This is a genomic window from Kribbella sp., assembly GCF_035655035.1.
Taxonomy (GTDB): Bacteria; Actinomycetota; Actinomycetes; order Propionibacteriales; family Kribbellaceae; genus Kribbella.
The window spans coordinates 1-42,073 of sequence record NZ_DASRVN010000027.1 but is presented as its reverse complement, the minus strand read 5'-3'; the positions used below and the strand labels follow the sequence as shown (position 1 = coordinate 42,073).

The window sequence follows — 42,073 nt, the reverse complement described above, 5'->3', positions numbered from 1 at the left end:
GGGCGCCTCGGGGGGCGTACTGGGGTGTGGCGGGGCGGGACTGGTTGCTGCCGGCCCAGAACGGGGACTCCGTACCGCCCTTGGGGGCGTTTGCCCAGAAGGGGGACTCGTCGCTGGAGCGCGGTGCGTACCGCGGTGGTTCCGGTGGCGTGGGCGGTGTGGATTCCGCGGGCGGAGTAGGACGGTTGCCGGAACGCGACGAGCGGGCCGCTCGGGTCGCCTTCCGTCGTGGCTTGTACCGGCCGTTGCCGGACTCGGACATTATTTCGTTGTTCCCTTCGAAGTCGCGCACCCAAGACGTGCCTCATCAACAAGGCGAGCCTCACCAGCCGCCTCGCCGGAGCCCCCCAGGAACGTCCGGCACCATGACAAGGACGGATCTACCCGCCGCGACCGGCCGTCAAGCGGCCGGACATTGTGGCTTTGGGACAACGTTTCAGCCACATTCGGTGTGCTCGGGACAATGACAGTCATCAGCTTCGGCCGAAGTCCTGGACCCAGCTGCCCGGTCCGTAGTCGGATCGCACCTGGCCCGGGTCGTAGCCGACGCCGATCGAGGTGTACCGGCAGTTCAGGATGTTCTTGCGGTGCCCGTCGCTCTGCATCCAGGCGGCGACCACCTTCTGCGCGCTGTCGTACCCGGCGGCGATGTTCTCGCCCCAGGTGGACCCGCGGTACCCGGCGGCCTTCATCCGGTCACCCGGGTCCTGGCCGTCGGGGTTGGTGTGGTCCATGTAGTGCCGGCGGACCATGTCGGACGCGTGCTTCCCGGCGGCCTCGACGAGTGCGCTGTCCAGCTTCAGCGGGCCGCAGCCCTGCTGCTGGCGGATCTGGTTCGTGTAGTCGAGGACCTGTCGTTCCTGGGCGTTCGTCCCGCCGCCGCTGACCGGCGGCTGCGGGGTGTCGCTCGGGGTCGGGTCGGTCGTACGCGTCTTGGTCGGCGTACTCGACGGCCTGCCGGTCGGCGTCGTACGGACGCTCGGCTTCGGCCGTCCGGTCGCGCCGCTGGTACTGCGTGGCGCGGTCGGTGACACGGTCACGGTCGTGACCCCGACCGTAGGGGTGGCCGGCGTCGTCAAAGAAGTCAAAGAAGGAGAAGCAGACACACCGGACGAAGGCGTCCCGGACGAAGACGTACCGATCGAAGGCGAAGCGCTCGTAGGCGCCGAGCCGACGGCCGCCGGACCCACCACGGCGGTCGTCGTCGCGCCGTTCGGCAAGGTCTTGGTGATCGTGACCATCGGTTCGGTGCTCGTACCGTCGTCGGCGCGGCTGTTCTCGACGACGTTGACGACCCGCGCGGCGCCGTCGGTACGGGAGCTGCCGTGCGACATCAGCCAGACCACCGGCCCGATCGCGACCAGCACCGAGAGCGCGCTGACAGCAGGGCCGACCAGGCCGCGGCTCCGCCGGGGAGCTCTTCTACTGCCGCGGTGCCGCCGGGGGGTAGGCGAATCCGTCATGGGGTGGGCGAATCCTCTTCGTTTCTTCGTGATACCGAAACAGCGCGTCGTTCCCCGTGGTTTACAGCCAGGTCCCCCCTGGTCACCGAACAGCGACCTTAACCGACGCGCGAGGTCACCGTTACGTAGGTGTGAACCCTCTTAACGAATCCTGAAGAAAACGATTGACCGAAGCCGCCGTCGGCCTAGCGGGAACGGGCGATCACGATGTCCGCGATCACCTTCCAGCCGAGGCTCCGGTACAGCCGGAGGCCGTCGATGGAGGCGATCAGGATGCCGCGTTTGGCACCCTTCGCCGCGGCCGCCTCGACCAGTGACGCCATCACCGCGCTGCCGAGCCCGCGCCGCCGGTGGGCCGGGTCGGTCTCGATCCGGTCCGCGACCGCGTCCTCGCCGACCACGGCCATCCGGCCGCTGGACACCACGCCGCCGTGCAACGTGGCGCGGGTGATGATCAGGTCGTCCTCGAGCTCGGCGTGCAACGCGTACCGTTCGTGCAGTTTCAGCGCCGGCTGCTCGGAGAGCTGGATCGTCATCAGCCAGTCCTGGTCCTGCTGGACCTCGAGGCCGAGGTCCTCCAGCTGTTCGATCCGGGCCTCCTTGTCGTCGGTGGCCAGCGTGATCCACCCCGAGCCGCGCCCACCACCGTCGGCCAGCGCCAGCTGGGCGGCGCGTTCCACCCGTTCCGGTTTACCGTCGGCATCCAGTACGACGTACTCCGTCGGCCGGCTCTCCTCACCTGCCCGGACGATCAGAATGCCGTTGTTGTCGTCCTCAACCGTGGTCCAACCCCTCGAGACGGACCACCCGGCCTGCCAACGGCGGACGAGTTCCTCACGATCTATCACCCGTCGATTCAAGCAGCCCGGCCGGGCAACGGCGAGGGGAACCGGTGTCGGATGACACCAACCGGCCGTAAATCCCTGCCTGCGCTCGGTGACCAATACTCCTGCGGCCGAACCGGGTCAACCCCTCAACGGGTGTCCGGCGGCGAGGAACTCGTCGGAGAGCAGGTCGTAGGTGAGCATGTTGTCGTAGCTGCCGTCCCGGCGCGGGTCGGCGCGGCGCTCGTCGCCGACCTTGGTGAACCCGTTGGTCTCGGCAACGTGCGCGGACGCGGTGTTCACGTCGGCACACCTCACAATCAACCGGCGGCGGCCCAGCCCGCCGTCCTCGATCGGCCGGAACGCGTGTGCCATCACCAGTTGCACGGCGGTCGTCATCACCTTCCGGCCGCGCGCGTCCGGGTGCATCCAGTACCCGATCTCGCCGCGCGTCCTGTCCATCCGGCTGTTCAGCCCGAAAACGCTGACGTTCCCGAGCAGTACGTCGGTCTCGGCGTCCGCGATCGCCCACGCGACGGCCTCCCCGCTCGCCGCCGCGTCCGCACGGCTGGTGATGAACCCCTTGGCGTCGTCGAGCCCGTACGGCGAAGGCATGCCCGACAACCAGTGCTGTGTCCGCTCGTCGCCGCACGCCTCCATGACGCGTTGCGCATCCGTTTCCCGCAGTTCCCGCAAACGGATTCCGTCGCCTTCCAGAACGGGCACCGTCCACCAGTTGCCCTGCGGTTCGAGGTCGTCGTCGCGGCCGACGGTGGCCACCCATTCGTCCTTGCGGACCCCGCGCGAGCGCCCGCCGCCCGGGATCGTCACCAGTCCGCGAAACCCGACTTTCCAGGCAACCCGGCGGCTGGCGAAGTTCCCGACGTACGCGCGCCAGATCACTCGTTTCCAGTCCAGTAAGTCGAACGCGTACCGCACCACGAGGCGCAGCGCCCGCGTCATCACCCCGTTGCCGCGGGCCTCCGGCGACACCGCGAACCCGACCTCGCCGACCCCGCCCTCACCGTCACGCAGGTCGATCGTCCCGGCGTACTTCCCGTCGTACGAGATCGCCCACGCCCACGAGGTGTTCGCCCGCCAGCCGGCCGGGATCACCTCGGTGAGGTACGCGACGGCGTGCTCGTGCAGGTACGGGACCGGGATCGTGGTCCACTCCTGCATCACCGGGTCCTGGCACATCCGGTACGCCGGCTCCACGTCGGCGGCGAGGTGGGCACGCAGCGTCACCACGTCGTCGGTCAGTACCGGCACGTCTTCGGGAAATCGCATGCTTCAGCGTGACGCGCTGCCACCGGGCCGGGCAACAGATTTCCCTGACAGCGGGGCATTCCGCGATTAGGCTGTGCTCCGTGAACGCAGCCGGAGCAGAACCGCGCGGCCGCGGCGGCCAGCTGGCCGCCCAGCGGCAGGCCACGATCGTTGCCGAGGTCAACAGCCGGGGCGCGATCACGGTCGCCGAACTGGTCGACCGGTTCGGTGTCTCGGACATGACGATCCGCCGCGACCTGGACGCGCTGGACTCCAGCGGTCTGCTGCACAAGGTGCACGGCGGCGCCACGTCGGTCGGCCTGCGCAGCGCGCACGAGCCGGGCTTCGACGCCAAGCTGACCCAGGAGTCCGCGGCCAAGCAGGCGATCGCGGCCGAGGCCGCCACCCGGGTGCAGCCGGACAGCGCGATCGGCATCGGCGCCGGTACGACGACGTACGCGCTGGCCCGGCAGCTGCTGCGGGTGGAGAACCTGACGGTCGTCACGAACTCGGCGCGGATCGCGGACGTGTTCCACGGCAACGGCCGCTCGGACCGTACCGTCGTGCTGATCGGCGGGATCCGGACGCCGTCCGACGCCCTGGTCGGCCCGATCGCCACCGCGGCGCTGGCGTCGCTGCACCTGGACCTGCTGTTCCTCGGCGCGCACGGCGTGGACGCCGAGCACGGCCTCAGTACGCCGAACCTGATGGAGGCCGAGACCAATCGGTCGTTCATCGCCGCGAGCCGTGAGGTGGTCGTGGTCGCGGACCACACCAAGTGGGGGACCGTCGGCCTGAGCACGTTCGCGAACTGGTCCGACCTGGACGTGATCGTCACCGACGACGGCCTGTCGGCCGCAGCCCGTAAAGCGATGCGCGACACCGGATGTGATCTCGTCATCGCTTCATGAAGGCCGACCCACTCGGCAGGCCTTACTGGATCATCTTCGCCGCGGGCGCCGTCTCCTTCACCGGTGATGGCATCATGCTCGGTGCGCTCCCGCTGCTGGCGGCATCGATCACCCGCGACCCCCGGATCGTCTCGCTGAGCGAAGCGGTGACGGGGGTGGGCTGGCTGCTGCTCGGTCTGCTGTCCGGCGTGCTGATCGACCGTTGGCGCCGTACGACGACCATGTGGATCGTCGACGCCGTCCGGGCCGTCGCCGCCGGCGTCTTCGCCGCTGCCGTCCTCACCGGGCACGCGAGTATTCCGCTGCTCCTGGTCGTCGGCTTCTTCCTCGGTCTGCTCGCGCCCTTCTACGACAACGCCTCGTCGGTGATCGTTCCGGAGATCGTCCCGGCGGCGGGTCTCGAACGTGCCAACGCCTACCACCAGGCGTCGCTCGTGCTGCTCGCCAACTTTCTCGGCCCACCGGCCGGCGCTGCGCTCTTCGTCCTGCACCACGGCGTACCGATCCTGGTCGACGCGCTCTCGTTCGCCGTCGCCGCGCTCCTCGTCTTTCTGGTACGGCGATCCGCGCCGCCCCGGGCGCCCGCACCGGACCGCCACCTCGGCCGCGAGCTGAAAGCGGGACTGGGCTACCTCTACCGGCACAAGCTGTTGCGAGCGCTGTGCCTGATGCTGGTGGTGACGAACGCGATCGGCTCCGGCATCCTGGCGATCCTGGTCCTCTACGTTCTCGAGGTACTGCACCTGCCGCAGGCCGGTTTCGGCTGGCTGGTGGCGATCTATGCCGTCGGCGGCGTGGCCGGTGCCTTGCTCGCACCGCGGTTCTCGCAGCGGTTGCCGACCGCTGCGAGCCTGATCGTCGCGATGCTGCTGATGGGCGTCGCGACCGTGGGCTTCGGCCTGGCCACGAACCTCGCGGTGGTGATCCCCGGCGCGGTGCTGCTGGGTCTGGGCGGTACCTGGTGGAACGTCGTCACGATCACCCTGCGGCAGCGCATCGTCCCGCCGGAGCTGCTCGGCCGGGTGACGGCCGTCTACCGGATGGTGGCGATCTGCGCCGCCCCGCTCGGTGCCGTCGGCGCCGGGTTCCTTGCCCACCACACCGGCCTGCGCACGCCGTACCTCGTGATGGGCCTGCTCCAACTGGCCGCGACCGTCGCCTTCGCCCCGCTGCTGCGACGCCGCCTCAGCTCACCCGGGACGCGCCCGCCGACGGCGTCGCCGCCAGTGAGCTCGGGGCCGTGAAACCGTGTTCCGCAAAGGCTTTCTCGATCGCGGACAGTACGGCGTCCGCCGCGGACGCCTCGACCAGCGCGATGATGCAGCCGCCGAATCCGCCACCGGTCATCCGGGCGCCGAGCGCGCCGGCCGCCAGCGCGGTGTCGACCGCGACGTCCAGCTCCGGAACCGTGATCTCGAAGTCGTCCCGCAGCGACGCGTGCGACGCGGTGAACAGCGGCCCGACCTCGCGCAGCTTCCCGGCGTGCATCAGCGCGACCGCGTCCTCGACCCGCCGGATCTCCGTCACCACGTGCCGCACCCGGCGCCGTACGACGTCGTCCGACAACCGTGCCAGTGCAGCGTCCAGGTCCTCGAACGCGATCGACCGCAGCGCCGGTACGCCGAGCTCGGCGGCGGCCTGCTCGCAGCTCTTCCGGCGCGCGGCGTACTCGCCGTCGACGTGCCGGTGCGGCGCCTTCACGTCGACGACCAGCAACGCCAGGTCGTCGGCCGGCGGGTCGAACGGGATCTGCGAGGTGGACATCGCGCGGATGTCGAAGTACAGCGCGTGCCCCGCGGTGCAGCACATCGACGCCATCTGGTCCATCAGTCCGACCGGCGCGCCGACGTACGAGTTCTCGGCCTTCTGGGCGAGCCGCGCGACCTCCGCGGGGTCGACCTCCAGGTCGTGCAGGCCGAGCAGCGCGGCCAGCGTCGCGCAGAGCAGGGCCGCCGACGAGGACAGGCCGGCGCCGGACGGCAGGTCGGACTCGAACCGCAGGTTCGCGCCGCCGATCGGGTAGCCGGACTCGCGCAGGATCCAGGCCGCGCCGGCCGGGTACGCCGCCCAGTCGCCGACCGATCCGGGCGCCAGCTCGCCGATCGCGAACTCGGTGACGCCCCGGTGCCCGGCCGAGGCGACCGCGATCCGGCCGTCGGTCCGCTTCGACGCGGTCACCACGATCTGGTTCGGCAGCGCGATCGGGAGGACGAGCCCGTCGTTGTAGTCGGTGTGCTCGCCGATCAGGTTGACCCGTCCGGGCGCCCGCCAGCTGCCGTCCGGCGCCGTACCGAAAACATCCGTGAAGCTCACGAGCCAACCTTCCGCAGGGTCTCGGCCACGTCTTCCGGCCGGGTGTCGCTGATGAACGCGCCCATGCCGGACTCGGAGCCGGCCAGGTACTTGATCTTGTCCTTGGCACGCCGGATCGACAACACCTCCAGGTGCAGGTAGCCGAGCTCGCGGTCGACCCGGACCGGGGCCTGGTGCCAGGCGGCGATGTACGGCAGCGGCTCGCCGTACAGGCCGTCGAGACGCTGCAGGACGTCCAGGTACAGCTCGGCGAAGTCGTCGCGCTCGCCGACGGACAGCTCGTCGATGCCGCCGACCTGGCGATGCGGGTACAGGTGCACCTCGACCGGCCAGCGGGCGGCCTCGGGGACGAATGCGGTCCAGTTGCCGTTCTCCCCGATCACGCGGGTGCCTTCCTTGCGCTCCGCGGCCAGTACGTCGGCGAACAGGTTGCTGCCGGCAACCTCCTGGTGCTTGCGGGCCTGCCGCAGGAGGGTCTGCATCCGCGGCGGCACGAACGGGTACGCGTACAGCTGGCCGTGCGGGTGGCTCAGCGTGACACCGATTTCGCGGCCGCGGTTCTCGAACGGGAACACCAGTTCGACGTCGTCGCGGGCGCTCAGCTCGGCGGTCCTGTCGGCCCAGGTGTCGACGACCAGCCGCGCCTGGCCCTGCGACAGGCCGGTGAACGAGCCGTTGTGGTCGCTGGTGAAGCACACGACCTCGGTCCGCCCGGGGCCGGCGAAGGACGGGAACCGGTTCTCGAACACGGCGACGTTGTAGTCGTGGTCCGGGATCTCGGTCGGGTTGCCGGGTTTGCTCGGGCACAGCGGGCACTGGTCGGCCGGCGGCAGGTAGGTCCGGGTGTTCCGGTGCGTGGCGTAGGTGATCACGTCCCCGGTCAGCGGGTCCGTCCGCAGCTCCACCTGTGGCTGCGGGGCGGGCAGGCCGCGGGTGTCCGCGAGCGGAACCCGGGCCGGCGCGTCGGCCGGGTCGTAGTAGATCAGCTCACGGCCGTCCGACAGAGTGGTGTCGGTACGGCGGACACCGCGCGGTGTGTTCATCGTGTGACCTTCCCGGCCGTACGACGCGTCCGGCCAGGAATCATCGTAAACCAACAAACTCGAACATGCATCGTGATACCCGCCGCCGGTAGAGTAGATAAATGGACGACTACGCCCAACGCCCGCCCTCTCGTGGTCTGACGAGAGGGCGCTAGGACACCCGACCCATGAACGACTCCCTGCTGCTGAACATCGTTCTGATCCTGGTCTTCGTGCTGATCGGTGGCGTCTTCGCCGCCGCCGAGATGGCCCTCGTGTCACTGCGGGAGAGCCAGCTGAAGGCCCTGTCCCATCGCGGCAAGCGCGGCGAGACCGTCGCCCGGGTGGCCGCCAACCCGAACCGGTTCCTGTCCGCCGTGCAGATCGGCGTGACCCTGATGGGGTTCCTGTCCGCCGCCTTCGGTGGCGCGACCCTGGCCGACAGCCTGGCCCCGCACCTGCGCAACCTCGGCCTCCCGCAGTCGCTGGCGAACACCCTCGCGCTGATATTGATCACGATCTGCATCTCCTACGTCTCGATCGTGATCGGCGAGCTGGCCGCGAAACGCCTGGCGCTGCAGCGTGCGGAGGGCTTCGCGCTCGCCCTCGGCCCGATGGTGGACCGGATCGCCTCCGGCGCCCGGCCGGTGATCTGGCTGCTCTCGAGGTCCACCGACCTGGTGGTCCGCGCGCTCGGCGGCGACCCGAACGCGAACCGCGAGGTGATGAGCGAGGAGGAGCTCCGCGACCTGGTCACCGCGAGCGAGTCGCTCGGCGAGGAGGAGCGGAAGATCGTCGACGACGTCTTCGAGGCCGGCAGCCGGCAGCTCCGCGAGCTGATGCTGCCGCGGACCGAGGTGGACTTCCTGGACGCCGAGATGCCGGCGTACAAGGCGGTCAAGTTCGCCGCCGAGCGGCCGCACTCGCGGTATCCGGTGATGAACGGCTCGGCCGACGACATCGTCGGCTTCGTGCACGTCCGGGACCTGTTCGACCCGGCCGTCGCGACCCGCTCGGTGCGGGTCGGCGACCTGGCCCGGGACGTGCTGATGCTGCCGGACACCGCCAAGTTGCTGCCTACGCTGACCGAGATGCGCCGCCGCAGTACGCACCTGGCGATCGTGCTCGACGAGTACGGCGGTACCGCGGGCATCGTGACGCTCGAGGACCTGGTCGAGGAACTCATCGGCGACATCAAGGACGAGTACGACGAGGAGCCCGCCGAGACCACCCGGCTGGGGAGTGGCGACCTGGAGATGGACGGCCTGCTGAATCTGGACGACTTCGCCGACGCGACCACGATCGAGCTGCCCGACGGCCCGTACGAGACCGTCGGCGGGTTCCTCGCCGCCCGCCTCGGGAAGGTCCCGTCGACCGGCGACGAGGTTCGCCTGGACGCCTACACGCTGACCGTCACCGAGATGGACGGCCGTCGCGTCGCCCGGGTCCGCCTGCACCTGGTCACACCGGCTGAGGAACAACCCGGAGCTCCAGCGCCCGCCGCCGACTGAGCACGACCGCGCCGCCCACGACGTACCCGAGGCCCTGGAAGACCAGCACCGGGATGATGCCGACGGTGTCGCCGAGGAAGCCGGCGCCGGCGATACCGATCAGCACCGCGACGCTCTCGGCGGCGCCGACCGCGCCGTAGATCCGGCCGCGGGTGCCGTCCACGGTCAGGTTCTGGAACACGGTCATCATCCCGGCCAGCGTGAGCGCGCCGGGCAGGCCGACGACGATCATGCAGACGAACGCCGGGATCACGCTGGCCGACACCAGCGGGGACAGGAACATCGCGGTGTCGATCAGTCCGAACGCGAGTGCACCGATTCCCCAGAGCGTCGCGGCCGGCCGCCGGGAACCGATCGCGGCCGCGACCAGTCCGCCGACGATTCCGCCGATCGCCTGGGAGGACACGATCAGCCCGTACACCTTCCCGTCGCCGCCGAGCTCGGCGCTCACGAACGGCGCGAACAGCGTGCTCATCACCCCTTCGCCGACCCCGGTGACCAGGCAGAACACGAAGAACAACCGCATCGCCGACCCCGCGACGCACAGCCGCAACCCCTCAGTCCACTCCTCCTTCAACCGCCGGATCGCGCCGCCCGCCGACTCCTCGTCCTTGGCCGGCCGATCCCGCCGGTGCCGTATCCCGGCGACCAGGACCACCGCGATCAGGAACGTGGCGGCGTCCCCGAGCGCGAGCAGGGTGAGGCCGCCGGCGGCCGCGAGTACGCCGCCGAGCGCCGCGCCGATCAGCCGCGCGAGGTCGCGGATCTGGCTGTTCAGCGCGTTCGCGGTGACCAGTTGGTCGGGGTTCACCAGCAGCGGTACGAGTGACTGCTCCGCGGGTGTGAAGAACTGTTGCAGGCAGCTCTGCGCGAGCACCACGGCGTACACGATCCAGATCAGGTTCGCGCTGTGTACGGCGATCAGCGGGAGCAGGACGACGGCGTTCAGCACGTTCGTCACGATCATCGTCGTCCGCTGGCTCCACCGGTCGACGAAGACGCCGGCCAACGAGCCGAGCAGTACGGCGGGCAGGAACGATGCCAGCAGCAGCCCACCGGAGGCGAGCGTCGACCCGGTCAGCACGTACACCTGGAACGCGAGACCGGTCCGCAGCAACCAGTCACCGACCAGCGAGATCAGCCCGGCACTGAGCAGCAGGCGGTAGTCACGCTGCCGGGCAAGGACGCCCCACAAGTCCTTCATGTCCTACTCCTCCGGGGTGATCGTGACGATCTGGGTGAACGAGACGTACCGGCTGCCCGGTGGACGGGTGGACTTGTCGTCGATCGGCCGTTCGTCGACCCAGCGCTGCAGCAGATCGTTGATCTGGCCAACGACCTCGGCGAGCTCCGCGCCGGTCAGGTAGATCCCGGTCTGGCTGATGCCGGAGTTGTCCCGCCAGACCGGGTCGGCGACCGGGCGGTGCTGCTGCCACTTCGCCAGCGCGTCCAGCGCGCGCTCGGCCATCAACTGCTCGAGTACTTCGGCGGCCGCGGCGCCGTCCGGCGTCTTCATCGCGTCCCCCCAGGTCTGCGACGTCGACACCTGCCGCCACGGCCGCTCCCGGTTGTCCTTGCCCGGCGCCGGCTCCACGAAGTCGTACTTCGCGAGCTGCCGCAGGTGGTGCGACGCCAGCGCCTGACTGATCCCCAACTGCCGCGCCGCGTCCGCCGCGGTCATCGGCCCCTCCCGCCCGAGCAGCGACAACAGATCCAGCCGCACCGGATGCGCCATCGCCCGGATCGCCAACGGATCGTCCAGCAACCGGGCCCTGCGCGGATCCTTCTCCAAAGACATGCTTGGAATATGCGCCGCCCTGAATCCAATGTCAAGCCATTGCTTGGAATGTCCGGCTCGTACGATGCCTCATGACCGTCGAGAAGTCGTCCGCGTGGGCGCCGCTCCGCCGGGGCGTCTTCCGGGCGCTGTGGCTGGCGCAGCTCGGGTCGAACGTCGGCAGCTGGATGCAGTCCGTCGGCGCCCAGTGGACCGTCGTCCACCAGCCGAACGCCGCCGCACTGGCGTCGATCGTCCAGGCCGCGAGCCTGCTCCCGGTGCTGTTCGTCTCTCTGCCCGCGGGCGTACTCGCCGATGTCCTCGACCGGCGGCGGTTGATCGCCCTGGCGACGCTGGCGATGGCGATCGTCGCGGGCGGCCTCGCGGCGCTGAGCGCCGGCGGTCTGCTGACACCGACCGCGCTGATCGCGATCACGTTCGTGCTCGGCGCCTGCCAGGCGCTGACCAGCCCCGCCTGGCAGGCGATCCAGCCGGAACTCGTCCCGCGCTCGGAGCTCCCCGAGGCAGCGGCGCTGAACAGCCTGAACGTGAACCTCGCACGGGCGATCGGACCGGCTCTGGCGGGCTTCCTGCTCGGTCTCAGCAGCCCGGCGGTGGTGTTCGCGGTGAACGCCGTCTCGTACCTGGCGATCCTGGTCGCGCTGCTGCGCTGGCGCCGTCCGGCCGCCGTCGCAGCTGCCGGCGAACCGATGCTGCCCGCCCTCCGCGCGGGTCTGCGGTACGTCGCGTACGCGCCCGGCGTACGGCGGATCCTGCTGCGCGCGATGGTGTTCGTACTCCCGGCCTCCGCGCTGTGGGGCCTGCTCCCGGTGGCGGCCGTGAACCGGCTCGGCCTCGGTTCGACCGGGTACGGCGTACTCCTCGCGGCGCTAGGGCTGGGTGCGGTCGGGGGAGCCGTACTGCTCAAGCCGATCCGTGCGCGGCTCGGGCGGAACACGCTGCTGGGCTGCGCGACCGTCGCCTACGCGATCGGCGTCCTGGCCGTCGCATTGTTGCACAATGCAACGATCGTGGCGGTGCTGCTGGTGGTCGCGGGCGCCGGGTGGCTCGGCGGGCTGTCGACGTTGAACACGACGCTGCAATTGGCGTTGCCGGCCTGGGTCCGGGCGCGGGCGCTCGCCGTCTACCTGATGGTCTTCCTCGGCGGCCAGGGCGTCGGCGCGTTGATCTGGGGTCTGCTCGCGGCGGCACTCGGCGCATCGGCGACGCTGCTGATGTCAGGGATCGTGCTGCTGATCGGCGCCGCCTCGCTGGCGGTGCTGCCGCTGCACCCGCGGACCGGCGAGCTGGACCGGGCCGTCGCGCAGCCGTGGCCGGAGCCGGAGATCGGCATCCTGGCCGACGGCGAGGAGGACCTCGACCCGCGGGCCGGGCCGGTGCTGGTCGAGGTCTCGTACCACGTCCCGCCGGAGAACGCCGAGCAGTTCCGGGCGGCCCTCGCGAAGGTCGGCGTCTCGCGGCAGCGCACCGGCGCCCGCCGCTGGTCGACGTACCGGGATGTGAGCACTCCGGACCTGTACGTCGAGCTGTTCGAGGTCGCCAGCTGGTCGGAGCATCTGCGCCAGCACAACGAGCGCATCACCGGAGCGGACGCCGAGCTGTACCAGGCTGCCGCCGACCTCGCCCTCGAGCCACCCCGGGCTCGGCACCTGCTGGCCAACTGATCAGTGGTCGTGCAGCCAGGTGAGGGCTTGTTCGGACTGGTTGAGGATGGTGATGTGGCTGAGGTCCTCGTGGAGGTCGAGGGTGGCGGACGGGATGTGGGCCGCCAGCCATTCGGCGTGGGAGCTGGGGATGATGCGGTCGGCCGTGCCGTGGACGAGGCGGGTGGGGGCGGTGATGGCGGCCGGGTCGGCGCCCCACGGGAGGACGTAGGCGCAGTCGTCGTCGACGGCGCCGTCCGGGCCGTTCGGCATCGCCTTGTCGCCGACGATCGAGCCGAGCCAGCCCCACGGGCCGCCGAACATCGCGAGGTCGGTCTCGGTGAACTCCGGGTCGTACTCGACCTCCTCGTTCCGCAGCCGCGCGTCCCGGCCGGCCGCCGCGGACCGGAGTGACGCGACACCCGACGGGATCATCCCGTCGTACCAGTCGAGGCCGGAAACGTCGTACGGCGCGATCGCGGCGAGGGTGGCGACCGCGGTGACCCGGTCGCCGAGCAGGGCGGTGGCGCCGAGCGCGTACGTGCCGCCGCCGGAATACCCGAGCTGGGCGACCGATCCGAGGCCGAGCGTGTCCAGGACCGTGGTCAGGTCGGCCGCGACGTCGGCGACCGTCCGGCCCGGCGCGGCCGTGGATCCGCCGTACCCGGGCCGGTCGAACGAGATCCACCGGATCCCGAGCCGCTCGCTCGCCGCGGCCAGCGGTGCGGGCGGCGTACCGAGGTTCGGCGTCCCGTGGTGCCAGACCACGGCGAGCCGGTCGGCGGCGCCCGGCGCGCTGTCGTACCCGTGCAGAACCCGGCCGTCCGCGAGCCGGAAGTCGATCTCGTCCATGGGGGTCAGCCTAAGTTGCCGAAATGTCGAGAACCGGCGGGCGCTTCCGACCTCTGCTGCGAAGATCCAGTCACCTGTTCCGAAAGGACATCCGGACATGAAGTACCTGCTGATGATCCACAGCAACCCGATCACCTGGGGCCACCCGTCGTTCCTGCACACCGAGGAGGGCAGGGCGCTTCCGAAGAAGGCCCGGGAGGCGTTGACGGCGCAGCTCGACAAGCTGCTCGACGAGTTGGAGGCGAGCGGCGAGCTGATCACCGCCGTACCGCTCGATCCGCCGGCGAAGACCCGGGTGGTCCGGGTCCGCGAAGGCGTCCGCGCCACCACCGACGGCCCGTACTCCGAGGCGAAGGAGCAACTCGCCGGCGTCTTCCTGATCGACGTCGCCGGCCAGGACCGCGCCGAGGAGGTAGCCGCCACCATCCCCGAGGCCGAGTTCTACGCCGTCGAGGTCCGCCCGGTCTCGGCCTGACCGCCGAGTCGTGGCGTAAGGCGGCGGAGGGGTCAGACGAGGCGGGCGTGGGTTTGGGGGGTGGCCAGGGCGGGGTTCAGGGCGGCAAGTGCCAGCCAGGTGGCGCCGCCTACGCCGTCCTGGGCGGTGCGGACGTCGCCGGCGAAGTGTTCGCGGATGAGCTGGCCGACCGGTGAGGACTCGCCCGCGACGCTGCCGGCCAGCACCATCGGGCCGATGTCCGACGTGGTCTTGAGGCGCGCGGCCGTCTCCGTGAGCAGTTCGGCTGCGCGTTTCACCAGCATCTGCGCAGTCTCGTCGTGCTGGGCGTACGCCGAGATGACCGTCGGCGCCAACTCCGCGAGCATGACCGGTGGCCGGCTGTTCACGGTCATCACCAGGAGGTCACGCAGCGCGTCGTATCCTTCACGTGGTGCAGCAGCATTCTCGTCCCGACCGGGCAGGATCGCCTGTACGACGGCCTGTCCGAGCAGCCCCAGCGGCTCCCGGAGATCCAGCAGCTCCAGCACACTGCGGACCGCCTCCCGGCCGAGCCAGAAGCCGGACCCGTCGTCGCCGAGCAGCCACCCGTGCCCGCCGGCGGTCCGTTGCAGCTGGTGGTTGCGGACCAGCCCGACGTTGCTCCCGGTCCCCGCGATGAGCACGGTCCCGTCCGGTTCCGGCGTACCGGAGGCGAAGGCGACCTCGAGATCCCCGATGTACTGCGGCGCCGACCTCAGCCCGGCGCCGGTCCACGCGGCCTCGAACTGGGCGGCGACTTCCGGCCGCTGCAGGGCAACCCCGCCGGCCATCCCGACGACCGCCGACCTGACCGCGCCGGCGTCCAGTCCGGCGAGCGCGCTGTGAAGCGCCTGGCCGAAGTTGGCCGCCGCGCTTGCCGGATGGCTGGTCGGGTTTCCGCCCGCGGCGGCGCCGCGGCCGACTACGTTGCCTTCGGAGTCCGCGATCACGATCCGGGTGGAGGTGCCGCCGAGGTCCCCGCCCAGGACCAGTTCGTCCGACATACGCCATGCTCCAAACTGCTTACGCAACGGTCCCGATTGGGGAGATCACACGGATGAGCCTTGACTTTAGCTGCGAGTTGAGAAAAGTTCTGTCCAGCAAACCGCAAACTTGCGCATTTGTCGGCACCAGGAGTGTCGGGTGCGAGCAGATCACTCGAGGGGTGGGCCGCTGATGGCCAGCAGTAACACGGGGGACACGGCCGGCGTGAGCGCGCAGGCGTATGTGCAGACCCTGACGCCGATCCTGGCCGCGGTGACCGAGCAGATCGACGGCCCGATCCAGGCCGGTGCCGACCTGATGACCGCGTCGCTGCGCGCGAACGGGGTGATCCAGGCGTTCGGCTCCGGGCACTCCGAGGCGCTCGCGATGGAGATCGCCGGCCGCGCTGGTGGCCTGATCGCCACCAACCGGATCGCGCTGCGCGACCTGGTGCTGCTGGGTGGCGAGCCGCCGGAGCTGCTGCGCAGCGCCGAGCTCGAGCGGGACCCGCAGTACTCCCGGAAGCTGTACGAGCTGTCCGCGGCCCGCGAGGGCGACATGTTCATCATCGCGTCGAACTCGGGCGTCAACGGCTCGATCGTCGAGCTGGCCAGCGTGGCCAAGGAGCACGGGCACCCGCTGATCGCGATCACCTCGCTGCAGCACACCGGCGGGATGGAGTCCCGGCACCCGTCCGGCAAGAAGCTGATCGACTTCGCGGACGTGGTGCTCGACAACCACGCGCCGTACGGCGACTCCGTCCTGGACCTGCCCGGTGGTGCCGGCAAGGTCTGCGCGGTGTCGTCGATCACCGCCGCGCTGATCGCCCAGCTGCTGGTCGCCGAGGTACTGCGCCGGATGACCGACGCCGGTGAGACGCCTCCGGTGTACCTGTCCGCGAACATCCCGGGCGGTGACGAGCACAACCACGCACTGGAGGCGCGGTACGCCGGCCGGATCCGGCGTACCGCCTGACGCCACCTCGACGTACTAGCCTGCCTGCGTGCTTAGACGCAGGACCTTACTGCAGGGGGCGCTGGCCGGTGCGCTGCTGAGCGGGTGCTCCAAGGCCCCGGTCGCACCGGCCGTGTCGCCGGAGAATCCGTTCACCGTGAACGGGAGCGCTCCGGTCGACGTGGTCGTCACCGAGGAGTACGGCGGGTTCGCCGCGGCGGCGTACCGGAAGAAGTACGCGGCCGCGACGATCACGCCGAAGCTGACGACGCAGCTGGCGGACGAGCTGATGCCGCGGTTCGCGACCGGGACGCCGCCGGACGTCGTCCTGTCCACCGGCGACCAGAAGCTGGAGCTCGGCCGGCTGATCAAGGACGGCCAGCTCGCCGACCTCGCGCAGTTGCTGGACGCGCCGTCGTGGGACAACCAGTCGGCGAAGGTGAAGGACCAGTTGCTGCCCGACATGCTGGACGCGGGCAGCTTCGACGGGACGCAGCGCACGATCAACTACATCTCGACCGTGTACGGGATCTGGTACTCGGCCGGCCTGTTCCAGCGCAACGGCTGGCAGGTACCGCAGACCTGGCCGGACCTGCTGGCGCTGGGCGCCGACATGAAGGCGGCCGGGCTCGGGCCGTTCATCTACGCGGGCACGCACCCGTACTACCTGCTCGAGCTGGTACTGACGCTGGCCGCCAAGACCGGTGGACCGGACGTGACCAAGCGGATCGACAACCTCGAGGACGGCGCCTGGAAGGACGAGAACGTGACCCGGGCGATCGCCGCGGTCGGTGAACTCGCCAAGCGCGGCCTGCTCGCGACGGGCACCGCGCAGTACGACCACATCGGGTCGCAGAAGCGCTTCCTCGCCGCCAAGGCCGGGATGCTGCCGTGCGGGAACTGGCTCGAGAGCGAGATGAAGGGCCTGATCCCGGACGGCTTCGCGCTGACCGTGTTCGCCGTACCGCCGCTGGACTCGTCGCCCGCGCTCGCGAGCGGGCTGCACGTCGCGGCGACCGCGCCGTTCCTGGTGCCGGACAAGGCGAAGAACAAGGCCGGCGGGCTCGAGTACCTGCGGGCACTGCTGTCCGCGGACGTCGCGGCCCAGGTCAGCTCGGAGTCCAAGCAGCTCACGATCGTCCGCGGCTCGGCCGACGGTCTGGAGCTGACCACCGCGCTCAGCTCGGCCCGGGACCTGCTCACCGCGGCCGGCGACCAGGTGATCAGGTGGTACTTCGACACCTGGTACCCGGCGTTCGCGACCGCCGCGGCCGAGGCCACCGGGCAGTTCATGGCCGGCGGGCTGCAGCAGTCCGAGTGGACCGCCCGCATCCAGGCGGCCGCGGACAAGGTCAAGCAGGACGGCGGCATCACGAAGTACCGCCGCGACTAGTTCTCGCCGTACGCTCTCTAGTGGGGAGTGAGGGCGATGGCGTGGCTCGTGTCGTTGGTTGTCTTCTTGGTGCTCTGTGCCCTGCTCGGGGTGTTGCTGCCGGACCCGGCGCCGGCGCGTTGGCGGCGTAGCGTGCAGCGCGCGGCCACCCGGTTGAAGGCGCGGTTGCGGCCGGACGCGCCGCCGGAGCCGGACCCGTTCGACACGCTCCGGTTGCAGACCCGGCTCGGGACGGTCTCCACGAAGATCCGCAGCATCGAGTCGACGCCGCACGTGTACGCCCGCGCCCACCGGCTGATGGCGCTCGAGGCGGCGTACGACGACCTGCTCGACGAGGCCTGCCGATTGGCCGGCTGCCCGGGTCATCCGGACATGAAGCGCTGCGAGGCGAAACGCTGGGAAGAGGAGCAGGCCCTCGCCGCCCGCGGCTGGACCTGGTGACTCATAGTCCTTGGGATATGACCGATACACCTCCCGGGTGTAAGGCGGGCTGGCGTCGCTGGCAGAATCACCCCTATGTCCCATGCTGCGTCTGACCCCTCCGCAGCCGGTTCCCAGCGGCGCCCCCGCGTGCTCTCCGGGATCCAGCCGACGGCGGACTCCTTCCACTTCGGCAACTACCTCGGCGCGTTGCGGCAATGGGTGGCCCTGCAGGACGACCACGAGGCGTTCTACTGCGTGGTCGACCTGCACGCGATCACCGTCGAGTACGACCCGAAGGCCCTCCGTGAACGCACCCGCCGGTCCGCGGCGCAGCTGCTCGCGGCCGGGATCGACCCGGAGCGGTCGACGCTGTTCGTCCAGTCGCAGGTGCCCGAGCACGCGCAGCTCGCCTGGGTGATGTCCTGCATCACCGGGATGGGCGAGGCCAGCCGGATGACGCAGTTCAAGGACAAGACCGCGAAGGGCGGCGCCGACCGGGCCACGGTCGGCCTGTTCACGTACCCGATCCTGCAGGCCGCCGACATCCTCGTGTACCAGGCCGACCGGGTCCCGGTCGGCGAGGACCAGCGCCAGCACGTGGAGCTGACCCGGGACCTGGCGCAGCGCTTCAACCACCGGTTCGGCAAGACCTTCCGGGTGCCCGAGGCGTACATCGTCAAGGAGACCGCGAAGATCTTCGACCTGCAGGACCCGTCGTCGAAGATGAGCAAGTCCGGCTCGTCGCCGGCCGGCATCATCGACCTGCTCGACGACCCGAAGGCGAGCGCGAAGAAGATCCGCTCGGCGGTCACCGACTCCGGCCGGGACGTGGTCTTCGACGAGGAGAACAAGCCCGGCGTCGCGAACCTGCTGACCATCTACTCGGCGCTCACCGGCAAGAAGATCAGCGAGCTCGAGGACGAGTACGCCGGCCGTGGGTACGGCGACTTCAAGAAGGACCTGGCCGACGTGGTGGTCGAGTTCGTCACCCCGTTCCGGGAGAAGACGCTGACCTACCTGGACGACAAGGCGCAACTGGACGCGATCCTGTCGGCCGGCGCCGAGCGCGCCCGGGCGGTCACCGAGCCGACGCTGGCCAAGGTGTACGACCGGCTTGGTTTCGTGCGCGCATGACGACGATCGGTGTCGCGATCCCGATCGCGGAGCCGTACGGCACGGAGCTGCAGAAGTACCGGGCCGACTTCGGCGACCCGATGGCCGGGTCGATCCCGACCCACGTGACGCTGCTGCCGCCGACCGACATCGCGGCCGGGGACCTGGAGGCGATCGACGAGCACCTGCTCGCGGTCGCCGCCCGGTTCCCGCGGTTCCGGATCCGGCTGCGCGGTACGGCGACCTTCCGGCCGATCTCGCCGGTGGTATTCGTGCCGCTCGCGGAGGGCATCTCGTCCTGCGAGGTGCTGCAGTCGCAGGTCCGGTCCGGACCGCTGCGGGTCGACCTGAAGTTCCCGTACCACCCGCACGTCACGGTGGCGCACGACCTGGACAAGGACGCCCTCGACCGCGCGTACGACGCGTTGTCGGAGTACGACTGCGACTTCGACGTCGAGTACTTCAGCCGTTACGAACACGGCGCCGACGGCGTGTGGCGTCCGCAGCGGTCGTTCCCGCTGGCAGGCTGAGCCTCCTGACCTCGGGGTACAGGAGACGCATGAAGAAGCTCAAGGCGGTCTGGCGGTGGTTCAGCCGGACGCAGCTCTGGCGCGCCTGGCAGCGGTACGGCGACCGGCGCGGGAACCGGCTGGCCGGCGCCACCAGTTTCTTCGGGTTCCTGTCGCTGTTCCCGCTGATCGTGCTGGCCGCGGCGATCACCGGGCCGCTGCTCGGCGACACGGCGATCAAGGCGCTGAAGGACGCGCTCCAGCAGAACCTGCCCGGCATCGGGAACCGGATCGACATCGACGGCCTGGTCGCGCACGCGGGCACCATCGGGTTGATCTCGGGCGTGTCGCTGCTGCTCACCGGGCTCGGCTGGATCGACTCGCTGCGCGCCTCGATCCGATCGATGCACGAGCTGGACGATGAACCGGGCAACGCGATCAAGCTGAAGGCCGTCGACCTCGGCGCGCTGATCGGCCTGGGACTGATCGGCATGATCGCGACCGGTGCCTCCTCGATCCTGACCGGCCTGTCCCGGCGCATCGTCAACGCCACCCACCTGGACGGGACCTGGCTGGCGAACTGGGGGATCGACCTGATCAGCCTCGTCGTCGGCGTCGCGGCCGGTGCGGTCCTGTTCCTGTACATGCAGACCGCGCTGCCGAGGATCATCCTGCCGCGCAAGGTCGCGCTGATCGCGGCGCTGGCCGGCGGCATCGTGTTCTACCTCGCGCAGAAGCTCGGCAACGTCTACGTGAGCCACGTGATCGGTGCGAACGCGGCGTACGGCGCTCTGGCCCTGCCGCTCGCCCTCCTGGTGTGGATCTACCTGATGACCCGGGTGATCATGCTGATCGCGGCGTGGACCAAGGAAGCGACGCTCGACCGCCAGGCCCGGACCGAGCCGGAGGAGCCCGCCGCCGAACCGGACCCGCCCGCGACGCGGTACAAGGTGGTGCCGATCCCGGAGCGGAAGGCCGACACGGTCGCAGTCGCCGCGGGCGCCGTACTCGGAGTCACGCTGACCACGCTCGCCGTACAGGCCGTTCGTGCGGTTCGCGCCGTACGACGTCAGTGACGACGGCGGCGTAGCGCCCGCGGGCGGCGGAGGAACAGGCCGAGCAGGAGCACGGGCGGGGCGGCGTACGCCAGGGCGGGGATGCGGAACGCGAGGGACGTGACGGCCTGGCCGGGGGCGAGGGCCGCGCGGGCGGGTGGTTCGCCGGGCTTGCGGGCGGTCGGCTTGTCCTGGCCCTTACCCTCGGCCTGCGTCTTCGGCGGCGGTGCGGCAGCCGGCTTCACCAGCGTGCCGACCGGCTTCAGCTTGCCGTAGTTCGTGAACGTCCAGGTCAGCAGGTTGCTCGCGTCCTGGGTGATGCCGTGCGGCGCGTTCATCATCGTCACGACCAGCGTGTGCCCGTTGCGGCGGGCGGCGCCGACGAAGGTGTTGTGGGCGAGCGTCGTGTACCCGGTCTTCACGCCCAGCGCGCCGTCGTACCCGAACAGCAGTTTGTTCTGGTTCGCGACCTGGTAGGTGCCCTTGTTCCCGGCGTTCGGGAAGTTCGTGTACTTCGTGGACGCGTACGTCGCGAAGTCCGGCCGGGCCAGCCCCGCCTGCGCGAACAGCGCCAGGTCGTACGCGCTGGAGTACTGCCCGTCGGCGTCCAGCCCGGTCGGGTCCGTGACGGTCGTGTCGAGCGCGCCGAGCTCCTTGGCCTTCTGGTTCATCCGCTGGACCGTGGCCGGGATCCCGCCCTGGTCGTGCGAGCAGAGTGCGTGCACGGCGTCGTTGCCGGAGGCCAGGAACATGCCCTGGAACAGCAGGTCGACGGTGTAGTGCAGGCCGGGGTACACCCCGACCTTGCTGCCGATGATGCCGGCGTCGGCGGTGGTGCCGATGACCGGATCGGTCTTCTTCAGCCGCGGCAGCAGGACCAGCGCGGTCAGCGTCTTGAGCGTGCTCGCCGGGCGCAACCGCGCGTGCGGGGCCTTGGCCGCCAGCACCTGACCGGTGTCCAGATCGGCCACCACGTACGCCGACGCGTGCACGGCCGGCGGCGCCGCCCCGTCGGCGACGACCGTCGGCTTCGCGGTCAGCAGCTCACCGCCGACCGGCCCTTGCGGGCCCTGGCCGGCGGCAGTCGCTGTCACAGGTCCGGCAACCACCAAGGCGGTGGTAGCGCAGGCCGTCAGAAGCAAACGCATCGGCCGCACTCTAGTTGCCAACCGGTCCAGATGTCACAGTCGGGTCTCATGCACGGTAAGCAGTCCACATGTTGCTCATCCGGGTTGACTGGCCCGGGGTGAACTGGTTATAGCAGGAGTCGTACGAGTAATCCATGTAGTTGTGGATCGGGTCCAGTCCCGGCAGCGAGCACGAGTCCCGCCCGGTCGGGCACCCGCTGGACGCGCTGCTCTGCGCGGGCGTGTCGGCCACCGAGTCGTTCGTACTCGTGCAACCGCCCTGGAACGTGTGATACAGCCCGAACCAGTGCCCGGCCTCGTGGGACGCGGTCTTGCCTTCGTTGTAGTTCGTCGCCGAACCACCCGGCAATGAGCTGTACTGCACCCGGATGCCGTCGATCGACGGGTTCTTCGCGTAGTCCCACGGGAAGGTCGCGATCCCGAGGTACGAGAAGTCGACGAGCCAGATGTTCAGGGCGTTCTTCCCGCCCTTGCGCGTCTGCGACCGGTACTGCGTGGACTGCTTGTCGTTGTGCCACTGGTCGTTCTTGATCCGGTCGGTCCCCGCCAGGTAGAAGCTGAACCCGGTGTTCGCGGCCTGCGACGACTCCTGCCCGGCGTAGTCCTGGTTCAACTCGGCGATCTGCTGCGAGATCTGGTTGTCGGTGACATCACCGGCACCCGACGTACTCAGCATCACGTGCACATACACCGGCACACTCGCGGCCGCGAGCCGCTTCGCGTCGTGCGCCTTGCTCTTCAGGATCTGCGCCGTACGGGCGTCGATCGCCTGCTGCTCCTTGACCGACAACTCCCGGGTGTCGGCACCGAAGCCACCACGAGCGGCGGCCCCTTCCTCGGGCGTGAAACACGCCGGATTCCCGGTCCGCGCAGCAGGCAACTGAGCCGTCGCCTGCCCTCCGACCGGACTGAACGCCAGCGCCGTACCGGCCAGCAGAACAGCCAGGGCGCGGGGACGGGTGATGAAAGATCGCATAGCGGTCCTCCAGGATTCGGGCCGCGTGGGCGGTGCGGCCGAGTCCGCAGATTTTCCCCGGACCCCCCACATCAGCCAACCCCTCCCTTGTCCCCCCAGTGCCACGGCACCACCACGCCGGGTGGGACCGCCGGTGCCCCCCACCGACGGCCCCACCCTGTATTGGTGCTACTTCGGCGCCCTCGGCAGTTTGTGAACCGCGAACACCGGATCAGCTACCTTCGCGACCTTCATGCCCTTCGCCGCCTTGGCCGCGGGCGCAGCACTCGCCGTGACAACCCGAACCTGGAAGTCCTGGGTATGCGTGACGAACGCCCAGTTGGCGACACCGTTCGCGGTGTAGACGAACGGCGACGGATCCGGGGTGTACTGCTCACTCACCGACGGCATCGTGTCCTTGAACGCACCCCACGTGCCGGACCCCTGGGCGATCTCCTGGGCGAAGTAGTTCTTGCCGTCCGCTCCGCGAATGAGAACCTCGATCAGACCGGTTGCCGGCGACATGATCGCGGCCGGTGAACCGGGCCAGGTCTGGTCCGCAGCGATCGTCTCCCAGGTGCCCGGGAAGGCCGTACCGGCCGCGGTCTGCTTCTGGGTCACCAGGTGACCGTTCGCGTCCTTGGCGAACACCCGGAGCAGATCGCCCGGGTACCGGACGATCGACACCTTGCCGACGAACCCAGTGCCTCCGAGGCTGCTGAACGCCGAGAGCTCCGTACCGTTCCAGTTCGCCGCCCAGTACGTGCCGGCAGTGTCGCGCGCGATGACCGTGGTGGTGTTGTTGGGTCCTGGCCCGACGGCAGGCACCCCGGACAAGACCGGGCTTGCGAACTTCTGCCACGCGAGGAGTCCCCCGGCGCCCTCCGCCTTCCCCCACAGCGCGCCGGCTCCGTCGACAGCGAACATCACGATCTTGCTGGTTGACGCGTTCATCACCGAGACAGCACTGGACGCCATGAAACCGCCTCGGTCGATCGCCGCCCCGACTTGAGTGGACGCCGGGGCAGTCTGCACCCGGCCGGCGAACTTGCTGTTGATGTTGTGCAAGGTGATGTCGACCTTGTTGTCAGCGCCTGCCACCAGACCGGGTGTGCCGGTGAACGCATCCGAACCGTTGATCGGCGTCCAGGCGGTACCGCCGAAGTCCGCGGGGTCAGGCTGATGGCCCCACTGGGCCTGGCCGATGTTGTCGCTGTAGCTGTACTCGATCTGCCCACCGGTGGTCTGCAGTACGGCGATCGCCGAGTTCTGCTCGGTCGGCACCTGCGGCGCAGCGGGAACGAACGACGCCGTCAGCGTGCAGGCGTTCGAACTTCCGACGACCGCGACGAAGTTCCATCCGCCGCCGATCGTGTTGTTCATCAGCACCCAGGTCCCGTCCGGAACCGGGCGATAGCGGTACTGCGCGAGCCGGCCGGTCCCGTCGATCGCCAGCACGATGTCACCGCCGACGGAGAACACCTTGCCGAAGTTGTTCCAGCCGCCGCCGAACTCCGAACGTTGGACCAGGCGGTCGCTGGTCTTCTCGAACTGGTAGCGATGCAGGTATCCCGTCGTCGTCCGGGCGTAGATGACGCCGTCACCGGCGGCGGTGATCAGGTTGTAGCCTCCCCAGCCGCTCGCGATCGGCCGGCTGCTCAAAGTGTTCGTGGTCGCGTCGTACTCGTAGCGGCGCAGTGTGCCGTCGTCGAGAATCGCCCAGAAGTCGCCCCGTGAGTCGATGGTGAGCTTGTTCTGCCGGGACGGGTCCGCGTAGGACCGGAAGCCGGTACCGAGAGACTTCGCCGACACATCCCACTTCGTGCCGTCCCAGTGGTAGGCCCAAGTGCCCGCCGTGCTGGTCGCATACAGCCAGCCGTCCGGTCCGGCCAGAACCTTCTGGAAGTTGGTCCACCCACCGCCGATGGTGGCTGGAGCTGCGGCCTGGACCGGCGACGCGACCGTGCTCAGATCGTTGAACTGATAGCGGATCAGACTGCCGTCGTCAGCGACCGCGAACACGTCTTGGGCCGGCTTACAGGTGATGTTTGCGTCCTCGGCATTCGCCGGCGCGGCCGCACCGCTGACCAGAACGCTGCCGGCCAGGCCCGCAGACAACGCGGCGATGGTGAGCTTGCGGCGCAAACCGGAAACGGTTGCGCCGCTGGGAACTGTGCTGAACATGGAACCCCCAGGTCGAGGCTGTGCATGCGCGATACCCCGCCCCGAGCCGCATGCCCGACAGATCAGGTGAGTCCGCCCGTCCTGAGCGGATCCGAATCGGCACGGAGACTACCTCGAAGAACGCCTCCCGACACAGGAAAATGCAACAACCTGCAATTGCCGGCTGACGGGCTGCGATCAAGGTCGCAGAGTGTTAGGTTCCGTGTCGTTGTCGTGACTCGGGGGACGAGTAGCGCAACTTTCACCTGGGGGTACTCCGCATGGCCGGATCGCTGTCGCGCGCCCGAAAGCAGACGATCTTTCCGAGGTGGTTGATCAAGGGGACGGCCCTGGCCGCGGTCGCCGCGATGCCGCTGAGCGCAGTGAACTTCGGTGCCGCCGCGCCGGCCGTCGCGCAAGGAAGCGCGCGGACCGGTCACCGGCCGGGGCCGGCACCGCAACAGCGTGAAGGAACGGCTGCGAATCAGCCCCATGTCGTCGGTGACGAGGTCAACAAGACCGTACCGGCGAGTCTCAAGTCCCGTTATCCGGCACGGCAGCTGGCTCCTAAGATCCCGAAAGGCTCCAATGCCGTTCAGGTCGTCTCGGGGCAGGCGAGGACGGTCACGGGTTTCGACAGCCGGACCAGCCGAGAGATCCCGGGCAAGCGGTCGCGCTACGAGAACACCTACGCGAACGCGGACGGCACGGAAACCACCGTGGTGTCCACGACGCCCGCGAACTACCTGAAGCCCGACGGTACCTGGTCACCGGCGAAGGTCGTCCTCGGGCGCCGGCAGGCGATCGAGGGCGACGGATGGAGTACCACCGGGGACACCGTCCAATCGCGGATGGCGGCAGCGGTCGCTCCGGGCCAGGCCGTTGCCGAGGTGGCGCTGGCCGGTGGGGAGAGGATCGGCTGGGGCGTCCAGGAGGGCACGCGGGCTCTCGGTGTCGCCACCGGAACGGACACAGTTCGGTACGCCGCCTTCGGGCCGGGCGCCGACCTCGAGCTGACCGCGCAGCCGGGCGGGATCAAAGAGACCGTAGTCCTGCGATCGAAGTCATCGGCTCGCTCGTACGTCTTCCCGTTGTTCCTCCAGGGTGTCACCGCCCGGCAGGACGACCGCGGCATTGCCCTTGTTGATGCCAAGGGCAACCAAAAGGCGACGATCCCGGCCGGGTTCATGGTGGACGGGGCCTCGGCGACCTCGAGTGGAGTGAGCTACCGGTTGGTGGACGTTGCCGGCCGCCAGGCACTCGAGATGAAGCTGGACGAACAGTGGCTCGACGATCCTGCGCGGGTCTATCCGGTGCGGGTTGACCCGACGGTGACCGAAGCGCGATCGAGTCAGGGTGTCACCGTCCGGGATTCCGGAAGCTATCTGAGCGACAGCGACTTCATGATCGGCCGACGGGCGGGTAACCGATCGGCCGCGTATCTCAAGTTCGATCTCCCGGACGAGTTGCGCTACCACACGATCTACGGTGCACAACTCCAGGTGAGCAGCTTCAACGCGCCGTCGTGCGCGTCGCGACCGGTCACGGTGTATGCGGTGACCGGGGCGTGGACACCGAGTACAAGCCTGACGTATCCAGGTCCGGCGGTGGGCGCAGCGTTGGCAACACGGTCGTTCGCCCAGGGATACATCCCGAACGGATCGACGACCACGGCCTGTAAGCCTGTCCCGATCACCTTCAACCTCGGGGCATCCGGCGCCGCGCTGGTACAGCGCTGGGTGGACGACGCGAGCACCAACCAAGGCCTGTCCCTCCGTGCGCCCGTGGACGACGACACTTCGTGGAAGGAGTTCGCGGGAACCGGCATCGGCATCGCGAACCCGCCGAAGCTCTTCATCACCCACACTGCCTACAACGCCAAGTACACGATCAACAGCTCGCCGAACCCGCCGGTACTGCAGAACCAGGACGGCAAGATCAAGATCACCGTCAAGAACCTGGGCGCCGAGGACTGGGCTCCGTCGAAGTACTACCTGAAGACGGTCGTCCTCGATGCCAACGACAAGCAGCTGTACCAGTACCGCGGCGCGGACCTCCCGACCACCTTGTCCCGCGGCGCGAGTGTCACCCTCGACGCCACGATCAAGGCGATGAGTGCCGGCACGGGTGCCCGGCAGTATCAGGTCTACTTCACCATGGTTCACGTCGGCGGTCCGGATTTCAGCCTGGAGAACGTCTCGCCGGCGAAGATCAGGATCGAGGTCCGCAACCTTCCGCCGGTCGTGGACCAGCTGTCGCCGGACAACGGGTATCACCCACAGACGTTGACGCCGCAGCTCTGGGGCCGTGCTTACGACATCGACGCCCCGACAAGCGGCATCACCTACAGCTTCGAGGTCTGTGAGAAGACCAGCTCAGGGACCTACACCGGCTGCTTCACTTCGCCGTACCAGTCGGCGAGCAACTGGGACATCCCGGCCGGGAAGCTGTCCTGGAACAAGGAGTACGCCTGGCGGTTGATGGCGAAGGACACCACCGGCGCCGTGACGGTGTCGCCCCCGGCTCCGGACCGGATGGCGTTGTTGACCGATGTGCCGCAGCCGGCGATCACCTCACATCTCGCGAATGCGCCGTACGGCACCGGTGACCAGCCGTTCGACCCGAACATCGGCAACTTTCTGACGTCGGACGTGGATGCCTCGGTGCCGGTCGCCGGGCCTGAGCTCGATGTCGTGCGCACCTACAACAGCCTGGATCCGCGCCGGTCCGGCGTCTTCGGTGCCGGCTGGTCGAGCAAGTACGACTTCGCTCTGACCGTCGAGACGGACGGCAACGTGCTGGCCAGCTACGCCGACGGGCAACAGGTTCGGTTCGGCAAGAATCCCGATGGGACGTATGTCGCCCCGCTGAGCCGGAAGGCGGGACTGACTTTCGACAGCGCGACGAACACGTGGCTGCTGAAGGACGGCGGAGGGAACACCTACACGTTCTCGGTGTCCGGGAAGCTGACCCAGATCAAGGGACGCTGGGGCAAGCCGATGCTGTTCCAGTACGGCGGCGACGGCAAACTGAGCAAGGTCGTGAGCCAGCAGGGCAACAACCAGGCGCTCACCTTCACCTGGAACGGCTCCCACATCGCGACGGTCAGCACAGCGGCGGTCGATGGCGCGCCACTTGTCTGGTCTTACACGTACACGGGCGACCTCCTCACTTCCGTGTGCGCGCCGGACGGCAAGTGCACGAGGTACGGCTCTGCCCAGGGTTCGCATTACAGGTCTGCCGTCGTCGACTCGCAGCCGGACTCGTACTACCGGCTCGACGACGAGTCGGGACCGGCAGGCAGCGAGGTGACCCAGAACCTCGGGAAAGACAACGGTACGTACAAGAGCGTCATGAACGGCGTCGCGGGCGGTATCGCGGGATCCGGCGACACCGCGGCCACGTTCAACGGCGCGAACGGGCCGTCCTACGTCAAGCTGCCGGACGGAATGGTTCGGCGCAACCGCAACCAGTCGATCGAACTCTGGTTCCGGATCCTGACCAAGGGCGTGGTAAACCCGCTGATCGGCTATCAGAACGCCGCGATCGAGGGCAGCCCCACGACCGGGATGCCGATCCTGTACGTCGGCGCGGACGGCCTGCTCCGCGGCCAGTTCTGGCACGGTTCGGCTGCACCGATGAGCACGGTGTCGCCTGTCGACGAGGGCCGCTGGCACCATGTCGTGATCTCGTCGTCCGGTTCGACCCAGACCCTGTACGTCGACGGTGCGGTGGCCGGATCCATCACGGGTAAGAACGTCGACCACCTGAACATGGTGAGCAACCAACTCGGAGCCGCTTTCACGCCGGCCCCGGGAGCCTGGCCGAGCTGGGGTACGGCGACTCGCAACTATCTCAAGGGATCGATCGACGAGGTCGCGATCTACTCCCACCCGCTGCCCGCGGATGTCGTCGCGGCGCATTACCAATTGGGCAAGAACGCGGCGGATCAGCTCACCACAGTGACGCTCCCGAGCGGCAAGGTCGTCTCGGCGGCGGCATACGACACCGCCACCGAACGGATCAAGGAGTTCACCGACGACAACGGCGGCCTGTGGAAGATCAGCGCGCCCAGCGTTACCGGCGGTGCGAGCGATCTTCGCCGTACGGTCGAGGTCCGCGATCCCGCGGATCGTCGGTACCTCTACGAGTACGACGGAATCGGCGGCTGGATGCTCCGTTCCGGCGTACCGAACGGCCTGGGGACCCGCGAGGAGGATCTACCCGCTTCGCCGACGCCGACTCCCACACCGACAACCTGCAATACGCCGGACCCGGGCGACCCCGAGTTCTGTGTGGTCACACCAGGATCCGGTTCCCAGGACCCGATCTTCGACTGGCACGCGCTCGACGGGATCGCGGTCCGCAGCTTCGAGTACGACAAGTCGGGTCAGCTGACCAAGACGACCGACGAAGTCGGCGACACGGTGAGCCTCGGATACGACAGCAAGGGAAACAACACGTCGCAGACCGCCTGCCGTTCCGGCACAGCCGACTGCCACACCAGCTACACGACCTTTCCGACCACCGGCTTCACCGACCCGCTCGACGCGCGGTGGAACCTGCCCTCCGAATCTCGTGACGGGCGATCGTCAGGACCCGCGGACGACTCCTTCAAGACCAGCTACACCTACGTCACCCAAGGCGACATCGCCACTCAGACCAGCGTCGACTCCGGATCGGTGAAGAACACCTACACGAACGGCAGCGAGGTCGGGCCGACCGGAATCATGCCGTCGGGTCTGATACGTACCACCACCGACCCGCGCGGCGCGGTGACGACGTACACGTACCATGCGACTGGTCAGCTCGCGAAGGTCACCACCCCGAGTGGGATGTCGACGTCGTACACCTATGACGCGGTCGGTCGGAAGATCAGTCAGACCCAGACCTCTGACGCACAGCCGGACGGTGTGACGACGACCTTCACCTACGACCGTGCGTCCCGGTTGAGCACCACGACGGGTCCAGTGACGACCGACAAGGTCACCGGAACCCAGCATCAGCAGAAGGCGACACTGAGCTACGACGACGACGGCAATGTCGTCGCGCAGGAGACGGTGGACCTTCTCGGCGGCGGCGATCCCCGGCGTACGACGTACACCTTCGACGATCGCAACCGGCTGGAACGGCAGACCGATGGCGCGGGCAACGAGGTCAGCTACGAGTACGACGCGTTCGGCAACCAGACCGCGATGACCGATGCCAACGGCAACCGGTACGAGTACGCGTACACCGCGCGCAACAAGCTGGCCGAGGTCCGGCTGAGGGACGCGGACAACACGGGAGACACCGGCTACAAGGTGCTTCGATCGTTCGGGTACGACCAGACAGGCCGAGTAGTGCGCGAGACCGACACCATGGGACGAACGGTCCAGTACGTCTACTACGACGACGGTTTGCTCAAGTCGAAGATACTGAAGGACTTCCACGATCCGGACGGAACCACCCGCGACTTCGTTCTCGAGTCGGACACCTACGACGGTGCCGGCAACCTGCTGACCCAGGTGACGGACAACGGGAAGACGAGAACGTCGTACACCCGCGACGGCGCCGGCCGGGTCAAGACCAGCACGGTGGACCCGGGCGGTCTGGACCGGACGACTGCGATGACGTACGACCTCGGCGGCAACGTGTTGTCGACGGTCGAGACCGGGGACTTCTCGAACACGCACCAGCAGGTCAGCGGATTGCAGCGCAAGACGACGTTCGGGTACGACCCGGCCGGCCGGCGCACGTCACAGACGGCATGGCTGGACAGTACGACCGGGCTCACGACGACCTGGACCTACGACCAGCGCAACCTGCAGACGACCATGACCTCGCCTCGCGGCAACGCGCCTGGTGCGGTCGCGGCCGACTTCACCACGACGTACGGCTACGACGCTCTGGGGCGGCAGGACGTCGTCACGCTGCCGAAGGTCCAGGTAGAGGAGAACGGTCAGGCACCGGCGCACGAGTCGCCGGTGACAGTCGTGGGATACGACGCCTACGGATCGGTCGTCTCCACGAAGGATGCCCTTGGCAACATCGGGCACGCTGTCTACGACAAGCTCGGACTGCCGATCGAGTCGACGTCGCCGTCCTACACACCGCCCGGTGGTACGGCGATCACGCCCACGGTGAAGACGGCGTACGACCCGAACGGGAATGCCGTCAAGGTCACGGATGCACGTGGGGCGGACACTCTCCTCAGCTATGACCGGCAGAACCGGCTGATCAAACGCGACCAGCCCTCCGCGACCAACGACGACCGGGCGATCTGGTCGTACGAGTACACCGGCAACGGAGATCCGAAGGCTGTGGTCGATCCGCTCGGTGGACGCGTGGAGTCGACGTACGACGACCTCGATCGCGTCGTGACGCAGACGCAGGTCGAACGTAAGCCCGTGACCGACAACTTCGTCACCCGGTTCGCCTACGACGACGCGGATCACGTGACCTCGACCACGTCGCCGACGGGTGCCACGAGCACGACGACGTACGACACGCTCGGTCAGCCGATCAAGGTCACCGACCCGTCCGGTGTCGTGACGCAGTTCGGCTACGACTTCCTCGGCCGGCAGGTGGAACAGGTCGACGGATTGGGGCGCACGAACGTCTCGACCTACGACCTGGCCGATCGTCTGCTCGAAACGAGCGACCTGGATGCGGCACAGACACAACTGCGGAAGACCAGTTTCACGGTCGATGCAGACGGCAACGTCCTGACTGCCAAGCCCCCGGTGGGCGGTCAGACCTCCTACACCTATGACGCGCTGTCCCGGTTGACCCAGCAGCAGGAGACGGTGTCGTCGAGCAAGACCATCACCACGACCTTCGGATACGACGCAGCCGGCAACCAGACGCGCTACACCGACGGTCGCGGCAACTCGACGTACACCACTCTGAACAGCCTGGGCCTGACGGAGTCGGTCGTCGAGCCGTCGACGGTCGCGCATCCGGCCGCCGCGGATCGAACCTGGACGACGGCCTATGACGCGGCGGGTAACCCGGTTGGTCTGACCGAGCCGGGTGGAGTCAGCCGGACGCGCACCTTCGATGCTGCCGGTCGGCTCACCGACGAGTCGGGGAGCGGAGCCGGAGTCCAGGCCGCCGACCGTCACATCAAGTACGACGCACTCGGCCGAGTGACCACCGTCAGCGGTGTCGGTGGAGACAACGCCTACACCTACAACGACCGGGGACAGTTGCTTACGGCCTCTGGAACCTCCGGTGCGGCAAGCTTCTCGTTCGACGCGGACGGCGCGCTCGTCCAGCGGACCGATGCCTCCGGTACTGCCGACTTCGGATACACGAAGGGGCGGTTGTCCTCCGTCACCGACTCGGTCACCCGGACCACGGAGACGCTCGGATACGACAACGCCGGAATGCCGAAGTCGATCGGGTACGGCCTCGGCCGCGTCCGGACCTTCGAGTACGACGACCTCGGTCGGCTGAAGTCCGACGCGCTGAAGAACAGCGCGGGTGCCGTCGTCAGCTCTGTCGGCTACGGCTTCGACCTTGACGATCGGCTCACCGGGAAGACGACCACCGGCGTCGCAGGGGCGGGGGCGAACTCGTACACCTACGACGACGCGGGCCGGTTGAAGACGTGGACGGCCGGCGGCAAGACGACGGCGTACGACTGGGACGACTCCGGCAACCGCACCCAGGTGGATGCGACGACCGCACGGTACGACGAACGCAACCGCCTGATCACCGACGGAACGGCGGACTACAGCTACTCGGCCCGCGGGACACTGCTGTCGAAGACAACCGGGTCGGTGACCGAATCGACGAAGTCCGACGCCTTCGACCGGATCGTCGAACAAGGCGGCCGGGTGTACCAGTACGACGGCAACGACCGCGCGGTGACAGCGGGCGGTACGAACCTGCAGTACGCCGGGTTCAGCGACCAGGTTGTTGCCGACGGCACTCAGACGTACGGCCGTGGTGCCGGAGGCGATGTGTTGTCGCTGGCGCAAGGACAGACGCAGCGATTGCTGTTGTCCGACGGCCACACGGATATCACCGGTGGTTTCGATCCCGCGGACGCGACGCTGAGCGCGCTGCCGGACTCACGATCCTACGGTCCCTTCGGTAAAGAGCTGGCCACAGCGGGGCTTAAGTACGGCGTGGGTTACCAGAGCGACTGGAGCGATCCGTCGACGGGCAACCTCAACATGGGCGCCCGCTGGTACGACCCGGACTCGGGCTCGTTCATTTCCCGCGACACGGTGAACTATTCCGGTGGCCCATCCGCAGGCGCCAACAAGTACCTGTACGGGAACGCCAACCCTCTGACCAACTACGACCCCACCGGCAACTACGCCACCGACCCGTACGGGCCGGTCAAGCAGGTGTGCAAGGACAAGCCGGGTAGCAATGACGGCGGGTCGACGACCGGCGGCGACTATCCGCACAACGCCGGCCCGGCGATCGCCGCGTTCGCCGCGATGACCTCCTACTCCGCCAGCAGCCTGCAGTGCTCCTGGACGGGCGGCGATATCCCGAAGGACACCTGCGAGGGGGGCCGGAAATGCCCTCGGCCCGTGGTCAAGCCGAAATGTCCCGATCCGCGCCTGTCCTGTCCGGTCGACCCGCCGGACGAACCGGACGACACGGACAAGCCGAACAGGCCGCATGACCCGACGCCGGCCAAGCCCAAGGCGAAGCCGAAGCCGCCGGATCCCGCGATCGCTGCCCGGCAGGACCTCGAGGAACAGGTCAAGAACAACCCGCAGCCCAACGCACCTGGCGTCACCAAGCCGATCATCACCCGGGGCAACCCCAGCGGCGGCGGCACGTCCCAGGACCTCGTCGACGACACGCGTGGCCAGACCGATCAGATCTACCAGGACGCGGTCAACCAGACCGGTGACGTCGTCAACAATGCGCCGACGCAGTACAGCATCGACGGTCCCGGCAAGGGCAACATCAAGCAGAACTGGAAGGACTTCCTCGACACCGTCAAACACCACAAGGCCGACATCGGCCACGGGATCCTGGACGGCATCGGCCTCATCCCGGTCGTCGGCGAGCTCGCGGACCTCGCGAATGCCGGCTGGTACGCCGCCGAAGGCGACTACGTCAACGCCGCCCTCAGCGCCGCCTCTGCCATCCCCGTCGCCGGCTACGCCGCCACCGCCGCCAAGGCGGGCAAGTACGTCAACAAGGGCCTGAAGGCGGGCAAGGAAGCCAGAGGCGTCAGAGGCGCCGGAAAGACCCTGTACCGCGGAGATACGCGAGGACCTGATGAGATCTTCGGATCTGGCTTTGTCGCGAGAGGGGGCGATGCGAGCTACGAGGACTTTGTCTTGCGCAACAAATCAAGTAAGTGGATCTCGACCTCAGAGTCGAGAAGCCAGGCTCGCTCGTTCTCAGCTCAGGACGAGCGGACCCGCCGCGGCTGGGTCTACGAGATCGCCGATCCCGGCGGTGGCATCGTTGCGCGCAAGGTCCTTAAACTTCCATGGTTGTATCGGAGGGAACGGGAGATCTCCTTTGAAGGACAGATCCTGCCTCAATATATAAAGTCTGCGCGGCCTACTCTCTTCGGAGGGTGGAGTGGACCGTCAGTGATGAATCCGGGGTTCATCGAGTGAGTGAGCAGAGTGAGTACCAGGTTGTACAGAACATCATGGTCGCGGTTGATGGAATCGAGGAGGTCTGGTCTCTGGAACGACGCGTGGAACGCAACTCGCGGTGGACGCTGGTCCTGACGGCACCTGCCGGTGGGACGTGGACCGGGGTCGGGCAGGGCCTTTGGTCGGCATTTCTAGACCTTCGGCGCCAGACTGATCCGCTTGGCTACAGGCTGTGTTGTGCGGGTGCACGAGTCGAAGCCAACATGCGTAGCGGCAGGTGGGCCAACTCAGACGTCGTTGATGTCCTGAGCCGCCGAACGCTCCTTGGGATTCAGCACAAGGAATCGATGCTGGCGTACGCGCCGGCGAACCAGATCGGCACAGTCGACGAGCAGCAGGCAAACTACGATCGTTGGCTCAATACTCCATGGTGGAAGGCGTTCTGGCCCGGCAAAATCAGTCCGGGGTCGCGCAATCGAGGTTGAGCGCGGCGGGTAGGCCTAGTCCTGAGCGTCCGACGTAGTACCTGCTCGATCGCAAGGCAGGCCTTCGACTCGGTCGGGCGGCCGATCGAAAGTTTCGCGCTCCAGGAGTCTGCAAATCGGCTGGAAGTACGTCCCTGTCGACGGGGGATGACCCACATCCGCCGTGCAACTCATCGACGGGCCGCCGACGACTCATGAGGTCCCGCTACCAGGTGACCGGCAAGCTGTCGCTGCAGAAGGTGACCCGTCTCTTCGGTCAACACGCCGAAGAGACGGATGATCGTCACCCTTGCCGACCGCGACAAGGTAGCGGGCACCACCGAACACCCCTTCTACACCCCGACCGCAGCTGTGTGGAGTCCGGCGACCTCCGACCAGGCGACAAACCCCTCCAACGCGACGGCAGCACCGCCACCATCCGCACCATCACCCACCAGACCGTTGCCACCACCGTCTACAACTTCGCAGTAGAAACCACCACAACTACTACGTCGGCGCCTCCAGCCTCCTCGTCCACAACTGCCCGGTAGATCCTCCTCAGGGATCTCGAGGCTCAACCGGTCGCGCGACGCCGGGCGGTAAGAACGAACAACGTGCTATGGATGTGACCAGGGAGAAACCCGAATATGGCACCGAGTTGCACTTGGAGATGAAGGATTGCACTCGCCAGGGCGTTGGGGGAGTCGCATTCCGAAGCCGTTCCTGCGCCTGGCGCGGACGTGGGCGCCTGCATGGAGAGCATCCTGGCTCGGGCCGATCGGCGATTCAGCACAGAATGCATGGACAGCTGAGGCTCCCGGGATGAGCCTGGCCTGGAGGCAGGGGCTCTGGCGTTGACAAGGGCTGCCTGGAGTTGAGTCAATGGGCTGGAAACAGACCAATAGGGTTTGGGAGTGGTCGGGTTGGGCGTGGAGGAGTTGCGGCGGCTGGTTGAGGCCGGGGTGGTTGACACGGTGCTGGTGGGGATCACGGACATGCAGGGGCGGTTGCAGGGGAAGCGGTGTGGGGCTCGGTACTTTCTGGAGGAGGTGCTGAAGCACGGGACCGAGGGGTGTAACTACCTGCTGGCGGTCGACGTGGACATGAATACCGTCGACGGCTACGCGATGTCCTCCTGGGAGCGTGGGTACGGCGACATGGTGATGGCGCCGGACCTGGACACGCTGCGGCTGGTGCCGTGGCTGGAGGGGACCGCGCTGGTGCTGTGCGACGTCCAGTGGCTGGACGGTACGCCGGTGGTCGCCTCGCCGCGGCAGGTGCTGCGCAAGCAGCTCGACCGGCTGGCCGAGAGGGGCCTGAAGGCGTACGTCGGGACCGAGCTCGAGTTCATCGTGTTCGACGACACCTACGAGGCCGCCTGGAACAAGCGGTACCGCGACCTGGTCCCCGCGAACCAGTACAACGTCGACTACTCGCTCGTCGGCACCTCCCGGATCGAGCCGCTGCTGCGTGACATCCGCAACGGGATGGAAGGCGCCGGCATGTACGTCGAGTCCGCGAAGGGCGAGTGCAACCTCGGCCAGCACGAGATCGCGTTCCGGTACGCCGAGGCGCTGGCGACCTGCGACAACCACTCGATCTACAAGACCGGCGCGAAGGAGATCGCGGCGAAGCACGGCAAGAGCCTCACGTTCATGGCGAAGTACGACGAACGCGAGGGCAACTCGTGCCACATCCACCTGAGCTTCCGCGCCGAGGACGGCGACCCGGTGCTCGCCGGTGACCGTGATCATGGGTTCTCCCAACTGATGGAGTACTTCATCGCCGGGCAGCTCGCCTGCCTGCCGGAGTTCACCTACCTGCTCGCGCCGAACATCAACTCCTACAAGCGATTCGCGAAGGGCAGCTTCGCGCCGACCGCGGTCGCGTGGGGGCTCGACAACCGCACGTGTTCGCTGCGCGTGGTCGGTCACGGCGACTCGCTCCGGGTCGAGAACCGCCTGCCCGGCGGGGACGTGAACCCGTACCTCGCGGTCGCCGCGATCATCGCCTCCGGCCTGCACGGCATCGAGCAGGAACTGGAACTCGAACCGCTGCTGGAGGGCAACGCCTACGAGTCCGACAAGGAGCACGTACCGTCCACGCTGCGCGAGGCGTCCGCGCTGTTCGCCGGCTCGAAGCTCGCCCGGACGGCGTTCGGCGACGAGATGGTCGACCACTACAGCAACGCCGCCCGCGTGGAACTCGACGCGTACGACGCGGCCGTCACCGACTGGGAGCGGGTCCGTGGCTTCGAACGGCTCTGAACGGCCGCGGATCGGCATCACGACGTACCTGGAACCGGCGACCTGGGGCATCTGGAACCGCGAGGCAGCACTGGTGCCGCGCGTCTACCTGGACGCGGTCGCCGCCGCTGGCGGAACGCCGCTCCTCCTGCCGCCGGTCGCCACCGATCCCTCGGTACTGGACCTGCTGGACGGTCTCGTGATCGCGGGCGGATGCGATGTCGACCCCGGACAGTACGGCGCTGTGCCGCATCCCGAGACCGTTGACACCCGGCCGGGGCGGGACCTCCACGAAGCCGTCCTGATCCGAGAGGCCTTGGACCGTGAGCTGCCTTTGCTGGCGGTGTGCCGGGGGTTGCAGGTGCTGAACGTGGCACTGGGCGGCACGTTGCATCAGCATCTGCCGGAGGTGGTCGCACATAACGGGCATCGGCCGGGGCCCGCGGTGTTCGGGCGGGTCGACGTGAAGGTCGAGCCCGGGACGCTCACCGCGCGGATCCTCGGCGAGCAGGCGACCGGCAGTTGCTACCACCACCAGGCGCTCGACGTGGTCGCGCCCAGCCTGACGGTCACCGCGCGCGCGGACGACGGAACGGTCGAGGCCGCCGAGGTGGAAGGCAAGGAGTTCGCGCTGGGCGTGCAGTGGCATCCGGAGGAGAACCCCGAGGACCTACGGCTGTTCACCGCTTTGATCAGGAGCACCCGATGACGTACGACGTACTGAACCCGGCCACCGAGCAGGTGGTCCGGACGATCGAGCTGGCCGACGAGGCGGCCGCGGACGCGGCGATCGACCGAGCCCGGAAAGCGTTTGATTCCTGGCGAAACGTGGCGCCGGCGGATCGCGGGCGGCTGCTCCGGCGGTTCGCGGACGCGGTCGACGCGGACCTGGAGAACCTCGCCGCGCTCGAGGTGGAGAACGCCGGCCATACGATCGGCAACGCCCGCTGGGAGGCCGGCAACGTCCGCGACGTGTTGACGTACTACTCGGCCGCTCCGGAACGCCTTTTCGGACAGCAGATTCCGGTTGCCGGCGGGATCGACGTGACGTTCCAGGAACCGCTCGGCGTGGTCGGCGTGATCGTCCCGTGGAACTTCCCGATGCCGATCGCCGGCTGGGGTTTCGCCCCCGCGATCGCCGCCGGAAACACCGTTGTCCTGAAGCCCGCCGAGCTGACCCCCCTCACCGCGATCCGCCTCGGCGAACTCGCGCTCGAAGCCGGCCTGCCCGAGGGTGTACTCGAAATCGTCCCCGGTCGCGGGACTGTGGTGGGTCAGCGTTTCGTGAGCCATCCGGCCGTCCGCAAGATCGTCTTCACCGGATCCACAACGGTCGGCAAGCAGATCATGGCCGGCTGCGCGGACCAGGTGAAACGGGTGACGCTCGAGCTGGGCGGGAAGTCGGCGAACGTCGTGTTCGCGGACGCGGACCTGGAGAAGGCGGCAGCGCAGGCGCCGTACGGCGTGTTCGACAACGCGGGGCAGGACTGCTGCGCGCGGTCACGGATCCTCGTGGAGCGGTCGGCGTACGACCGGTTCCTGGAACTGCTCGAACCGGCTGTGAAGAACTTCAAGGTTGGTGATCCCAATGATCCGGCGACCGAGATGGGGCCGTTGATCTCGAAGGCGCAGCTGGAGCGGGTCGCTTCGTACGTCCAGAACCCTGCATTTCAAGGCAGTGCGCCCACCGGCGCCGGGTTCTGGTTCCCGCCGACCGTGCTGGCGCCGGCGGACGAGCGGGCTCAGCGCGAGGAGATCTTCGGGCCGGTGGTCGCGGTGATTCCGTTCGAGGACGAGGCGGATGCGCTGCGGATCGCGAACGACAGTGAGTACGGGCTGTCCGGATCGATCTGGACCCGCGACGTCGGTAGGGCGATCCGGGTCGGGCGGGGGATCGAGGCGGGCAACCTCTCGATCAACTCCAACTCGTCGGTCCGGTACTCGACGCCGTTCGGCGGCTACAAGCAGTCCGGTCTCGGCCGGGAGCTCGGCCCGGACGCACTCGATGCGTTCACCGAGACCAAGAACATCTTCATCTCCACGGAGGACTGATATGACTGTTGACATGGGTGGTGGCAAAGCACACCGTTTGGAGGGCCGCGTCGCGGTGGTCACCGGAGGCGCGAGCGGGATCGGCCTGGCCACGGTACGGCGGCTGGCCGCCGAGGGCGCGCGCGTCGTGATCGGCGACCTCGACCCGGCGGCCGGCAAGAACGCGGCGGACGAGGCCGGCGGGCTGTTCGTGGCGACCGACGTCACCGATCCGGCCGCGGTGGACAACCTGTTCCAGCAGGCCTTCGACACGTACGGCGCGGTCGACATCGCGTTCAACAACGCGGGGATCTCGCCGCCCGACGACGCCTCGATCCTGGACACCGGCCTGGAGGCGTGGCGGAAGGTCCAGGAGGTCAACCTGACCTCGGTGTACCTGTGCTGCAAGGCCGCGATCCCGTACATGCAGCGCCAGGGCAAGGGCTCGATCATCAACACCGCGTCGTTCGTCGCGGTGATGGGGGCGGCGACGTCGCAGATCTCGTACTCCGCGTCCAAGGGCGGCGTACTGGCGATGAGCCGCGAGCTCGGGGTGGAATTCGCGCGGCAGGGGATCCGGGTGAACGCGCTCTGCCCGGGCCCGGTGAACACGCCGCTGCTGACCGAGCTGTTCGCGAAGGACCCGGAGCGCGCCCAGCGCCGGCTGGTGCACGTCCCGATGGGCCGCTTCGGCGAACCGGAGGAGATCGCCGCCGCGGTCGCCTTCCTGGCCAGCGACGACTCCTCCTTCATCACCGCCAACACGTTCCTCGTCGACGGCGGAATCTCCGGAGCGTACGTCACCCCGCTCTAGGGTGGGGTCATGGTCGTTCAGGCGGATGATGCGGTGTTCCGGCCGGTGCGGGCCGGGAACCCGTTCGAGGAGACGGTCGAGCGGTTGCTGCAGGCAATCAAGCTCGGCGTCGTCGTGCCCGGCGACCGGTTGCCGCCGGAGCGCGAGCTGGCGGTCCGGCTGAACGTCAGCCGGGTCACGCTCCGGGAGGCGATCCACGCGCTCACCGAGGCCGGGTACGTCGAGTCGCGCCGCGGCCGGTACGGCGGTACGTTCGTCAACGAGGAACTCCCGAAACCGCGCCGTACGCCGGCCAAACGCCTCGCCCGCGAGCTGGCCGCCGGCCTCGACGACGCCCTCACGCTCCGGGTCGTACTGGAGACCGGCGCCGCCGAAGCCGCCGCCGACCGCGACCTCGGCCCGGCCGAACGCGACCACCTGCAACGCTGCCTGGCCGAAACCGACGCCGCGAGCCTGACCGACTACCGCCGCCTGGACTCCCGCCTGCACCTGGCGATCGCCGAGGTCACCGGCTCACCGTCCCTGATCTCCGCCACCGCCGACGTCCGGATGCGCCTCAACGAGCTACTGGACGCGATTCCGCTGCTGGAGCGCAACATCGAGCACTCCAACCAGCAACACAAGGTCATCGTCGACGCGGTTCTCGCCGGAGACCCGGAGGCGGCACGGCAGGCCATGCAGGAACACCTGTCGGGCACCGCCGCGCTGTTGAGGGCGTTTCTCGACTGACTCCTTGACACGCCGGTCACCGGCTGCCTCAATGAGCTAAAGGTCTGGGGGGAGACCATTGAGGCGCCAGTGTCCAGGAGGCCAGCAGTGAGTGACGAACACACCGACTCCGCCCCGATGACCGACGACGAGCAACGCCTGCACCAGTTGGGTTACGCCCAGGAGCTGAACCGGACGATGTCCGGGTTCTCGAACTTCGCGGTGTCCTTCACGATCATCTCGATCCTGTCCGGCTGCCTGACCCTGTACGGGTTCGGGATGAACACCGGCGGCCCGGTGCTGATCGTCTGGGGCTGGCCGGTCGTCGGGCTGATGACGTTGTTCGTCGGCCTCGCGATGGCCGAGGTCTGCTCCAGCTACCCGACCGCGGGCGGCCTCTACTACTGGGCCGCGAAACTCGCGCCGTCGAACGGCGCCGCCTGGTCGTGGTTCACCGGGTGGTTCAACTTCCTCGGCCAGGTCGCGGTGACCGCCGGGATCGACTTCGGCGCGGCGTTCTTCCTGAACGCGTTCCTCGACCTGCAGTTCGGCTTCGGCGCCACACCCGGCCACACGATCCTGCTGTTCGGGATCATCCTGCTGGTGCACGGGTTGCTGAACTCGTTCGGCGTCAAGCTCGTCGCGCGGCTCAACGACATCAGCGTCTGGTGGCACATCGTCGGCGTACTGGCGATCGTCGTCGTGCTGATCGTCGTACCGAGCAAGCACCAGTCCGCGTCGTTCGTGTTCGGGCACTTCGTGAACAACACCGGCTGGGGCTCGACCCTCTACGTCGCACTGCTCGGCCTGCTGCTGGCGCAGTACACCTTCACCGGGTACGACGCCTCCGCGCACATGACCGAGGAGACGCAGAACGCCGCGATCTCCGGGCCGCGCGGGATCGTGATGTCGATCCTGGTCTCGCTGGCCGCCGGGTGGGTGCTGCTGATCGGGCTGACGTTCGCGATCCAGAACTACGACGGCGCGCTGAAGAGCTCGACCGGCGTACCGCCCGCGCAGATCTTCATCGACGCGGCCGGCGCGGTCACCGGGAAGATCCTGCTGCTGGTGGTGATCGGCGCGCAACTGTTCTGCGGGATGTCGTCGGTGACCGCGAACTCGCGGATGATCTACGCGTTCTCCCGGGACGGCGCGCTGCCCGGGTCGGGCCTCTGGCACAAGATCAACGCGAAGACCCGGACACCCACGAACGCGATCTGGCTGGCCGCCGGCGGCGCCTTCGTCCTCGGCCTGCCGTACCTGTGGAACGCGACGGCGTACGCCGCGGTGACGTCGATCGCGGTGATCGGCCTGTACATCGCCTACGTCCTGCCCACGCTGCTCCGGTTGCTGCAGGGCGACCGCTTCCAGCCCGGCCCGTGGAACCTCGGCCGCTGGAGCCGGCCGATCGGCATCGTCGCGATCGTCTGGGTCGTCTTCATCACGATCCTGTTCATGCTGCC

General features: G+C 68.3%; 31 protein-coding genes. 19 read left to right on the top strand and 12 right to left on the bottom strand.

Annotated elements, in window-relative coordinates; translation table 11 throughout:
- Positions 1-473: 473 nt before the first annotated feature.
- From VFF46_RS01915 to VFF46_RS01905, 3 genes are all read right to left on the bottom strand, one after another.
- Positions 474-1,463, bottom strand: a complete 990-nt coding sequence (locus VFF46_RS01915; RefSeq protein WP_325035224.1) for a CAP domain-containing protein — start codon at positions 1,461-1,463, stop codon at positions 474-476.
- Positions 1,464-1,648: 185 nt separating this feature from the next.
- A complete protein-coding gene (locus VFF46_RS01910; protein WP_325035223.1) occupies positions 1,649-2,311 on the bottom strand; it encodes a GNAT family N-acetyltransferase in 663 nt (220 codons plus the stop codon).
- 117 nt (positions 2,312-2,428) lie between these two features.
- A complete protein-coding gene (locus VFF46_RS01905) occupies positions 2,429-3,577 on the bottom strand; it encodes a GNAT family N-acetyltransferase (RefSeq protein WP_325035222.1) in 1,149 nt (382 codons plus the stop codon).
- An 80-nt stretch (positions 3,578-3,657) separates the two neighbouring features.
- Here VFF46_RS01905 and VFF46_RS01900 point away from each other — a divergent pair, with 80 nt between their 5' ends.
- Together VFF46_RS01900 and VFF46_RS01895 are read left to right on the top strand one after the other, a co-directional pair.
- Positions 3,658-4,467, top strand: a complete 810-nt coding sequence (locus VFF46_RS01900; RefSeq protein ID WP_325035221.1) for a DeoR/GlpR family DNA-binding transcription regulator — start codon at positions 3,658-3,660, stop codon at positions 4,465-4,467.
- On the top strand, positions 4,464-5,711 hold the full coding sequence (locus tag VFF46_RS01895; protein WP_325035220.1) for an MFS transporter: 1,248 nt from the start codon (positions 4,464-4,466) through the stop codon (positions 5,709-5,711). Before VFF46_RS01900 ends, VFF46_RS01895 begins: the two co-directional genes overlap by 4 nt.
- On the opposite strand, the gene galK is transcribed toward VFF46_RS01895, so the two are convergent.
- Complete coding sequence (gene galK, locus VFF46_RS01890) at positions 5,653-6,780, bottom strand: galactokinase (RefSeq protein ID WP_325035219.1); 1,128 nt, start codon at positions 6,778-6,780, stop codon at positions 5,653-5,655. The two genes, VFF46_RS01895 and galK, sit on opposite strands and share 59 nt — an antisense overlap.
- Entirely contained in the window at positions 6,777-7,823 is a 1,047-nt protein-coding gene (gene galT / locus VFF46_RS01885; protein ID WP_325035218.1) for a galactose-1-phosphate uridylyltransferase, read from the bottom strand. Before galT ends, galK begins: the two co-directional genes overlap by 4 nt.
- 167 nt (positions 7,824-7,990) lie before the next feature.
- Here galT and VFF46_RS01880 point away from each other — a divergent pair, with 167 nt between their 5' ends.
- Positions 7,991-9,313 carry a hemolysin family protein gene (locus VFF46_RS01880; RefSeq protein WP_325035217.1) on the top strand — a complete coding sequence of 441 codons (1,323 nt, stop codon included), beginning with the start codon at positions 7,991-7,993 and terminating at the stop codon, positions 9,311-9,313.
- Here the strand turns inward: VFF46_RS01880 and VFF46_RS01875 are convergent.
- Complete coding sequence (locus tag VFF46_RS01875) at positions 9,264-10,517, bottom strand: MFS transporter (protein WP_325035216.1); 1,254 nt, start codon at positions 10,515-10,517, stop codon at positions 9,264-9,266. The genes VFF46_RS01880 and VFF46_RS01875 overlap by 50 nt on opposite strands.
- Positions 10,518-10,520: 3 nt before the next feature.
- Positions 10,521-11,111: a helix-turn-helix domain-containing protein gene (locus tag VFF46_RS01870; protein ID WP_325035215.1), complete on the bottom strand. Its 591-nt coding sequence runs from the start codon at positions 11,109-11,111 to the stop codon at positions 10,521-10,523.
- 71 nt (positions 11,112-11,182) lie between these two features.
- On the opposite strand from VFF46_RS01870, the gene VFF46_RS01865 reads away from it, so the two are divergent.
- Positions 11,183-12,775, top strand: a complete 1,593-nt coding sequence (locus VFF46_RS01865) for an MFS transporter (protein ID WP_325035214.1) — start codon at positions 11,183-11,185, stop codon at positions 12,773-12,775.
- Here VFF46_RS01865 and VFF46_RS01860 read toward each other — a convergent pair whose 3' ends face one another.
- Positions 12,776-13,606 carry an alpha/beta hydrolase gene (locus VFF46_RS01860; RefSeq protein WP_325035213.1) on the bottom strand — a complete coding sequence of 277 codons (831 nt, stop codon included), beginning with the start codon at positions 13,604-13,606 and terminating at the stop codon, positions 12,776-12,778.
- A 97-nt stretch (positions 13,607-13,703) separates the two neighbouring features.
- Between VFF46_RS01860 and VFF46_RS01855 the strand changes: the two genes are divergently transcribed.
- The gene (locus VFF46_RS01855) at positions 13,704-14,081 is read left to right on the top strand and encodes a YciI family protein (protein WP_325035212.1); all 378 of its coding nucleotides are present in this window, start codon (positions 13,704-13,706) and stop codon (positions 14,079-14,081) included.
- 32 nt (positions 14,082-14,113) lie between these two features.
- Here VFF46_RS01855 and VFF46_RS01850 read toward each other — a convergent pair whose 3' ends face one another.
- Positions 14,114-15,085: an N-acetylglucosamine kinase gene (locus VFF46_RS01850; protein ID WP_325035211.1), complete on the bottom strand. Its 972-nt coding sequence runs from the start codon at positions 15,083-15,085 to the stop codon at positions 14,114-14,116.
- A gap of 172 nt (positions 15,086-15,257) precedes the next feature.
- Here VFF46_RS01850 and VFF46_RS01845 point away from each other — a divergent pair, with 172 nt between their 5' ends.
- From VFF46_RS01845 to VFF46_RS01820, 6 genes are all read left to right on the top strand, one after another.
- A complete protein-coding gene (locus VFF46_RS01845) occupies positions 15,258-16,040 on the top strand; it encodes an SIS domain-containing protein (RefSeq protein ID WP_325035210.1) in 783 nt (260 codons plus the stop codon).
- Positions 16,041-16,068: 28 nt separating this feature from the next.
- The gene (gene ngcE, locus VFF46_RS01840) at positions 16,069-17,412 is read left to right on the top strand and encodes an N-acetylglucosamine/diacetylchitobiose ABC transporter substrate-binding protein (protein WP_325035209.1); all 1,344 of its coding nucleotides are present in this window, start codon (positions 16,069-16,071) and stop codon (positions 17,410-17,412) included.
- A gap of 36 nt (positions 17,413-17,448) precedes the next feature.
- On the top strand, positions 17,449-17,853 hold the full coding sequence (locus VFF46_RS01835; RefSeq protein WP_325035208.1) for a hypothetical protein: 405 nt from the start codon (positions 17,449-17,451) through the stop codon (positions 17,851-17,853).
- A gap of 75 nt (positions 17,854-17,928) precedes the next feature.
- On the top strand, positions 17,929-18,969 hold the full coding sequence (trpS, locus tag VFF46_RS01830) for a tryptophan--tRNA ligase (protein ID WP_325035207.1): 1,041 nt from the start codon (positions 17,929-17,931) through the stop codon (positions 18,967-18,969).
- On the top strand, positions 18,966-19,478 hold the full coding sequence (locus VFF46_RS01825) for a 2'-5' RNA ligase family protein (protein ID WP_325035206.1): 513 nt from the start codon (positions 18,966-18,968) through the stop codon (positions 19,476-19,478). Before trpS ends, VFF46_RS01825 begins: the two co-directional genes overlap by 4 nt.
- Positions 19,479-19,507: 29 nt before the next feature.
- Positions 19,508-20,533 (top strand): YihY/virulence factor BrkB family protein, encoded by a 1,026-nt coding sequence (locus VFF46_RS01820; RefSeq protein ID WP_325035205.1) that lies wholly within the window; start codon positions 19,508-19,510, stop codon positions 20,531-20,533.
- Here VFF46_RS01820 and VFF46_RS01815 read toward each other — a convergent pair.
- From VFF46_RS01815 to VFF46_RS01805, 3 genes are all read right to left on the bottom strand, one after another.
- The gene (locus VFF46_RS01815; protein ID WP_325035204.1) at positions 20,527-21,660 is read right to left on the bottom strand and encodes a D-alanyl-D-alanine carboxypeptidase family protein; all 1,134 of its coding nucleotides are present in this window, start codon (positions 21,658-21,660) and stop codon (positions 20,527-20,529) included. The two genes, VFF46_RS01820 and VFF46_RS01815, sit on opposite strands and share 7 nt — an antisense overlap.
- 46 nt (positions 21,661-21,706) lie before the next feature.
- Complete coding sequence (locus VFF46_RS01810) at positions 21,707-22,636, bottom strand: zinc metalloprotease (protein ID WP_325035203.1); 930 nt, start codon at positions 22,634-22,636, stop codon at positions 21,707-21,709.
- Between the two features lie 168 nt (positions 22,637-22,804).
- Entirely contained in the window at positions 22,805-24,760 is a 1,956-nt protein-coding gene (locus VFF46_RS01805; protein ID WP_325035202.1) for a tachylectin-related carbohydrate-binding protein, read from the bottom strand.
- A 299-nt stretch (positions 24,761-25,059) separates the two neighbouring features.
- On the opposite strand from VFF46_RS01805, the gene VFF46_RS01800 reads away from it, so the two are divergent.
- From VFF46_RS01800 to VFF46_RS01765, 8 genes are all read left to right on the top strand, one after another.
- Entirely contained in the window at positions 25,060-34,365 is a 9,306-nt protein-coding gene (locus tag VFF46_RS01800; protein ID WP_325035201.1) for a LamG-like jellyroll fold domain-containing protein, read from the top strand.
- Positions 34,362-34,832 (top strand): hypothetical protein, encoded by a 471-nt coding sequence (locus tag VFF46_RS01795; protein WP_325035200.1) that lies wholly within the window; start codon positions 34,362-34,364, stop codon positions 34,830-34,832. The genes VFF46_RS01800 and VFF46_RS01795 overlap by 4 nt, the downstream gene beginning before the upstream one ends.
- Before the next feature lie 893 nt (positions 34,833-35,725).
- Positions 35,726-37,078 carry a glutamine synthetase family protein gene (locus tag VFF46_RS01790; protein WP_325035199.1) on the top strand — a complete coding sequence of 451 codons (1,353 nt, stop codon included), beginning with the start codon at positions 35,726-35,728 and terminating at the stop codon, positions 37,076-37,078.
- Positions 37,059-37,766: a gamma-glutamyl-gamma-aminobutyrate hydrolase family protein gene (locus tag VFF46_RS01785; protein WP_325035198.1), complete on the top strand. Its 708-nt coding sequence runs from the start codon at positions 37,059-37,061 to the stop codon at positions 37,764-37,766. Before VFF46_RS01790 ends, VFF46_RS01785 begins: the two co-directional genes overlap by 20 nt.
- Complete coding sequence (locus VFF46_RS01780; RefSeq protein ID WP_325035197.1) at positions 37,763-39,109, top strand: aldehyde dehydrogenase family protein; 1,347 nt, start codon at positions 37,763-37,765, stop codon at positions 39,107-39,109. The genes VFF46_RS01785 and VFF46_RS01780 overlap by 4 nt, the downstream gene beginning before the upstream one ends.
- Before the next feature lies 1 nt (position 39,110).
- On the top strand, positions 39,111-39,902 hold the full coding sequence (locus VFF46_RS01775) for a 3-oxoacyl-ACP reductase (RefSeq protein ID WP_414673027.1): 792 nt from the start codon (positions 39,111-39,113) through the stop codon (positions 39,900-39,902).
- 9 nt (positions 39,903-39,911) lie between these two features.
- Complete coding sequence (locus tag VFF46_RS01770) at positions 39,912-40,631, top strand: FadR/GntR family transcriptional regulator (protein WP_325035196.1); 720 nt, start codon at positions 39,912-39,914, stop codon at positions 40,629-40,631.
- Positions 40,632-40,718: 87 nt separating this feature from the next.
- On the top strand, positions 40,719-42,073 hold a 1,355-nt coding region (locus VFF46_RS01765; protein WP_325035195.1), incomplete at its 3' end, for an amino acid permease.

Bases quoted from the DNA above. Each gene is read 5' to 3' on its own strand.
- VFF46_RS01880 (WP_325035217.1), top strand. From the start codon at position 7,991: ATGAACGACTCCCTGCTGCTGAACATCGTTCTGATCCTGGTCTTCGTG.
- VFF46_RS01915 (WP_325035224.1), bottom strand. From the start codon at position 1,463: ATGACGGATTCGCCTACCCCCCGGCGGCACCGCGGCAGTAGAAGAGCT.
- VFF46_RS01800 (WP_325035201.1), top strand. From the start codon at position 25,060: ATGGCCGGATCGCTGTCGCGCGCCCGAAAGCAGACGATCTTTCCGAGG.
- VFF46_RS01780 (WP_325035197.1), top strand. From the start codon at position 37,763: ATGACGTACGACGTACTGAACCCGGCCACCGAGCAGGTGGTCCGGACG.
- VFF46_RS01855 (WP_325035212.1), top strand. From the start codon at position 13,704: ATGAAGTACCTGCTGATGATCCACAGCAACCCGATCACCTGGGGCCAC.
- VFF46_RS01810 (WP_325035203.1), bottom strand. From the start codon at position 22,636: ATGCGATCTTTCATCACCCGTCCCCGCGCCCTGGCTGTTCTGCTGGCC.
- VFF46_RS01850 (WP_325035211.1), bottom strand. From the start codon at position 15,085: ATGTCGGACGAACTGGTCCTGGGCGGGGACCTCGGCGGCACCTCCACC.
- VFF46_RS01845 (WP_325035210.1), top strand. From the start codon at position 15,258: ATGGCCAGCAGTAACACGGGGGACACGGCCGGCGTGAGCGCGCAGGCG.
- VFF46_RS01815 (WP_325035204.1), bottom strand. From the start codon at position 21,660: ATGCGTTTGCTTCTGACGGCCTGCGCTACCACCGCCTTGGTGGTTGCC.
- trpS (WP_325035207.1), top strand. From the start codon at position 17,929: ATGTCCCATGCTGCGTCTGACCCCTCCGCAGCCGGTTCCCAGCGGCGC.
- VFF46_RS01775 (WP_414673027.1), top strand. From the start codon at position 39,111: ATGACTGTTGACATGGGTGGTGGCAAAGCACACCGTTTGGAGGGCCGC.
- VFF46_RS01860 (WP_325035213.1), bottom strand. From the start codon at position 13,606: ATGGACGAGATCGACTTCCGGCTCGCGGACGGCCGGGTTCTGCACGGG.
- VFF46_RS01865 (WP_325035214.1), top strand. From the start codon at position 11,183: ATGACCGTCGAGAAGTCGTCCGCGTGGGCGCCGCTCCGCCGGGGCGTC.
- galT (WP_325035218.1), bottom strand. From the start codon at position 7,823: ATGAACACACCGCGCGGTGTCCGCCGTACCGACACCACTCTGTCGGAC.
- VFF46_RS01835 (WP_325035208.1), top strand. From the start codon at position 17,449: ATGGCGTGGCTCGTGTCGTTGGTTGTCTTCTTGGTGCTCTGTGCCCTG.
- VFF46_RS01820 (WP_325035205.1), top strand. From the start codon at position 19,508: ATGAAGAAGCTCAAGGCGGTCTGGCGGTGGTTCAGCCGGACGCAGCTC.
- VFF46_RS01825 (WP_325035206.1), top strand. From the start codon at position 18,966: ATGACGACGATCGGTGTCGCGATCCCGATCGCGGAGCCGTACGGCACG.
- VFF46_RS01875 (WP_325035216.1), bottom strand. From the start codon at position 10,517: ATGAAGGACTTGTGGGGCGTCCTTGCCCGGCAGCGTGACTACCGCCTG.
- VFF46_RS01905 (WP_325035222.1), bottom strand. From the start codon at position 3,577: ATGCGATTTCCCGAAGACGTGCCGGTACTGACCGACGACGTGGTGACG.
- VFF46_RS01770 (WP_325035196.1), top strand. From the start codon at position 39,912: ATGGTCGTTCAGGCGGATGATGCGGTGTTCCGGCCGGTGCGGGCCGGG.
- VFF46_RS01870 (WP_325035215.1), bottom strand. From the start codon at position 11,111: ATGTCTTTGGAGAAGGATCCGCGCAGGGCCCGGTTGCTGGACGATCCG.
- VFF46_RS01895 (WP_325035220.1), top strand. From the start codon at position 4,464: ATGAAGGCCGACCCACTCGGCAGGCCTTACTGGATCATCTTCGCCGCG.